Here is a 54751-nt window from a genome sequence, read left to right as displayed (position 1 = left end):
CCTTGCGGAGGAGCGCAAGATGCTGAGAGACCGTGGAGTCCCGCAGGTTCAGGAACTCGGCAAGTTCGCCGACCGAACGCTCGCCATCGATGAGCTGGCAGATGATGAGGAGCCGGTGCCGGTTGGACAGCGCCTTCAAGAGGTCGCTCGCATGGTCCGCCGCCCGCGCCATGGTTTCGCTATCTATTTTCATACTTGCGTATATACGAATATATGAATATATAGTCAAGCATCGCGGCGGAACGGCCAGGGCGCAACTGGCGGAGCCGCTCACCAGTGGAGGTAACCTATGGCGGAAGTTGTCGTAATTGGAGCCGGTCTTAGCGGGACGCTGATGGCCTATGAGTTGCTGCCCCAGCTCGGAAAGGACGACCGCGTGAGCGTGATCTCGCAGGGCGCGGTCTATCACTTCGTCCCATCGAACCCTTGGGTGGCAGTCGGCTGGCGAAAGCGCAGCGAGATCGAGATCGATCTCGTTGACATCATGAAGCGCAAGGGCGTGCGCCTGCTGACGCAGGGCGCCAAGCGCGTGCACCCGACCGAGAATCGCGTCGAGCTCGGCGATGGCATGTCGATCAACTACGACTATCTTGTCGTCGCGACGGGGCCTGAGCTTGCCTTCGACGAGATTCCCGGCCTGGGCCCGCAAGGCCACACGCAATCAATCTGCCACGTAGACCACGCCTCGCACGCGAAGGACGCATTCGAAAAGCTTGCAGCCAACCCCGGCCCGGTCGTGATAGGCGCGGTCCAGGGCGCGTCCTGCTTCGGCCCGGCGTACGAATTCCTGTTCATACTGGAAACCGAGTTGCGCCGGCGCAAGCTACGCGACCAGGTCCCCATGACGTTCGTCACCTCGGAGCCCTATGTCGGCCACCTCGGCCTTGACGGCGTCGGCGATACCAAGGGCCTTCTCGAAAGCGAGATGCGTGAGAAGCACGTCAAGTGGATTACCAACGCGCGCGTCAAGGGCGTCGAAGCGGGCAAGATGGTCGTCGAGGAGCTCGGTGACGACGGCGCGGTGCGCAAGACACACGAGCTGCCCTTTGCCTATTCGATGATGCTGCCGGCGTTCCGCGGCGTCGAGGCGGTTCGCGGCATCGACAAGCTGACCAACCCGCGCGGCTTCGTCGTCGTCGACAAGCACCAGCGCAACCCCGCCTTCCCCAACGTCTTCGCGGTCGGGGTGTGCGTTGCGATCGCTCCGGTCGGGGCGACCCCGGTGCCGGTCGGCGTGCCGAAAACGGGCTTCATGATCGAATCCATGGTGACCGCGACCGCGCTGAATATCGGCGCCCTGCTCCGGGGCAAGGAGCCGAGCGCACAGCCGACCTGGAATGCGATCTGCCTTGCCGATTTCGGCGATTCCGGCGTCGCCTTCCTGGCGCAGCCGCAGATCCCGCCGCGCAATGTCAACTGGTCGTCCAAGGGCGAGTGGGTGCACTACGCCAAGGTCGCCTTCGAGAAGTATTTCCTCCGCAAGATGCGACGCGGCGAGAGCGAGCCGTTCTATGAGCGCTTCCTGCTCGACAAGCTGAACATCGCCAAGATCAAGGAGGTCCGGACGGGCACATGAGCGAGACACGCCAGATCGTCTGCGGGCATTGCGGGCGGACCAACCGCCTTCCAGTCGAGCGTACGCCGGAAGGCGCGCGCTGCGGCGCCTGCCACCAGCCGATGTTCACCGGCCACCCCATCGAGGTGGACGAGGAAGCCTTTGGTCGCCATGTCGACAACAGCGACATTCCCGTTCTGGTCGACGTCTGGGCGCCCTGGTGCGGGCCATGCCGCGCCATGGCGCCGATGTTCGAGCGCGCCGCGCAGCAACTGGAGCCGCAGATCCGGCTGTTGAAGCTCAATTCGGACAACGCTCCTGCATTGTCGTCGCGCCTCAACATCAGCGGCATCCCGACGCTGTTGCTGATGCGCGGCGGCCGCGAGATCGCCCGCCACGCCGGCGCGATGGATGCACGCAGCATCGTGGCTTGGACCCAGGCCAGCCTGACCCATTCGTAATGCCAACAGACTCAAACAGGAGCATGCCATGAATCTCGATAAAGCCGTTCTCGCCTTCGCAGGTTTCGTCGTCCTGCTCGGACTCGCGCTGGGCACCTACGTGAATGCGTACTGGTACCTGCTGACAGCGTTCGCCGGGCTGAACTTGTTGCAGGCCTCGTTCACGGGCTTCTGCCCCGCTGCGATCGTGTTCAAGAAGCTTGGCCTGAGCAGCGGCTGCGCGTTCTCGTGAGCGCAGCGGAGAAATCAGTGCAATTCGACGGAGACAGTCCATGACCTATCACTTCTCGAAAACGGTCGACCTGCCGTTCGACGCAGCGGTTGCGGCCACGACCGCAGCGCTGAAGAACCATGGCTTCGGCGTGCTCACCCAGATCGACGTGAAGGATACCCTGAACAAGAAACTCGGGGCCGAGTTTCGGCCATATCTCATCCTCGGAGCATGCAATCCCAAGCTTGCCTATGAGGCGCTGACCCTCGAGGACAAGATCGGCACGATGCTCCCCTGCAACGTCGTAGTTCAGCAGCGCGAGGGCGGCAAGGTCGAGATTTCGGCTGTAGATCCCGTCGCCTCGATGGCGGCGATCGAGAACCCGAAGCTCGGCGCCGTCGCCGGACAGGTTCGCGAATTGCTGAAGCAAGTCGTCGCCGAGATTGCGTGAGACCATTCGGACAGATTGCAGAGGCCGACCATGACCGACGACACCTTCATCGAGGGACCTCTCTACGAGAAGCGGAGAAAGGTCTATCCGCAATCCGTCCACGGCCCTTTCCGTCGCATCAAATGGGCGATCCTCTGCGTCACGCTCGGGACCTATTATCTCCTGCCCTTCCTACGCTGGAATCGCGGGCCCGGCCTGCCGGACCAGGCCGTGCTGGTCGATCTTCCGCACCGCCGCTTCTACTTCTTCTTCATCGAGCTTTGGCCGCAGGAGGTCTACTATTTCACCGGTCTGCTGATCATCGCGGCGATGACGCTGTTCCTGATGAATGCGGTCGCGGGACGGGTTTGGTGCGGCTACATGTGCCCGCAGACCGTGTGGACCGACCTGTTCTACGCCGTCGAGCGCTGGGTCGAGGGCGACCGGCGCGAGCGCATGCAGGGCGACAAGCGCTACTGGACGTTCGATCACGTCCGGAAGGTCGCACTGAAGCACTTTCTCTGGATCATGATCGCCTGGTGGACCGGCGGCGCATGGGTGCTCTATTTCGCCGATGCACCGACGCTTGTGAAGGAGCTCGCCACCTTCCAGGCCCCGTTCATCGCCTATCTCTGGATCGGCATCCTCACCGCCACGACCTATGTCTTCGCGGGTCACGCCCGCGAGCAGATGTGCATCTACATGTGCCCGTGGCCGCGCATCCAGGCGGCGCTGACGGACGAATGGGCGCTCAACGTCACCTATCGGCGCGACCGCGGCGAGCCGCGCATGTCGGTGAAGAAGGCGGACGCAGCCCGCGCGCATGGCGATTTCGCCGGCGACTGCGTCGATTGCCATCAGTGCATCAATGTCTGCCCGACCGGGGTCGACATCCGCCACGGCATCCAGCTCGGCTGCATCCAGTGCGGCCTGTGCATCGACGCCTGCGACAACGTGATGCGCGAGATCGGCCGGCCCGCCGGCCTGATCGGCTACGATACCGACATCAATATGCAGCGCCGGCGCGAGGGCAAGGCACCGCTCTACCGAATCATCCGTCCGCGCACGCTGGTCTATGTCGCGGCCATCGCCATCGTCGGCAGCATCATGATCTATGCGCTCGCCACCCGCGCGACGATGGACGTCAACGTGCTGCATGAGCGCAATCCCCTCTTCGTCCAGCTCTCGGACGGCGGGGTGCGCAACGACTACACCGTCCGCATCCTGAACAAGGGCGCGCAGCGATCGTTTGCGATCGAGGTCTCCGGTCTGCCCGGCGCAACCATTCGCGTCGCCGGCATCGAAGCCAGCTCCGACGGAAAGCCCGTCATCGAGGTCGGGCAGGATCAGACCCGCGAGGTCAGGCTGTCGGTGCAGATCGGCCCCGGCGACCTGCCGAAGACCTCCCGCGACGTCGACATCGCCATCATCGAGACCGCCGGCGGCGGACGCGCAAGCGCCCGCGATCATTTCGTGCCGGGCGAGCAGTAGCTCCGAGATTCCATGGCGCATCCGGCGGCTGCCGCCGGATGCTTGATGAGACGTTAATGTTACCGCTCGAATTGAAGCGGCGTCCCAACGGTATTTTCCAATCTTTGCGCTAAGCATGGCCTCCTGAACGGGGACGACGGGACGTGGTCGATATCGCGCACCAGGCTGCGATCAATCCGGCATCGGCAAAGCATGCCGAGGCTGTGCGCGCGCTCGTCCCGCTCACGGCGATCGAAGCCAGCCAGTGGCGCGCGCTGGCGCAGCGCACGATCGAGCCGAACGGATATTACCTGCCGGGCTGGGAGCTCGCCGTCAGCGCATCCGCGCGCGGCCGCACGGATGCCGAAGCGCTTCCCGCTTTCGACGGATCGCGGCTGATCGGGCTGATGCCCGTGATCTCGCTCTGGCGTGCCTGGAGGATTCCCCTGCCCGCTCTGGTGAGCGCGCATCCCTACGGCACGCTGTGCAGCCCGCTGATCGACCGCGAGGCTCCGATCGAGGCGGCGACACGGCTGCTGCAGCAGGCTCGCGATGCCGGTGCGCATGCGCTGGTGCTGAACGATATTGCGCTCGACGGCGCGGCGATGAATTCGGTCAGGCAAGTTCTCGATCGCGACGGCCTGAAGCCGCGTATCCTCTCTTCCTACATCCGCGCCAGTCTCGACGCGACGCAGGACGGTGAATCACTGCTCCGTGACGCGCTCGGCGCCAGGAAGCTCAAGGAACTGCGCCGCCAGCGTCATCGTCTCGAAGAACACGGCGCCGTCGTGTTCGACGTCGCGCGCAGACCCGACGAGATCGGAGCTGCGCTCGAAACATTCCTGCAGCTCGAAGCCAGTGGCTGGAAAGGCAAGCGCGGCACCGCGCTGGTCCAGCATGCAGGCGATGCCGCCTTCATCCGCCGCGCGGTTCTCGCGCTGGCAGAGACCGCGCAGTGCGAGGTCATCACGCTTCGCGCCGGCGCGATTCCGGTCGCCGCCGGCATCGTGCTGCGGCATCGGGATCGCGCCTTTTTCTTCAAGCTCGGCATCGACGAGCGCTTTGCAAGATATTCGCCGGGGGTGCAGCTCACGCTCGAGCTCACCCGCCACCTCTGTGCCGACCCCGCCATCGCCAGCGCGGATTCCACGGCGAGCGCCGACCACCCCATGATCAACCCGATCTGGCGGGGACGCTTCGCAATCGGGGACGTGCTGATCCCGCTGCGGCGGAACGATCCGGTCGTGGCGCTCATTCACGGGGCGCTCGCGGCGCACGGCATCGCATACGCAGCGGCGCGCCGCGCAGTCCGCCTGGTTCGCAAATAGGATAGCTCCTACTCCGCCGCCTGCGCGTTGATCTCCGCCGAGACCTCGCGGATGGCGCGCGCGAGCATGTTCGGATCCTGCGCGCCGGAGACCGCGTATTTCTGCGCGAACACGAAGGTCGGCACGCCGGAGATGCCCTTCTCGGCGGCCTCCTGTGCGTCGCCCGATACGCGCGCGACGTCCTCGTCGGTCGCAAGGCGCTTGCGCACGTCGCCGGCATCGAGGCCGACATCGGCAGCCGCCTGCACCAGCACGTTCACGTCGGTGAGGTCGCCGCCGTCGCGGAAGTAGAGCTCCATCAGGCGCTGCTTCATCTCGGGCGCCTTGCCGATCGCCTCGGCCCAGAGGATCAGGCGGTGGCAGTCGGTCGTGTTGGGCTGGCGCGCGACGAGCTCGGGCCGGTAGAGGAGGCCCTCTTCGCTTGCGGCTGCAACGACACGCCCCGCAATGCCCTTATAGGCCTCGACCGAGCCGAACTTCTTGGTGAGATAGTCCTCGCGGCTGATGCCCTCGCGCGGCACCCAGGGATTGAGGAAGAAGGGACGGAAATTGAGCTTGACCGGAACGTCCGGAACGAGCGCCAGCGCGCTCTCGATCCGGTGCTTGCCGATGTAGCACCAGGGGCACACCACGTCGGAGACGACGTCGATCTGAAGCGGTTTCAGCGTGCTCATGTCGGGCGCCTCCTTCGGACGGTAAAGGTTCGCCCAAAGATAAGCAGAACCCGTTCCGAGGCAAGGGCGCTAGCTCATGGCTGCTGCCATTTGTCGGAGCCGCTCGGCCGTGCGCTCGTCCGCCGGGAAGAAGGTTTCCAGAGCCAACTCCGACAGCGTGATGTCGACGGGCGTGCCGAATACCATGGTGGTGGAGAAGAAACTTAGTATCTCCCCATCGTGGCGCAGCTTGAAGGGGATCGCGACATTTTCGCTCGACAGCGGTGCCGCGCGCGCCGGGATCGGATAGCTCTTCAGGTCATTGTAGAGCTTGATCAGCTCGGGATCGGCCGTCGCCTCGCATTGCCGGTGCAGCCGCTCCAGAAGATGCCCGCACCATTCCGCAAGATTGACCGTGCGCGGCGCAAGCGCTTCGGGATGAAAGGCGAGCCGCAACACGTTGAAGGGCTGGCCCAGCAGCCGCTGCGGGATGCCGGCGAGCAGCGGCGCCAGCATGCGGTTGGCGGAGACCAGATTCCAGTGCCGGTCATAGGCCAGCGCCGGATTTGGCTCGTGCGCCCTGAGGACGAGGTCGATCGCCTGGCGGGCTGATTTCAAGGCGGGATCCTCCAGCGGGCGCTGCGGAAAGGCCGGGGCATAGCCGGCCGCGACCAGCAGCACGTTGCGTTCGCGCAAGGGCACGTCGAGGCGCTCGGCGAGCCTGAGCACCATGTCGCGCGAGGGCGCGGCACGGCCGGTCTCGACGAAGCTCAAATGCCGCGCCGAGATCTCGGCCTCGCCTGCGAGATCGAGCTGGCTCATGCGGCGGCGCTGCCGCCATTCTCGCAAATGGTCGCCGATATGGATCGGCTGGCTGCGCTCGGTGTGTGCCGTCGATGCATGTGCGTTCATGGTCGGAAACCTAGCATGCGAATTTCCGCCCTTCCATTACGTCGGAGGTAATCGAATTGGTCCTCGGACCGGCGCATCTTCGGTCGCAACAGGAGATGACCATGATCGCATTGCTGCTCTACCGGACCGTCGCAGACCACCTCGCCCCCTGGGCCATGGCGTTAGCAACCCGGATGCTGGCACGCAGCCTCAACGTGCCCGAGCCGCTGGTGCATTCGACCGGAGACTATGTCGTCGCGCAGGTCACGGCTTTCGAGCACGGCATCGGCAGGAGCCTCTGCCCGTTCCGCCTGGCCCGCCTGCTACGCGCCTGGTGGCGCGGATTGCGCTGAGTTTTTTCCCGAGCCCAACCCAACCATGGAGACCACGATGATCGACGCATCCACCTTCCTGCGCCGCGCACTGCTCGCCGACGCGATCTTCAGCGGTGTCGCCGCCCTCGGCTTCACCCTCGGCGCCAGCTCGTTCGCGGCGATGTTCAACCTGCCCGAAGCGCTGCTGCGCGAGACCGGCCTGTTCCTGATCGCCTATACCGTACTGGTCGGCTGGCTTGCCTCGCGCACAGTGGTGCCGAAGCCGCTCGTGCTGCTGGTCGTGGTCGGCAATGCGGCCTGGACGGTCGGCAGCATCGCGCTGCTGCTCTCGGGCACGGTGTCGCCGAACCTCGCCGGCGAGCTCATGGTCGTGGCGCAGGCGATCGCGACCGGCGTGTTTGCCGAGCTGCAATATGTGGGTTTGCGCCGGAGCGGGAGTGTGGCGGCGGCGTGAGGCTCGGACTGAGCGGCTCACCACTCGCGATCGTCGCCCGGCTTGACCGGGCGACCAGTATTCCAGAGGCGATCGACAGATGCGCCGGTCAGCCGGGGCATGCCGCAGCGCTACGCCCGCGCACGGCCGTTCGCCCCGACAACGGCATGGCCGTTCAGCTTCTTCTTTTTCGCAGCCTTGTTCTTGAGGCCCTTGCTCTTGGTGTCCTTGTTCGCAAGGTCCTTGGCCCCCGCCTTCTCGGCCTTGCGCTCCGCGCGCGCCTTCACCTTGGCGCGTTCGGCCCGTGCCTCGGCGCGCAGCTTCTTGCGCTTCTTCTCGCACGACTCGCACTTGCAGCCGATCGGCTTCAGATAGGCTTTGAAATAGTCGGTGCCGTAATCGTAGTTGATCTCGTCGCCCGGCTCGATGTTCTTGATGGCGCGGATGAAGACCTTGCGCTCGCGCGGCCGGACGTCGGATTCGGCGTTGGGCCGGCACGAATGGTTGATGTAGCGCGCGAGATTTTTGCGCACCGAGCCGTCGATGGTCCAGCGGCCGTTGAGCTCGAACAGGTACTTGTTCTCGATGTCGTCGTGTTCCGGGATCCGCGAGTCCAGGATCGGTCCGTAATAACGGATGATCCGGGTGCCCTTCTTGATCGGCTTGGTGGCGAAGAGGCCGAGTCCGGTTTTGGAGCGGCCGACGCGATATGGTTTTTGCGAGGAGATGGCTGGCATGATCAAGGGAACGAGGACGCGAACGAGGCCGGATCGGCCCAAGCGAAGCCGCTCTTCTAGAACGATTCCGCGCCGCTGTCAGGTGCCTGTCGGCCTTGTTTGAACCTTGCCCACAATCAAGACGTCTGATGGTACGGAGTTCCCGCTCGATCAAAGGCGTCATCATGATCCGCATCACCAACGCAGGCCTGGCCGTGTTGCTGATGTGCACCGGTCTCGACCGCGCCGACGCCCAATTCGTGGGCAGCACTTATACCTCGACGGCGCCGAAGGATTGCCGCCAGATCGGCAAGCCCAGCGAGCTCGACGGCAGCACCACGCGGGTCTGCAAGGGCAAGGATGGTCTCGTGGTCCTGATTGCCGAGGACGATCTTCGCGAAATCGTCTCCGTCGGCCGCAATCGCAAGGCCGCGGCCGAGGAACCGGCGGCAAAAGTCTGGTTCGCGCCGTTCAATTCGTCGGAGACCACCGTCGAATGGCGCACGGCGGGCACCAAGCCGTTTGCGATGATCCAGCGCTGGCACATCGCCGACGGATCCGATCCCGACAAGCAGGGTCGGCCGAACACCAAGGCCATGCTCGTGGTGACCCGGCTGCCGCCGGGGCCGGTCTGTCACGTCGCCTATGTCGATGCCATCGCCAATCCGAACGGCATCGAGCTCGCACGCAAGGCGGCCGACGATTTCGCCCGCGGCTTCATTTGCGGCAAGGACGAGGTGAAGATCGTCGGCGCAAGCGGCCGCGCCGTCGAGCTGGCAACGATGCGCTGAGCTCTCGGCGCTAAGCCCTCGCCGTGGCCCGCCGATAGCGCGCCAGAAGCCGCTCGCCCTTCGCGGCGATCCGCCGCGCCGCCGCCACCGTCGTCGGAACGGGCTCGCCCCAGGCATGCGCCGACAACGCGTGCCGGGTCGGCCGTCCGTTTGCGTCCACGAGCGGCGGCAATTTCGCGCGGCCATAGAAGCGCACCGCCCAGCTTCCCTTCCGCCGCATCTCCTGCGGTGTCATCTCGGACTGTTTCTTGGTGACGCCCGGTCGCAGGCGGGCACCCTGATTGCGCGCAAAGGCCTTGCGGCCTGCCGCTGTCAGACCTCCGCGCGGATCCTTTTCGCGCGCCGAGGTGCTACGCTTGCGCGCGCTCTTCGCTGTCTTCTTCGCGGTGCGCCTGCGAGCCTTTTTCGCCGATGTCTTCCCGGCTGATGTCTTGGCTGATGTCTTCTTGGCTGACTTTTTCGCCTTCGAGGTCTTCTTCGCTGCCATGCGCATGTTGTCCACGAGGTTGGGATAGCGGCGCCCGGCGCGGCGCACGCCTGCCTTCGCGGCCGATTTCTGCGCGGGGCTGAGATGCCTGGATGCCTTGCCGGCGCGCTTGCGCGGGTTCTGGCGTTTCCAGGGGGCACGGGGTGATCTTGCCATGCAGCCTCAACGCCCGACGATGGCGGGAGTTGCGTTCGGCCGGATGGATCAGGGACCGGGCAGCTTTCCCGTGATCGGCGCCATCAGCATCGCCTCGAGCAGCCGTTCGGGCGTCGTGCCCTCGGGCAGGCGCCCCAGAATATCCTCCAGCCGCCCGTCGAGCAGCAGCATGGTGAAACCGTGCACCATCGACCAGGCGCGCGCGATGGCGGCGCCCTGGTTCAGCGTCAGCGCATCGCCACTGATCTGCTCCTGCCGCATCATGCCGATGGCATTGGCGAGCCCGGCGAAGGAGGCTTCGGCCGCCTCGTGCAGCGACGGCCTGGAATAGTCGAGGCGCTCGGTGCGGAACATGATGCCGTACATGCCGGGGTGGGCTTGCGCATAGGCGACATAGGCTTTCGGCCGCGCCAGCGCGCGCGCGAGCGGCGTGGTGGCAGCATCGCAGGACGACGCCATCGCCGCGTTGAACTGGCGAAACCCGACGGCCGCAAGCTCGCTGAGCAGACCGGTGAGATCACCGAAATGATGGGTCGGCGCTGCATGCGAAACGCCCGCCTCACGCGCCACCGCGCGCAATGTCAGGCCGGAAAGCCCGTCTCGCTCCAGCACCCTTTCGGCGGCCTGGAGCAGCGCCTCGCGCAGGGCGCCGTGATGGTAGGGCGTCTCGGTCTTCGCACTCGTCGCGCGAGGCGCCGGACGCGATGCCGCGGTCGAAGTCGTTTTTCTGGGTGCACGCGAGCTTCGCGCCGTTTCGCCCTTGGTGTCGGTCTTGGCCATTTGCAAGCTATATGACGCAATATTGACAGTGTAAAGATTTCACTTGACGCTCGCAGCGATCGGCCCTAATTCATCTTTACGATGTAAAGATAAGGGAGGGAATGCGCCGTGCACCAGGACGCCGTCACTGAGCGCCGCAACAACATCGCGCCGATTCCCTTCGAGGCCGACGCGCCCTTCCTGAAGATCGTCGGCGAATTGCCGCGCGACCTGAACGGCACGCTCTACCGCAACGGCCCCAATCCGCAGTTCGAGGCGCCGGGCGCGCACTGGTTCGTCGGCGACGGCATGCTGCACGCCTTCCAGCTCGAGAACGGCCGCGCCAGCTATCGCAACCGCTGGGTCCGCACGCCGAAATGGCTGGCCGAGCACGATGCCGGCCGCGCCCTGTTCGGCGGCTTCGGCCGCAAGCTGCCGGATGCGCCCGCAAACCTCACCGACGGCGGCGTCGCCAACACCAACATCATCTTCCACGCCGGCAAGCTGCTGGCACTCGAAGAAGCGCATCTGCCGACCGAGATCGAGCCGGGCACGCTGGCAACGCGCGGCTATCACAATTACCAGGGCCGCGTCGCCGGCAGTTTCACCGCGCATCCGAAGCTCGATCCCGTCAGCGGCGAGCTGGTGTTCTTCGGCTACAACGCCGCAGGTCCGCTGACCTCCGCCCTCTCCTACGGGTCGATCGATGCCTCCGGCAAGGCGAGGCGCTTCGAACGCTTCGAGGCACCCTATGCCAGCATGGTGCACGACTTCATCGTCACCAAGAACCATGTGCTGTTTCCGATCCTGCCCATCACGGGCAGCATGGAGCGCGCGATGAACGGACGGCCGCCCTATGCCTGGGAGCCGGACAAGGGCGCGTATGTCGGCGTGATGAAGCGCAACGGCACTGCAAAGGACATGGTCTGGTTTCGATCTGATGCCTGCTACGTCTTCCACGTCATGAACGCGTGGGAGGACGGCAACCGCATCATCGCCGATGTCATGCAGTTCGAGGAAGCGCCGCTGTTTCCGCATCCCGACGGACGACCGACGGATCCGGAGAAGTCGCGCGCCCGCCACTGCCGCTGGACGTTCGATCTCTCAGGCAATTCCGACCGCTTCCAGCAGACTTATCTGGACGATCTCACCGGCGAATTCCCACGCATCGACGATCGCCGCGCCGGGTTGAAAAACCGACACGGCTGGTACGCCTGTGCCAATCCGCGGCTGCCGATGTTCGGTGCGCTCTCAGGCATCGTCCATGTCGACGGCACGGGAAAGCGGCTCGGCCATTATCTGCTGCCGGCCGGCGACACCATTTCCGAGCCGGTGTTCGTCGAGCGATCGAGCGATGCAGCCGAAGGCGATGGCTGGCTGCTCGCGGTGGTCTGGCGTGCGCGGGAGAACCGCAGCGATCTCGCCGTGTTCAACGCCACCGACATCGAGGCCGGTCCCGTCGCGCTGGTGCAGCTCGGCCACCGTGTGCCGGACGGCTTTCACGGCAATTGGGTCGGGGCACAGTAGTTCTCGTCATTCCGGGCCGCAACGAAGTCGCGTCGCTCCGGAATGACCTCGTGGACACAGGGAGGTCTCGCATGCACATGCCCTCGATCATCACCGGCTGCCTCGCCGTCCTCGCCTGCGCCGTGCTCGCCGCCCAGATGACCCGGCTGCGGCGGAACAGCCATGCCATCTTCAACGGCGGCATCTTGCTCTTCATCGGCCTCCTGATCGCTTCCGCGATGCCGATCCTGTCGCGCCTGCCCTGGGCCGAATTCGCCGACGAGACAGCCGACCAAGCCATTGCGGCACTTCATCTTTTGGAGATCACTTACGTCATTTTGACACTGTAAAGATTTTGCTTGACCCGAGATCGTCGCTGCACTACTTATCTTTACACCGTAAAGATCGGCCTGACCGAGGCGCCCATGACGATTTTCCTGATCCTTGCGCCCTACGGCGCTTACACGCTCCTGATGCTGGTGACATCGGCCACGATGAGCGTGTTCGTGGCCTCGGCGATCTGTCTCGCCACCGTCGCGCTCGACGTCGTGCGCGGCCGCTCGGTGAAGACCCTGGCCGCGGGCTCGGCGATCGTGTTCGCCGCAATCGGCCTCTACCTCGCGCTGCGCGATCCGGCGCTCGGCCCGCTCGGCGTCAAGCTGTCGGTCGACATCGGCATCTTCGTCATCTCGCTCGGCTCGATGCTGGTCCGCCGTCCTTTCACGCTGCAATATGCGGTTGAATCGGTGCCGCCCGAGACCGCGGCGATGCCCGGCTTTCTCCATGCCAATTACGTCATCACCGGCGCATGGACCGCGGCCGCGCTGTTGATGGCGGCCGCCAATCTCGTGCTGCTCTATGTTCCCGGCCTGCCGCTCTGGTCGAGCCTTGCGGTCGCCTTCGCCGCCCGCAACAGCGCCATCTACTTCACAAAATGGTATCCCGAGTATCGGCAGATCAAGTACGGTGCGCCGGCCAGCGCAATGCCCAACGCCCGCTGAACAGGATCGACGATGAAAGACGTGTTCGCCCGCCTCGCCTCCGACTTCCTCTCCGCCATCGTCTTCCTGGTCGTCTACCTCATTACCGACAGCGTCGTCCTGGCAACGTCGGTCGCGATTGCCGGCGCGATCGCGCAGGTGATCTACGCGCAGGTCAAGGGGCAGCAGCTCAATTACATGACCTATGCGAGCCTCGCGCTCGTCGTCGTACTGGGCACGGTCACGCTGCTGACCAATGATCCTCGCTTCATGCTGGCAAAGCCCTCGATCGCGCATTTCGCGATCGGCGCCATCATGCTCAAGCGCGGCTGGATGCTGCGCTACATGCCGCCGATCGTCGTCGAGACCGTTCCGGAATATGTGACGGCTGCGGGCTATGCCTGGGCTGCGCTGATGTTCGTGATCGGCGCCGGCATGATCGCCGTCGCCTCCACGGGCGATCTGAAACTGTGGGCATTCTATATTACGGTGGTCGCGGGCGGCGCCAAGATCATCGCCTTTGCCGTGCAGTACGTCGTGCTTCGCCTCATCGTCACCAGCCGCCGGCGCGCCGCCGCCCGCGCCTAAATGCCTCCAAGGCAGCGTTAGGCAGGCGCGCCGAGTTGCGCTATAGGCTCGGCCCGGGACTGGCCGCGGATTGTCGCGGTCCGCCGGCATTTTTGGGAGACGCGAATGGCCGTCGACGGCAACTGGACTCTGACCCTGACGACGCCCATGGGCGAACGCAAGGCCACGCTGAGCCTGACCGCCGCAGGCGGCACGCTCACGGGCACGCAGGGTGCGGAAGGCGATACTGCCGAGATCTTCGACGGCGCCATCAGCGGTGACGCCGTCAACTGGAAAGTCTCGATCGACAAGCCAATGCCGTTGACGCTCGAGTTCATCGGAAAGGTCTCCGGCGACAGCATGAGCGGCGAAATGGGCATCGGCCCGATGGGCAGCTTCCCGTTCACGGGCACGCGAGCGTAAGGCCGCGCTGCACCCATGCGCGCGCTCCGTCTCATCGCGGCAACGATCCTGTGTGTCGCGACACAAGCGGCGCGCGCCGACGACACCGAACCGGCGTGGCGCGCAAGCGCGCTTGCCATGGTGCCGGCGGGCTATGTCGCCGGCACAGCCTACCGCACCGAAGCCGTGAGGGGATATCTCGCCGTCTATCCGGCGGCCTCGAACGATCCGAAGACACCGGCAAGCGTGTTCGCTGCGCGTCAGGTCCTCGTCGTCGCACTGACGGCGGATGCAGCGCGCGCGGTCTCAGCCGAATTGAAGCCGCGCACCGGACCGGATCCCGACAACGACGACACCGACTTCGCAAAGCTGCACGCCGATCTCGCCGCCAGGCGCGCGGCGCTCCCTGCGGGCACCGAGCCCTGCGATCTCGGTGCGTGGTCGATCGACAAGGACCCTGAGGGCCTCAACGTGCGCGCTGAGCCATCGGTGAAGGCGCGCGTGCTCGGCACATTGCCACCACCCTACCGACTGAAGCTCGGCGGCGCCGAGAACACACCGGACGGCGGCTGGCTCACCGAATTCCGCATCATCGGCTTCAAGGACGGCTGGTTTCTGATCGAGGGCGCCAAGCCGCCGGGCAAGGGTTACGAGGACGAGAAACGATATCCGCGCAGCGCGCCAAAACCCTATGCGGGGCGCGGCTGGGTCGCGTCCAACAAGATCGGCACGGCCTATGCCAATGGCGGCACGCGCATGGGCGGACTGTTCCAGGCCCCCTTCGTCGATGCCAAATGGATGCCGGCCCAGCGCGAGCTAGGCGGCGCGATCGACACCGACGGCGGCCCCAAGCGCCTGCTCGCTTGCAGCGGTCTCTGGGGCCTCGTCGAGAGCCATGACGGCGTTCGCGGCTGGTGGCGCGGACTGTGTTCCAACCAGGTCACGAATTGTAGTTAGCCTGCGGCCCATCCTTCGAGACGCCCGCCTTTGGCGGGCCCTCAGGATGAGGTCGTGTTTCGCGGCGAGATATCAGACCCTCATGGTGAGGAGCCCGCCAAAGCGGGCGTCTCGAACCATGCAGGCCAGTTCTTCGGAACTCCAGGCGAGGTGAAGAGCTAGCCCAGATTCAACTCCTTGAAGAAGTCATTGCCCTTGTCGTCGATGATGATGAAGGCCGGGAAGTCGACGACTTCGATGCGCCAGATCGCTTCCATGCCGAGCTCGGGATATTCGAGCACCTCGACCTTCTTGATGCAGTGCTCGGCGAGGTTCGCCGCAGCACCGCCGATCGAGCCGAGATAGAAACCGCCGTACTTCTTGCAGGCCTCGCGCACCGCAGGCGCGCGGTTGCCCTTGGCGACCATCACCATCGAGCCGCCGGCGGCCTGGAACTGGTCGACGAAGGAATCCATGCGGCCCGCCGTGGTCGGGCCGAACGCGCCGGAGGCATAGCCTTCGGGGGTCTTGGCCGGGCCGGCATAATAGACCGGGTGGTTCTTGAAATAGTCCGGCAGCGGCTCGCCCTTCTCCAGCCGCTCGCGCAGCTTGGCATGCGCGGAGTCCCGCGCCACGATCATGGTGCCGGTCATCGAAACCCGCGTCTTGGTCGGGTATTTCGAGAACGTCGCCAGAATGTCCTTCATCGGCTGGTTGAGGTCGATCTTGACGACCTCGCCGCCGAGCGACTGCTCGACCTGCGGCAGGTACTGCGCCGGATTGTGCTCGAGCTCCTCGAGATAGACGCCGTCCTTGGTGATCTTGCCGAGCACCTGGCGGTCGGCCGAGCACGACACGCCGAGCCCGATCGGCAGCGAAGCGCCGTGACGCGGCATGCGGATCACGCGCACGTCGTGGCAGAAATATTTGCCGCCGAACTGCGCGCCCACTCCCAGGCTTTGCGTCATCTTGTGGATTTCCTGCTCCATCTCGATGTCGCGGAAGGCGTTGCCGTCTGGCGAGCCGTGGGTGGGGAGCGCATCGAGATAACGCGCGGAGGCGAGCTTCACTGTCTTCATGCAGAGCTCGGCCGAGGTGCCGCCGATCACGATGGCGAGGTGATAGGGCGGGCACGCCGCGGTGCCGAGCGTGAGGATTTTTTCCTTGAGGAAGGCGAGCAGCCGGTCCTTGGTCAGCACCGAGGGCGTGGCCTGGAACAGAAAGCTCTTGTTGGCGGAACCGCCACCCTTCGCCATGAACATGAACTTGTAGGCGTCATCACCCTCGGCGTAGATCTCGCACTGCGCCGGCATGTTGTTGGCGGTGTTCTTCTCCTCGTACATCGAGAGCGGGGCGACCTGCGAGTAGCGCAGATTGCGGCGCAGGTAAGCATCGCGCGCGCCTTCCGACAGCGCAGCCTCGTCGTCACCGTCGGTGATGACGTTGCAGCCCTTCTTGCCCATGATGATCGCGGTGCCGGTGTCCTGGCACATCGGCAGCACGCCGCCGGCCGCGATGTTGGCGTTCTTCAAAAAGTCGAGCGCGACGAACTTGTCGTTGGGGCTCGCCTCGCCGTCCTCCAGGATCGCGCGGAGCTGCTTCAGATGGCCGGGCCGCAGATAGTGGTTGATGTCGCCGAAAGCCGCCTCCGACAGCGCCCGCAGCGCCGCACGCGACACCACCAGCATGTCCTTGCCCAAAACCTTCTCGACCCGGACGCCCTCCGACGAAATCTTCTTATAGGGCGTCTCGTCCTTGCCCAGCGGGAACAGCGGGGTGTGCTTGTACGGCGGAACGGGTTTTGCGGGGTCGGGGAAGGCGGTGGGAGCGTTCATGGGCGGATCTCGGGGTTTTGCAGCCCTGCCGGGCCTCTCAGCATGGAAGCGTTCTAAGCTTTTTTGCCACAAAGGGAAGGGAGCGAATCGCCCGGCACTGGTGCCGGCTGCGCATAAGGGACGCCTCGATCGGCGGGACCTAAGCGTCCCGTTCCTGTGCGCCGTGAAAGACCGCGGCTATCACAACCCGACGGTGCAATTCATCGACTAGGTGGACCACGATATAAGGCAATCGCGGCACGACCCACTCATAGGTGCCAACGCTATGGCCCACATGCCCCATGAATGGAAAGGAAGTCAGTAACTGGATGCTCTCGAATAATCGATCCGTGACTTTCCTTGCGGCAGCGGGACTATCCTTCGCGATCCAATTGAAAATGCCTTCGAGATCAGCGATAGCCTGAACATCGAAGACAAGTTCCACGGGCGTTCACGAACCAAAGCCGTCGACGCGAGCCCGTGCCTCGTCGAGGGAGAGCAGCTTACGATTAGGATCAGCGATCCGGCGGCGCACTTCGGCAATCTGCTCATCCGTCAACCGGATCTTATGCATGTGCTCGACGTAGTCGAGTAACGCCCCGGCCGCGGCGTCCTGCTCGCCTTCGGGAAGCTGCTCGACCCGGCGAATGGCCTCTTCTAGGAGCTTTGTCATGAGCGGCAGCATAGCACGCCGAACGGGATGGGACAGCCGCCCTACTCGTGGAAATGCCGCCACCCACCCTTGCGCTTCGCCTCCACCGACGCTTGAATGCGCCATCCAAGGGGCTTTTCATCATGATTTTCAAACTGCACGTCCGCGACGCGATTCTGGTCGCCGCCGCCATCACCGGCCTTGTGACCCTCACCTCGCCCGCGCGCGCAGACCGCTGCGACGACAGCGCCAAGGAGCTGGCGAACCAGGTCGATCGCCTCAAGGTGAATTTCCGGGCCGCCAACGTCGTCTACCTGACGCACCCTGCGGCCAAGGAGCTGTCCGTGGCTTGCCGCGGCGACAAATATTCCATCGAGCTCTATGCCAAGGGCGATCGCAAGCCGACGCCGGAGTTCTTTGCGCTGGTCGGGTCGATGGCGGCGATCGTCTTCACCGTGACGAAGGACGACACCACGACGGGCGCGACACGCTGCCTGAAGCGGATGGGACTTCTGCGCGGCGACAAGATCAGCATGCGCTACCGACGCCTCAACATGGAATGCACCCGCACCAAGACGGACGCCTCCATCGCGATCACGCGCGGCAAGGACGAATAGGCAGCGCCCGCGCGATGTGCGTCTGTCAGCACACCGCCCACCACACACTCCGTCATTGCGAGGAGAGGTCTGTCCGCTTGCGGAAACAGCGCTTGTGGCGGCACGAAGGAGGCCTCCCTTACCGCACCGGATCCCTCGCATTTTAACGATTGCCTTGAAGGAAATTTCGCTCCTCGCGGCGCAGGGTCAATTGTTTCCATGTGTGAGGATTTGTGGATGAGCGTTTCTACCGTTGCGCCGCCGCCAATCGCGATCGTGGTGCCGAGCTACGACACGACCAGGCAGCAGGACGACCAGACCAAGACCAAGGACAACGACCCGACCTACAAGCCGCCGCCGCCCGCGCCGCTGCCGCCGGGTCAGGGCACGCGGATCGATCAGCTCGCCTGATCCGCCGCGTCGAAGATGAAATGCCCGATCCGGTCGATCGGGCTTTTCGCGTGTCCGGCCTCATCTTCGCCGGATAGCGAGACCAACATCGTGCGCAACTGCTCCGGAACCTGCGCATGATCGTCAAGCTGCTCCTGCAGAACACGATCACCACCGTCGCGATGGGCGCGCTGCTGTTCGCCTGCGCCGGGACCTTGCACTGGCCTTCGGCCTGGGTCTTCCTCGCCACCTGCGCCCTGCTCGGCCCGCTCTGCGGCTGGTGGCTCTATCGGGTGGATCCCGCACTGCTCGCCGAACGTCTGCGGCCGGTCCTGCAAAAGAACCAGCCCACCGCCGACAAGGTCTTCATGACCGTGTTCATCGCCGCGATGCTGGCCTGGCTTGGCGCGATGGGGATCGACCGGCGCATGCTCTCGTCCAACATGCCCGTTGCAATCCAGCTCCTGGGCCTCGTGCTGTACCTCGCTTCGACGCTGTTCATCCTCTGGGTATTCCGCGAGAACTCGTTCGCCGCGCCCGTGGTGAAGCTGCAGGCCGAGCGCGCGCAGCGCGTCATCTCGACCGGGCCTTACGCCCATGTGCGCCATCCCATGTATAGCGGCATGATCCTGTTCTTCGCCGGCGTGCCGCTGCTGCTGGGCTCGTGGTGGGGGCTTGGGATGGTGCCGGTCATCCTCGCATTGCTTGCGATCCGCATCGGCATCGAGGAGCGCACGCTGCGCGAGGGCCTGCCTGGCTATTCAGATTATGCGACGCGCGTGCGTTATCGGCTGCTGCCCGGTGTGTGGTGAGGGCGCATCACTCTGCTGTGCACGGAAAAACGTTTCCTCTCCTCCGATCGACTGACGTCGCGGGAAGCGAACCTCGCTAGAGGAAACCGCACCCGCGGGAGACGCGCACGATGTTCTGCAAGCCCCCCTGCCCCGACGAGCATGACCTGTCTCCGGCATCCGAGTCTGAAGACGATCGACTGGCCTCGAAGTCTGCACGAGCACTCGGAAGTCACGACGATTTCGGGCGATTGATCGTGCCCGAAACGGCCGGTCCGGAGCGGGGGCTGCCGCCAGCCGCCGTCCGGACCGGCTAATAATCAAGTTCCTTGTAGCGGCGAAAGATACCCTGCTCGTTGAAGGGAATGCGGCGCTCGCTCGCCAGGTAAGCCTTGATGTTCGGCCGCCCGGCAATTCGGTCGTGCAGGCCGACGAGGCCCGGGATATTTTTCTCGAATGCCTTCATCCGCCTGGGGAACGCATAGCGCAGCCCCGCGACGATCTGGAACAGCGATAGATCGACATAGGTCAGCCTGCGGCCGGTGACGTAGCTGCCGCCATTGCCGGCGAGAAGCCCTTCGAAATAGCCGAGATATTTCGGCACGCGCTCGTCCCAGAAGTCGGCGGTGCGCTTCTTCGCCGGCGACTTCTGGTCCTCGTAATAGAGCGAGGGCCCGAGCGGATGATGGGTGTCGTGGATCTCGATCACGAGGTCGGTGATGGTGAGCTGAAGCTGGTGCACCGAGAGCTTGCCGGCTTCCGTCTTCGGCGCAAGGCCGTGGCGGGCGCCGAGATAGAGCAGGATGTTCGCGGTCTGGCCGATGACGAGTTTGCCGGCTTTGAGGAACGGCGGCGCAAAGGGCGGCGTGCCCTGATGCGCGCCCATCATCTTCATCATCGCGGCGGTGCCGCGCGGGCCACGTGCGACGTCGGCGTAAGTCGCGCCCGCCTCCTCCAGCGCCAGCCGCACATATTCGCCGCGGCCCTGGATTTCAGGCCAATAGTAGAGTTCGTATTTCATGGGAGGGTCCGTGCGCATTGAGGCGACGGGATTAATGTAGCACGCCGGCCAAGGTTCCGTCAGTGAAGGGAAGACGCTCAGCAGACTCCGTCGTTGCAAGCGCAGCGAAGCGATGACGCGGGGAGAGAGCGGCGCGCCAAACGAAAAGGGCGCCGTGCAAGAAGCACGACGCCCTCTTCTTCAGATCAGTTCGCGATCAGTTGGTCTGCTGGATCGCCGACAATTCCCAACTGCCGTTCGGACGGCGGGCGAAGGTCCAGACTTCGGTGGCCTCACCCGGCTGTTCGCTGCCGGCGACAACCGCGCCGGTAGTGCGGTCGAGCGTCTTGTCGGTGAGCGCAAAGCGCAGTGCCACCGTGGCGTAGTCGGTCTCGCCTTCACGCCAGGCTTCCGCGAGGTCGCCCTGCAGCAGCTTCACGTCGGTGACCTTGTTGACGACGTTGCGCGAGCGGTTCTGGCCGAGATCCTGCTCGAAATAGGAGACCATCTCCGGCGTCGCCAGCGTGTGCAGCTTGGCCACGTCCTCGTTCGACCAGGCGGCCTGGACATCGCCTAGCAGACGCTCGAACGCCTCATAGTCGCCGGGCTTGATCTCGAGCGGCGCGTTGTTGGCGGCGCCGAAGCCGAAGCCACCAAGTCCGCCGCCACCGAGGCCGCTGCGATAGTTCGGCTGCGGTCCCGGACCGGTACCGGCATCAGCGTTGGCATAGGCCGCCTGCGGCGTGTGGCGGCGCTGCCACCACGACATCGCCAGCCGCACCACGACCACCACCAGCACGATCTGAATGATCAGGCCGAGGATCGACGACAGGCCGCCGAGACCGCCGAACAGGCCGCCACCGAACAGCATGCCGAGCAGGCCTGCACCGAGGAAGCCGGCCGCAAGGCCGCCCAGGAAACCGCCGCCGCGGCCGAACAGGCCGCCGCGTGCGGGCGCGGTCGCAGCCGAGTTCATGCCTGCACCCGGCTGGGTGTAGGTGCGGTTGAACTGCGAGGTCGAGCCCGGCGCGGTCGTGGTCGACGGGGGCGCCGAATAGGTGCGCGAGCCGCGCGAACCCGACGACATGCCGCCACCGACGCGCGCGTCAGCAGACGAGATCGCCAGCGCAGTCGGCAGCGCAAGCGCCAGCACGACGGCAATCGTCTTGAAGAGACTGCGGGAGCGTTGCGAGAAATTCATGTTCGTTTCCCAAATCCCCGGCATGGGGACGTGTCCTTAACATGGGCAGACTTCCCGAAAAAGGAAGACGGTTTCGGAACCTATGGCTGCGGCCCTCAGTCGCGGGGATGTGGCAAAAGCCCATATTTGACGGGGGGTTGGCCGGGTGTCTCGGGGAACCACGGTCGCGGGGTACCGGCGGGTATTAGGGCCGATTTTCCGCGTTTTGCTCGTCGTTGCGAGGAGCCATTGCAATGACGGAGAACGTGGAGAGCACGCGCCCTCACCCCACCTTCGCCATCGTCTCCTTCACCGCCGCCACGAGCTGGCTCAGCGTGAACGGTTTTGGCAGGAAGTCGAACTGCTGGCCTTCGGGCAGGCTCTTCTCGAACGCGTCCTCGGCGTAGCCGGAGACGAAGATGAACTTGATGTCGGGATTCTTCTCGCGCATCGCCTTGAGCAGCGTCGGGCCGTCCATCTCCGGCATCACGACGTCGGAGACGACGAGATCGATTCCGCCGCTCTGCTCTTCCAGCATCTCCATGGCCTCGACGCCGTTCTCGGCCTCGACCACGGTGTAGCCGCGCGAGCGCAGGCCGCGTGCGTTGAGGGCGCGAAGACCCTCTTCGTCCTCGACCAGCAGGATGGTGCCCTGTCCGGTGAGATCGGTGCGGGGCTTGGCTTCCGCAGGCGCGGTTTCCTTCGCGGCACCATTGCCGGCACTGGCGACAGCGGCGGGCTGCTCGACCTGCACGTCAGGCTCGGCGTGATGGCGCGGCAGGAAGATGTGGAACGAGGTGCCCTGCCCGGGCTCTGAATCGACGTAGATGAAGCCGCCGGTCTGCTTGACGATGCCGTAGACGGTCGAGAGCCCGAGGCCGGTGCCCTTGCCGACTTCCTTGGTCGAGAAGAACGGCTCGAATATCTTGTCGCGGATGTCGGCGGGGATGCCGGTGCCGGTGTCGGCGACCTCGATCCGCACGTAGTCGGCGGCCGGCATGCCCTTGTAGGCGAGCCTGGCGGCTTCTTCGGCGGTGACGTTGGCGGTGCGGATGATCAGCTTGCCGCCGTCGGGCATGGCGTCGCGCGCGTTGACCGCGAGGTTGACGATCACCTGCTCGAACTGGGAGACGTCGACCTTCACCGGCCAGAGATCGCGGCCATGGATGGTCTCGTGCTTGACTTTCTCGCCGATCAGCCGGCGCAGCAGCATGGCGAGATCGGACAGCGCGTCGCCGAGGTCGAGCACCTGCGGCCGCAGCGTCTGCCGCCGCGAGAACGCGAGCAGCTGCCGCACCAGCGTGGCGGCGCGCGTCGCGTTCTGCTTGATCTGCATGATGTCCTGGAAGGACGGATCGGTCGGCTTGTGCGCGTTCAGCAGGAAGTCGTTCGCCATCATGATGGCGGAGAGCACGTTGTTGAAGTCGTGAGCGATGCCGCCGGCGAGCTGACCGACCGTCTCCATCTTCTGCGACTGGTTGATCTGGTTCTCCAGCGCGCGCCGCTCGGTGGTCTCGAGCATGTGCACGATGGCGGCTTCCGCCTCGTTCTCTGCCGCATCGACCGGCGTGACGAAGAATTGGCCCCAGCGCTCCTTGGTCCCTTCGAGCGCCACTTCGACCGGCGCGACGTCGGCCTGGCCCTCGGCGGCCTGGTTGATCGCCGCGATCAAGAGATGCCGGTCGCGCGAACTGACCGCGCGGAAGATGGACTTGCCGGCGCTGTCGAGGCCCAGCGCCTGTCCGAGCTTGGCGTAGCGCGCATTGGCGCGCACGACATTGCCGCCGCGGTCGACGGTCGCGATCGCCATCGGCGTGTGGTCGAAGAAGCGCATGAAGCGCACTTCGGCAGCGCGGTCCGGATCGCTGCGCTCGTCGCGGGCACGGCTGATGACGAGCGTGCGCGACGGCCCCGGCGCGCCGTCGGCGCCGAAGGCGAGCTTGTGATAGAGCCGCACCGGCATGGTCTTGCCGGTGCGCATGCGCAGGTCGATGTCGAAGACCTCGGTCTTCACCTCGCCCGGCACCGCCACGATCGAGGTGAGCAGCGAGGCGCCGTCGCCGGAGACGATGTCGGTGAGCTTGAGCCCGCCCGAGCCGATCTCGGCGAGGTCGTAGTCGAGCCAGTTCGCCAGCGTCGCGTTGACATAGGCGAGCTCCCCGGCCGGATTGACCGAGAAGAAACCGCAAGGCGCGTGATCGAGATATTCGATCGCGTGCTGGAGCTCCTGGAACACGTCCTCCTGGCGCTCGCGGTCGCGGGTGATGTCGGCGATCGACCACACCGCGTATTTCGCCTCGCGCTTGCCGGTGCCGAGCGGGCGCACGCGCATGCGCAGCCAGCGGCCCTGGCTGCCGTCCTGGCCTGAGATGCGCACCTCTTCCTGCTGCCGCTTGCCTTCGCGCGCAGCTTTCAGCAGGCGAAACACCGCTTCGGAGACGTCGGGATTGCCGATGAAGACGCGCTCCACGGGGCGCACGTCCTGCGGGCCCGTGGCGCCGGTCAGCGTCAGATAGGCCGCATTGGAATAGACCACATGGCCGCGCGGATCGGTCACGGCCAGGCCGTCGAAGGCGTGGTCGGCGATGCGCCCCATCACGGGATCGTCGAGATTGCGGTCGACGAAGCGGATGATGCCGGCGGCGAAGGCGAACAGGTTGAACAGGCCGACCATCGCGAGCACGGCGAGGATGCCCAGGATGTAGGGCTGCGCCTGCGCGCGCCCGAGCGTCATCAGCCCGACGGCGACGGCGACGAGGCCGGCGGCCACCAGCAGCACCAGCGCAATGCTGCCCGAGCGCGGCGACGGCTCGTGCGCCGCAACGGGGTCTCGCGTGAGGTCGTGGTCGGTCTCGGCAGTCATCTCAAGCTGGCGCAGCCTGTCGGCAGAGAATCAACGCGCTACGGCGCGCGCAGGGTCCTCCCTGCCTCAATCGGACCCGCAGGCGCAAGGGCAGCAGGGGCGAAACGTACGCTGATTCCCAGATTACGGCCATTTCCGGTATTTTTCGTGGGTTTTATTGGCGGCCAGCCCCGAATCCGCGCTTCAGACGCATGACGTAGCCGATGACTTCGGCAACCGCATGGTAGTGCTCGGTCGGAATTTCCTGGTCGATCTCGACGGTGGCGTAGAGCGCGCGGGCCAGCGGCACGTTCTCGACGATGGGGATGTCGTGCGCGCGCGCGATCTCCCGTATCTTGAAGGCGAGATTGTCGACGCCCTTGGCGACGCAGATCGGCGCCGACATGCCGCGCTCGTAGGACAGCGCAATCGAATAGTGGGTCGGGTTGGTGATGATCACGGCGGCCTTGGGAACCGCCGCCATCATGCGCTTCTTGGAGCGCTGCTGGCGGAGCTGCCTGAGCTTGCCCTTGATGTGGGGGTCGCCTTCGGACTGCTTGAACTCTTCCTTGATCTCCTGGAGCGACATCTTCTGCCGCTGGAACCAGCTGCGATACTGGAAGAAATAGTCGCCAATGGCGATGATCGCGAGCGCCGCGACCACGGCGCCGAGCAGGTGGATGGTCAAGCTGGTGCTGGCGCCGAGCATGGCGGCCGGATCGAGCTTGACCATCGCCTCCATGCGATGCCGCTCCGGCCACAGGATCGTGGTCATGACCGCGCCGAGCACGATCAGCTTGCCGAGACCCTTGAGGAAGTTCGCCGCCGCCTGCTTGCCGAAGATGCGCTTGAGGCCTTCGGCTGGCGACAGCTTGCTGAATTTGGGCTTCAGGGATTCGGCCGACCAGACCAGGCGGTGCTGGAGCAAGTTGCCGGCAATGGCCGCCAGCACCAGCATCAAGAGGGGCACGCCGACCGCCGCGAGCACGGCGACTTCGATCTGCTGCATCAGCGCGAGCAGGGCCCGGCCGTCGGTCTTGATCATCCAGGAATTGGCAAGCAGGTTGCGCATCGGCGTCACCAGCCCGCTGCCGACCGATCCCGAGAAGCTCGAGACCACGAGCGTGCCGCCGGCGATCATGAACCAGGTGTTGATCTCCTGGCTCTTGGCGACGTCACCGCGTTCGAGCGCGTCTTCGAGACGTTTTTGCGTCGGGTCTTCTGTTTGACTCTCGGGATCGTTGTCTTCCGCCATCGATCACCTTGTCACTTGAGCGGCATCATCTGGTGCATGACACCGATGAAATAGTCGAGATACGTGCCCATCATCGCTGTGAGCACCACCGCGAGCACCACGAAGCCCACGAAGATCGACAGCGGCACGCCGACGAAATAGACCTGCATTTGCGGCATCAGCCGCGCCAGCACGCCGAGCCCGATGTTGAAGACGAGACCGAACACCAGGAACGGTCCGGACAGCTGCAAGCCCAGGCTGAAGGCGGCGGCGAAGGCGCGCGTCGCAAGCGAAGCGACGTCGGCGCTCGAGACGGTCTCGCCCGGCGAGAAGATCGCATAGCTGTCGTTCAGCGCCGCGATCACCAGATGATGGCTGTCGGTGGCGAACAGCAGCGTCACCCCCAGCATGGTCAGGAAGTTGCCGACCAGCACGCCCTGCTGTCCCTGCGTCGGATCGACCGAGGTGACGAAGCCGAGCCCCATCTGCTGCGCGATCACGGCACCTGCCACCTGGAGCGCCGAGAGCGTTACGCGCGCGGTCGCCCCCAGCACGATGCCGATCACGATCTCGTGCAGCATCATGACCAGCAGCGCCGCGATCGAGCCCATGTCGACATGATAGGCATTGCGATGCAGCGGTAGGATGATCAGCGTGAGCATCAGCGCGATCGACAGCTTGACCCGCGTCGGGATGTTGGTTTCGCCCAGGCCCGGCAGCAGCATCACCATCGCGCCGACCCGGGCGAAGGCGAGCATGAAGGAGGCGGCGAGCGCCGGAAGCAGCGAGACGTCGATGCGCATGGTGAGCGCATAGTGCCTCAGCCGCCGATGATTCGCGACGATATCCGCAGCATGTGGGCGTGGAGCGCATCGGCCATGAACGGCAAGGCCAACAGCATCGTGGCAAAGATGGCCAGAATCTTCGGCACGTAGATCAGCGTCTGCTCCTGGATCTGCGTCAGCGCCTGGAACAGCGACACGATCACGCCGACCACGAGGCCGACCACCATCAGGGGCGACGACACGATCACAATGGTCCAGATCGCATCGCGCGCGACGTCGAGGGTTTCAGGTCCGGTCATCTGCAGAATTCCTTATTCAACTTTCGTCCCCGCCACCTCGACGAGGGACAAACGCTTGCTGCCCCGTCATTGCGAGCGTAGCGAAGCAATCCAGACCGGTGCGTGCGAAAAGACTCTGGATTGCTTCGCTGCGCTCGCAATGACGATCGGGGCGAGCGCGAAAAATCAGATCGGCATCTTCATGATGTCTTCATAGGCGGCGATCACGCGGTCGCGGACCGAGACCAGCGTGGACACCGCGACGTCGGTGTCCGCGACCGCGGTCACCACGTCCATCACGTTGGCCTTGCCGGCGGCCATCGCCACCGTCTGCGCATCGGATTTGCGGCCGGACTCCATGACGCTGCCGACGGCGTCCTTCAGGAGCGAGGCGAAGGACTGCCCGTTCGGCTCGCTGCCCTTGCCGGCGCCGCTGTTCTCCAGCACGCGGGCGAGATTGGCATAGGCATTGGCGGCAATTGACGGCGATGCCATGGCTTAATTGTCCTGTTCAGCTCTTGAGGATGTCGAGGGTGCGCTGGATCATCCGGCGCGTCGCGCTGATGATGTTGAGATTGGCCTCGTAGGACCGTTGCGCGTCGCGCATGTCGGTCATCTCGACCACCGAGTTCACGTTCGGATATTTGACGTTGCCGGTCGCATCCGCGGCCGGATTGTTCGGCTCGTACTTGATTCGGAAACTGGACTGGTCGGGCTTGATCCTGCCGAGCGTGACGACCTGGGCGTCGAGCGTGCGGTCGAGCGCGGAAGAGAAGGTCGGCACCTTGCGGCGGTAGGGATCGCCGCCGGCGGTCTGCGACGTCGAATCCGCGTTCGCGATGTTCTCCGAGATCACCCGCATGCGCCCGGCCTGCGCCCGCAGACCGGAGGTCGCGATCGCCATCGAGCGGGCAAAGTCGCTGCTGTCATTCGCCATGATCTATCTCCAGCTCTAGCCCTTGCCGATCGCGGTCTTCAGCAGATGCAGGCTCTTCGAATAGAGCGAGGTCGCCGCCGCGTAGTCCATCTGGTTGCTCGCGGCCTTCATCATCTCCTCTTCGAGATTGACGGCGTTGCCCGCGGGGCGGGTTTCGAAGCCCGCATTCTTGTTCTGGTCGAATCCGGAGGCCGCGCCGGACGGTGTCATGTGGGAACCGCTGGTGAGGGTCAGCGCCAGGGGACCCATCGAACCCGTGACGGCGCCGGCCTTGTCCAGCTTCGGCTCGACGAGGTCGCGGGGCCGGAATTTGGGCGTGTCGGAATTGGAGACGTTCTCGGACAGGACGCGCTGGCGCTCCTGGTGCCACTGCATCTTGGTGCGTAGCGCGGACAGCACCGGAAGGTCGTTGATGGACATCGTTGCGGCTCCTTCGCCCTCTCGGACCATGTCCGAAGCTAGGCAGAATTTGCCGCGTGTATGGTTAACAGCTGGTTAAGGATGCTACAGGCACATGTCCCCCGCCGGGACAAGAATGCGCGCCCCGTGATTCTACGCCTTCAAAAGTGGCATTAACCCAACCGCTTGGGGGCACGTGCACAGGCCAAGAAGTCGTTTTGGATCGAGCGATTCATGGGTTATTAAGAGTTGGGGACGGCAAAACTTGCCGTGGGACGTTAAGAGATCGCAGTTTTGGGGCATCGTATGCCGGTGGTTGGGACGCCCGACCATAGGCACGAGAAAAGCGCCATTTGTCGGGGACAAGTATGCAAGGCAGCCCTATCACCTTCATCGTCGCATTCATCGTCGTTCTGGCGTTGATCGGCGTCGCTGCATGGCTGGTTCGCCGATTCGCCACCAGCCGGCTCGGCGCCAACACCCAGCGCGGCAGGATGCCCCGGCTCGCCGTGATCGATGCCGCCGCGGTCGACGGCCGGCGCCGCCTGGTGCTGGTCCGGCGTGACAATGTCGAGCATCTCCTGATGATCGGCGGCCCCACCGACATCGTCGTCGAGCCGAACATCGTGCGCGCAGCGCCCGGCCGCGACCAGCTCCCGCAGCGTTCCAATGCCGCCGAACCGCCGCGCCTCGCCCCCATGCCCGACGCCGGCGGTTGGGCCGACGAAGCGCCGCGTCCCGAGCTGCTCGATCATCCCGAGCCGCAAATGCCGGAGCCGCCCCAACGGCCCGCGCGCCCGTCGTTCGCCGAAGAAGTGCGCCGGCCCGCTCCCGCTTTGGCCGAACGTCGCAGCGAGCCGCCATTCGCCGGCTTTCCGCCCGATCCGATCGCACCGCGCCCCGAGCGCGAGCTGCGTCCCGAACCAATTCCGCCGCGCGTCGCCCGCAGCGAGCCGCCGCTGATGCCGCGCCCGCCACGCCAGAGCGAGCCGGTGAAAGTACCGCCGGTGCGCGCCGAGCGCGCAGCCGCGCCACCTCCTCCGCCGCCCGTGCCACAGGCTCCGCCCGTTCCGCCCCCGGCGCCCGCTCAGGCACCGTCGAGCGCCGAGCAGAATCTCGCCGAGATGGCGCAGCGGCTCGAAGCTGCGCTGCGCCGCCCCGCCGGCGAGACGGTTGCCCCTCCGGTCGCGCCGGAGCCGCCAGCCGGCCCTCCGCGCGTGGCCCGCAGCGAGCCGCCGGCACCGCCGGCGCCGCCCGCAAAGCCGGCCGCGGAAAAGACCAGCTTTGAAAATCTCGAAGACGAGATGGCCTCGCTGCTCGGCCGTCCGAAGCCGTCTTCGTGAGGCTGCCGGCCCTCCCGCGTAGAGTACTTTTTCTTTCTGTCCTGATCGGCGCGGCTTCGCTCGCGATGCCGGCGCATGCGCAGGACATCAGCATCAATCTCGGCGGTCAGGGCGGCGGCGGCGTCACCGAGCGCGCGATCCAGCTGATCGCGCTGCTCACGGTGCTGTCGATCGCGCCGTCGATCCTGATCATGATGACGTCGTTCACGCGCATCGTGGTCGTGCTGTCGCTGCTGCGCACCGCGATGGGCACGGCGACCGCCCCGCCGAATTCGGTGATCATCGCGCTGGCGATGTTCCTCACCTTCTTCGTGATGGGACCGGTCCTGCAAAAATCCTACGACGAAGGCATCCGTCCGCTCGTCGCCAACCAGCTTGGCGTCGAGGACGCGCTCCAGCGCGCTTCCGTCCCCTTGCGCGGCTTCATGCAGAAGAACGTGCGCGAGAAGGACCTCAAGCTGTTCCTGGATCTGTCCGGCGACCCGCCTCCCGCGACCCCGGACGAGCTCGCACTTCGCATCCTCGTTCCCGCCTTCATGATCTCCGAACTGAAACGCGCCTTCGAGATCGGCTTTCTCCTGTTCCTCCCCTTCCTCATCATCGACCTCGTCGTCGCTTCGGTGCTGATGTCGATGGGCATGATGATGCTGCCACCGGCAACGATCTCGCTGCCGTTCAAGCTGATTTTCTTCGTGCTGGTCGACGGCTGGTCGCTGGTGGCGGGGAGTCTGGTGCAGAGTTACGGGGGGTAGCACTCTCCCCGTCATTGCGAGGCGCTGGCGACGAAGCACTCCAGACTGCCGCCGCCGACGCACTCTGGGGGGCCCAGAGGCAGCAGGATTCCTATCGAGTCATCTTGATCTGCCGCACGACGGGGATCGTGGGCAGCGAGCCGGTGTGGTCGGCTTCGTCCTTGGCCTGCGGCGAGGCCGGCGCGCGGGCGCTGGCGTCGGGGAAACGCTGCTTCATCTCGCGCAGGAAGCCGTCGAGCGTGTCGACGCTGGCAGCCAGCTTGGCGATATCGGCGAATTCGGCGCTGGAGGCTCCGGTCGGCTTGCTCGCGATGTCGAAGGCGAGCCGATCGGCGCTCTCGCTCATCAGCGGCGCGTATTTCTCGCGGAAGCGCGACAGGCCGATCGAGTCGTCGGCCAGCGCATAGCCGACGGCGGCGCGGATGATGTCGCTCTTCTCCACCGCGTTGAGCGGCTTGAAATCGCGGAAACGGTCGCCGTAATAGAGCTCGATCTGCTCGGCGGATTCGCGCCAGCGCCGCGCCGCCCAGAAGATGTCGGAACGCAGGCGCAGCACCTCGCGCCCCGAGACGTTGGAGACGATGTCGAGCGCCAGATCGTGGCGGCCGACGTCGCTCTGCGCGCGGGCTTCCAGAAGCAGGCGCTGCTGCCTGAGCTCGCCGGAGAGGTCGCTGATGCGGCTCGCGCGCAGCGCCGTGATCGCCATGTCGGGTCTGCGGTTGGCGAGATAGATCATGGAGAGGCGCGCAGCCACCTGCGCCCGCGCTGCGCCTTCGAGGCGGTGGTCGACCTGGTATTGCAGGAGCTCGGCGGCCTGGTCGAGCAGGTCGATCGAGGCGAGACGGTCGGCGAGACGGCGGATCAGCTCGTCGCCGCGGCGGCCGATTGGCGTCAACTCGCGAAACTCGTAGAACATGCCAAGCGCTTCGACCGGCGGCAGCTCGTCGCCCTTGGGCCCCAGGAAGATCTGCGAGAACAGGTCGGAGGCGAGGTCCTGTGCCTGGCGCGAGGCCTCGGCGTTCGGCTGCAGCCTTGTCGCGGTACGCGCCGCGGCGAGTGCGTCCCGGTAGCGCCCGTTCTCGGCATACATCTGCGACAGCATCTGGAGCGTCTTGACCTCGATCGAGTCGCCGCGCCAGGTCATCGACAGCGTCTCGAGCTCGCGCAGCGCGTCTTCCTTGCTGATTTCGTCGCGCTTCTGCCGCAGTGCGACCTCCAGCTGCTTGGCCTCGGCCGCAGCCGGCCGGTCGCTCGAGGCGACCGCGAACTTGTAGTCGTCGAGCGCATCCTTGTCGTGGCCGAGCGCCTCGGCAAGCCGGCCACGCAGCACGGCGAAGCCGGGTCCGGCTTCGGGCGAGACGCCGACCACCTCGAGCTCGCTGCGGCGCTTGGAGGCGCCGGCGTAGTCCTTCACCTCGAGCGAAGCGCGCATCGCCTCCATCGTCACGATGCGCTGGATATCGAGCGGCAGCGAGGCGATGGCGAATTCGACGTTCTTGAACTTCTCGCGCGCGTCCGCCCATTTGCCCTGGCGCGCAAAGGCGAGTGCCTTCCAGAGCTGGGAATCGTGGCTGTTGCCGATCACGGGATTGGCGAGGTCCTTCAGGCCCTGCGCCGGCCGGCCGACCAGGATGCTCGCGATCGCATGCATGATCAGCGCACTGCTCTCCTCCTTGTTGAGGGGATCGCTCAGCATCAGTTCGGTCACGGCCTTGGCCTCGTGATACATGGCGCGCGACATGTAGAATTGCGCAAGGTCGAGCCGCGGCAGCGAACGCAGCCCCGGCTCGACGTTGGAAATTGCCGTGATCAGCTCGCTCTGGCGCGCGATGAAGTTTTCCGACTGGCCCTTGCGCCAGCCTTCGGGGCTGAAGATCGGCCGCACTGCGGTCGGGGCGCGCTCGGCCGAGATGTCGACCGGCGACAGCGTCAGCCCGCCCTTCTTGCCCAGGATTACCTTTTCGGCACCGACCTCGACACCGATTTCGTCGGAGTTCGGCCGGATCGCGATGCCATGCGCGGATTCCAGCAGCGCGAGATCGACGAGGTCCTGCCGCTTGATGAAGCCGCGGACCGGCCGCTGCCCTGTGACGACATAGAGCGTGTCGCCGGCGTCGGGATCGGTGAGCTTGTGCAGAAGGCCCGGATTGGCGAAGGGGATCGCGATGTTGGCGAGCGCGGGGTCGGTGATGTTGCGCGACATCATCAGCGGCAGCGGCGTCGCCTGGATCTTGTCGGCGAGCGTGAGGAGCCAGTTGGTCTCCTTGCCAACCTCCTCGCTCGTCAGCGAGTAGACCAGCGGCCGGGTAAGACGGATGCGCACCGCCTGTCCCTTGTCCAGCGGGATGCGGCCGACCTCGCCGATCATTGCCCCGCCCTTGGTGCGGATCGCCTCGACGTCGATCGGCTTCGGCGAGTCGAACACCAGCCAGATGGTGTCGCCGCGGCGGAACGCCGCCGCAGGGGTTGAGACCTGAAGCGGGAACGTCACGCGCAGGCCGTCGCTGTCGCGGCGCGCATCGACGCTGGCCACGATCGGCTTCGGCATGGCCGGAGCCTCGGCTGGCGCCTTGGTGGCTTCCTTGGTGGCTTCCCTGACCGGTTCCGGCGTGGCTTCCTTCGCGGCCTCTTTGGGCGCTTCGACCACGGCAGGATTCATCGGCTTGACGGGAGCCATCGGCGCGGCGGCCTCTGCAGGCTTCGCGGCTTCCTTTAGGACTTCCTTGGGCGCTTCCGCAGCGGGCGCGGCCTCGGCCGCCGGAGCGGGCGCCGGCTTCGGCGCTTCAACGGACGGCATCGCAGCGGGCGCTTCCGGCTTTATCTCGGGCTTCGCTTCGACCTTGGCTTCACGCGCGATCGTCTCCGACGTCGGCGGCACGATCTCGCGATGGGCGTCCTTCGGCTTCTCGGCCGCCGGCTTTTCAGGCGCAGGCGCCGGTCCGTGAGCGGCAGGCTTGGCCTGCGCGATCACCGCCTCGGGCGTCGCGGCCATTTTGCCCTTGTCCGGCTGGAAGGCGACGTCGACGACGTAGTTCTTCTCGTCGCGGAAGGAGTGCACGTCGGAATCGCCGATCAGCGCGATCTCGACACTCGTCTGGTCGATGTCCGCCTTCTGCTTGATCGAGGCGACATTCGGCGGCGCCGCGACGACGGCGTCGGCCAGGTCGAAATTGAGATTGGCGTTGAAGGCGAGCGTGAGCTTCTGCTCGTTGAGCACGGAGGAGACGCCGACGCCGTCGGGCATCTCGAACACGAAGCGGACGAAGGTCGGCTGCACCGAGGCGCGCACGCGGATCTGCGGACGTTTCTTGCTCTCGGCCGCGGCGCGCTGGGCGCGCAGCGCGCGTTCGGCGACACGCGCGCGCTCGGCAAGTTCCTTGACCACGTCCATGGGCAGGCTCGGCGGCGACCCCTTCCAGCCCTCCGGCAAGAGGTCGATGAAGGTGCGCTCGCCGGCATTCATGGTGTTGACGGTGACGCGCCGCGCCAGCGACAGGCGGATGGCGCCCCCGTCGGGATCGCGGCGGGCGGAGTTGACGTAATCGGGCGCACCTTCCGGAACGCGGTCGACGGGAACATCGACCGGCCGGTCGAAGCGGATGATGAGGATGGAGCCGGCCGTCGTCACCTCGGAAGGCACATCCTCGCCGAGCTTGATCACCAGCCGGGCAAAGCCGCCGCTGGCCGAGAAACTCGCCTCACCCCGGATGGAATCGGCTGCCCGGGCAGGCGCACCGAAGCCGATCAGCAGGCAGGCCGCAAGCAGCGGCGCGCTCCGGACATGACGCGACAGCCCCCGCGCCAGGGCGCGGGCTCGCGACACAAATCCAGCGGCAGCCTCTTGCGCCATTGGCGGCATTTCTTCCGGTTCGACGGTCCATGCCGGCACTGACGCCGGCCCGTGCCGTCGATTGTAGGTTTTGCCAATTAAGGGCTTCTTAAGTATGAGCCCTCAATTCGGCTTTTGGGTCGGCTTACCGTCGATCTTGGGCAGGTCGCTGGCCGAGGCGGACTGGTCGCCGCCATTGGCCCGGCGGGCCATTTCGACCGTCAGCCGCTCGGCAGCCTCCGGCGACATCAGCCCCATGATGTCCGACATCTTTCGCGGCGCGATCTGCGAGGCGATCTCGATCAGCACGCCCATCTCCAGACGGTCGAACACCCGCGCGGCATCCTTGGGCTTCATGCCCTCATACATGGTCACGAGGCCCTTCATGCGCTGGGCCTCGGCGGCCTTCTGCTCGGCCTGGGTCGCGGAGATGCGGGTTTCCACCGCCTTCATCTCCTCGACCTTGTTTTCGATGCGCTTCTCGGCGGATTTCAACAGGCTCTCGCGGATGTCGATCTCGCGCTGGCGGGCCTCGATCTCCTGGCGGCGCGACTGCAGGCGTTCCAGGATGGCGCGCTCGGAGGCCGAGACCTGCGGCTGGGCTTCCTCCACCTTGACCACGGTGCCTTCGGGCTTGGATTCGGGTGCGGCCGGCTTCGGCGCCTCCTTCGGCGCGCCATGGGTCGAGCCCGTGATATCGGGATCTTCGTGCCCGGTCGGGAAGTTCAGGTTTTCCTGCGCCCAGGATTTCTTGATCTGGCTCGGCTTGTAGTCGAAAACATAGCCGCCATTGATCACGAGGCCCGCGACCTTCAGCGTGGCAAGACCCGCGACGGCAACCAGCACGACCGGAATGACACGAATGTTACGAAAGGACTTCATACCCTGACTTTATGCGGCAAGACCGTTGGATCGTCGGCGCTCGGAGAAGGCTTCGGCCGCAGCCGCCACCGCCTTCGCCGACGAAGGCTTGGCCGCGGGCGCGGCGACCGCTTCCGGGTCCGTCGCGGGGCGCGCGGCGATCGCGATCTTGGACAGGCGCCGCACCACGTTGTCGGCTTCGCCGAGCTGCTTGTAGAGCTGGTCGGACATCTGCGTCGCCGCCGCGAGCTGGCTGCCGAGGTTCTCGTTGACGTCGCGCACGGCGAGCTTCAGCCCGCCGATCGCGCGCTCGGCGATCTCGGTCGCGGTGATCAGCTCGCCGATGACGGCCTTCAGCGAATGCTCGTCCGCCTTCAGCCGCGTCAGCCGCTTGTTGAGCATGACGCAGTAGAAGATCGTCAGCATCAGCAGGATAGCCACCAGCGTCTCGATCGCCATTCCCAGGGAGTGGTTCATGGGGCCTCCATCATCTTGTTCTGCTCGTCCACCTTCTCGAACATCGCAAGTGTCGTACTTGGCTTGCGCAAGGGTTTCGTCACGCGGATGGCGACGCGGTCGCCGACCCGGCCCATCCGTCCCTCGGTCAGCGTGACGTCGCCGCAGCGCACGGTCACGTTGGCGTCCGCGCGCATGTCGAGCGGCAGCGTGTCGCCGACCTTGAGCCGCATCAGCTGCTTGAGCGGGATCTCGGCCTCGTACAGCACGGCATCGACCGCGATCTCGGCCTGGTTGATCTCGGTGGCGAAATGGCCCTCCCAGATCGTGTCGCGGCCGAATTTTTCGCCCATGAACATCTGGAGCAGGACGCCCCGGATCGGCTCGATGGTCGCGTAAGGCAGCAGCAGCTCGATATTGCCGCCGCGATCTTCCATGTCGATGCGCAGGCGCACCAGGATCGCGGCGTTGGCAGGACGGCTGATCGCGGCGAAACGCGGGTTGGTCTCGAGCCGGTCGATCGTGAAGGTCACCGGCGAGAGCGGCCGGAACGCCTGCTCGGCGTCGGCCAGAACGACCTCGACCAGCCGCTTGACCAGCTCGGTCTCGATCGTGGTGTAGGGCCGGCCCTCGATGCGAAGCTGGCTCGCGCCGCGGCGCCCGCCGAGCAGCACGTCGATCATCGAGTAGATCAGGCTGGAATCGACCACCGCCATGCCGAAGTTTTCCCACTCCTCGGCCTTGAACACCGAGAGCACGGCCGGTAGCGGGATCGAGTTCATGTAGTCGCCGAAGCGCACCGAGGTGATGCGGTCGAGCGAGACTTCGACGTTGTCGGAGGTGAAATTGCGCAAGCTGGTCGTCAGCAACCGCACCAGGCGGTCGAAGACGATTTCGAGCATCGGCAGACGCTCGTAGGAGACCATCGCCGAATCGATGATGGCGCGAATGCCGGAATGGTCGTCCAGCGTGACGTCGCCGACCGTGAAGCCGAGGAGATTGTCGATCTCCTCCTGCGACAGCACCCGTTCGCCGGAATTCTTGCCGGCGCCGAGATCGCGGCTGCCGTCCTCGACCATGGCCGCCCATTGCAGGGCCATGGTCTCGGAGAGTTCGTTTTCGGCAGCAGCCTTCGCGGCCTCGGCGGGATCCTCGGAATCGAGCGAGGCCTCCCACTGGGCGGCAATTGCATCCTGGTCTGGTTGGTCGGTGCCTGCCATGATCCCTAGCCCGTCATGCTCACTGGATCACGACTTCCTTGAACAGCACCGCGCTGACCTGGACCGGCGCCACCGCCGCGTTGACGCGCTTGGTCAGCTCTTCCTTGAGGCGGAAGACGCCGGCGGAGCCGTTGAGGTCGGAGGAGCGCAGCTCGCGCACATAGGTCTGGAAGATGTCGGTGATGCGCGGCATCGTCGGCTTGATCGCCTCGATCTGCTTCTCTTCCTTCAGCTCCAGCACGATCTTGAGCTTGAGATATTGCACGCGCTCGCCCGGCGCGCCGGCGAGGTTGACCATGATGTCGGGAACGTCGACGAAGGCCGGCGGCTTCGGCGGAGGCGCCGCTTCGGCGTGATGCTCGTCGTCGCCGTGACGGAAGAAGAAGAACCAGGTCGCGGCACCGCCGCCGAGGACGGCGAGCAGACCGACGGCCATGATGATGAGCTTGAGCTTGTTCTTCGGCGGAGCGGCTTCCGCGCCTTCGGCGCCTGCGCCGCCTTCCGCTTCATTCTCTGCCATGGTCGCCGCGCTCGTTCATTTCTCAAAGGGATCGAAAGAGCGAAGCCTCCTGGCAGACAATGACGCGATACAAATGCCCCAGCGCAGTGCGCTCCTCTTGCCTGCAAACGCTACGGTAATAATGGTTAACGGAACCTTTCGATTGGGCCTCCGCTAGGAAAAATCTGCCGGGCAAACATGGCTAACAGACCCTTTCTGCCGCCTGCTTTCGCCCTCGAAAAATCAACAAGACATTGAAATAACGTAACTTTCCAGACTGGCACGACTTTCGCTGAGAAAGGGCCGAGACCCAAGGTTTGGGAGAACCCGAGGTCTCGTTCACGGGGTCCGCCAAGGCGCTTGGGAGAGCGAGGCGGCAGATCCCACTCAGGGGAGATTTCCGATGCAGAACGCGCTTCTGATCGGCCTGTCACGGCAGATGACGTTGGAGCGGCAGATGGATGTCATCGCCAACAACGTCGCCAATGCCAATACCAATGGCTTCAAGGCCGACCATTCGCTGTTCGAGGAGTACCTCAACTCGAACGCGCACGAGGACAATTTCGTCGGCTCCGACCGCCGGGTCTCCTATGTGCAGGACCGCGGCACCTTCCGCGACGTCGGCCAGGGACCGATGGAGCCGACCAAGAATCCGCTCGACATGGCGATCAGCGGCGACGCCTATTTCGCGGTGCAGGCCAATGGCGGCGAGCGCTACACCCGCGACGGCAAATTCTCGCTCAACAGCACCGGCCAGCTCGTCACCTCCGACGGCAACCCCGTGCTCGGCACCGCCGGCCCGATCACCTTCCAGCCGACCGACCACGACATCAACGTCGCTCCGGACGGCTCCGTCACGGTGCTCGAAGGCACGGCCAAGACCGACTCGATCCGCGGCAAGATCCGCATGGTGTCGTTCGACGATCCGGCCAGGCTGACCAAGCTCGGCGCCAATCTCTATGCCGCCGGCTCCGCGACCCAGCAGACCGACACCAAGTCCACCGTGCAGCAGGGCTACGTCGAGAAGTCGAACGTGAACTCGGTCGGCGAGATGAGCCGCATGGTCGAAGTCATGCGCAGCTACACCGCCATCGCCAACCTGCTCCAGCAGCAGAGTGACCTCCACAAATCGGCGATCGAGAAACTCGCCGATGTTCCGGCCTGATTGAGGGAGAACTGACATGCAGGCGCTTCACACCGCAGCGACCGGAATGGCGGCACAGGAACTCAACGTTCAGGTGATCTCCAACAACATCGCCAACCTGCGCACCACCGGCTTCAAGAAGCAGACCGCCTCGTTCCAGGACCTGATCTACGAACACGTGCGCCGCGTCGGCGCCCAGTCGTCCGACCAGGGCACTATCCTGCCGGTCGGCGTCGACATCGGCGGCGGCGTCAAGACCGTCGGCACGCCGCGCAGCATGACGCAAGGCACGCTGTCGCAGACCGGCAACGATCTCGACCTCGCGGTCTCGGGCGAAGGCTTCTTCAAGATCCTGATGCCCGACGGCAGCTACCAGTACACCCGCGACGGCACCTTCCAGATGGACAATCAGGGCCGCGTCGTCACCGCGCAGGGCAACCCGGTGCAGCCGACGATCACGATCCCGAACAACGCTTCGGGCCTGACCGTCAACGTGCAGGGCCAGGTCTCGGTGACGCTGCCGGGCTCGTCGACCTCGACCATCCAGGGCCAGATCGGCCTGACCCGCTTCATCAACAAGGCCGGCCTGCAGCCGGTCGGCAACAATCAATTCACCGAGACGCCCTCCTCCGGCCCGCCCCAGGACGGCACCGCGACCGCCGAAGGTTACGGCAACATCACCCAGGGCAGCCTCGAGCAGGCCAATGTCGACGTCGTCTCGGAGATGAGCGACCTGATCGCGGCCCAGCGCGCCTACGAGATGAACGCCAAGGTGATCAGCGCCGCCGACCAGATGATGCAATCGACCACGGCGCTGTTCCGCTGAGGTGATGGCAATGATCCGCACCACCCTCGCCACGATCTCGGCCCTGCTCGCGGTGGCACTGCCCGCACGGGCCGCCGACGATTTCATCGCAACGCCGACGCTGCGCGCGAGCATCACCGTGACCTCGGACGTGGTTCGGGTCGGCGATCTCATCGACAATGCCGGCTCCGCCGCCCTGATCCCGGTCTACCGCTCGCCCGATCTCGGCACCACCGGTGCGCTGTCGGTCGCCCAGGTCCTGAGCGTGCTCCGTGCCAAGCAGGTGATCGGCGTGATGACCGGCGACATCAAGGAGGTCCAGGTCACCCGTCTCGCCCGCACGCTCGCCAACAAGGACCTCGAAAACGCGGTCGCTTCGGCGCTCGAGCACCGCTTCGGCTTTGGCGCCGCCGCCAACATCACGGTCACGTTCGACCGCGGCATTGCCGACATACGGCTGGACGCCTCCAACACCGGCGCGCTCCTGCCGGTCGCAACCCGCTATGACGCCCGCAGCGGCCGTTTCGACATCGCCTTCGAGATCAACAACGACAACAATCAGGCGGCGACCAAGCTGCGCTTCAGCGGCACCGCCATCGAGACGGTGGAAGTGGCCGTGCTGACGCGCGACATCGACCGCGCCGATCTCCTGAAGTCCTCCGACGTTGCCGTGGAGCGCCGGCCGAAGGCCGAGGTCACCGGCGAGGCCGCCTCGCGCGATCGCACGCTCGGCATGCAGCTCCGCCGGCCGATGCGGGCGGGAACGCCGATCCGCGTCGCCGACATCGTCAAGCCCGACTTCGTGCAGCGCGACCAGAGCGTCACCGTGATCTACCAGGTCCCCGGGATCTATCTCACCACCCGCGGCAAGGCGCTAGAGAGCGGCGCCGAGGGCGACACCATCAGCGTGCTCAACCTGCAGACCAAGCGCACCTTAAGCGGCACCGTCACCGCCCGCGGCCAGATCACGGTCCAGGGGGCCAGCCAGTCCGCGCCGATGCCGGCTGCGGTCGAGCAGACTTCCTCGCTCAAGCGCGACGAAGCGCCCGCCCCCATCGACACTGCGGCCCTCGTCCGGAACCTGGTCCAGGCCCCCGCGTCTGCGGCCCAGATCGCCCAAGCCCAGATCCCGCAAGTTCGCGTCTCGCAAGCTCCAGCCAAGTCAGAGTAAGTCATGTCCAGTTTCAGTTCGGCTTTTCGTCCTCGCCGCATCGCGATCTCTGCCTTGCTCCTGGCAATTTGCGCGCTGGCGAGCGGCTGTTCCTCGATCGACCGCCTGTCGCAGATCGGTGAGCAACCGAAGCTGTCGTCGATCGACAATCCGACGGCGCAGCCCGGCTACAAGCCGGTGCAGATGCCGATGCCGAAGCCGGAAGTCGCCTCCTACAATCCGAACTCGTTGTGGCGCAACGGCAGCCGCGCCTTCTTCAAGGACCAGCGCGCCCACCAGATCGGCGATCTCCTCACCGTGACCGTGAACATCACCGACAAGGCCAACCTCTCCAACGAGACCCAGCGCAGCCGCACCAATTCGGAAGATTCCGGCATCACCGACTTCATCGGCGCCAAGACCCTCGGCGCGCAGGCGCAGAAGGTGCTGCCCGGCCGTATCCTCACCGCCGACTCCACCGCCTCCAGCGACGGCAAGGGCTCGGTCAACCGCCAGGAAGCGTTGCAGACCAACGTCGCCGCGGTCGTCACCCAGGTGCTGCCGAACGGCAACCTCGTGGTCGAAGGCAAGCAGGAGATCCGCGTCAACTACGAGATCCGCGAACTCGTCGTCGCCGGCATCGTCCGCCCCGAAGACATCCAGAGCGACAACACCATCGATTCCACCAAGATCGCGCAGGCCCGCATCGCCTATGGCGGCCGCGGCCAGATCATGGACGTGCAGCAACCGCGCTACGGCCAGCAAGTCATGGACGTGCTGCTGCCCTTCTAGCCTTCTCCCGAGCTCCCACATCGTGTTCGCGAACCTAGGCGCGGACGACGATGTACGACGCGGCCCTCGCTAGCTCCCCTGGCGAGGGCCGCATGTATTTTCTGGCACGCGTTGCGCTCGCAAAGACGACGGAGAGAGCTCACGTGAACTCCGCCTCCACCACGCCCAGCCCGTCCAGCTCCATCCGGACGTTGTCGCCTGCCTTCAGCCACAGCGTCTTGACCAGGCTTCCAGTGAGCACGAGCTGGCCCGCGTGAAGACCCTTGCCTTCGGCGGCGAGGTGGTTGGCGAGCCAGGCGAGGGCGTTGTGGGGATGGCCGAGCACGTCGGCGCCGGTGCCGTGGCTGACCTCCTCGCCGTTGACGATGGCGCGGCCCTTGACCGATTTCAGGTCCGGCACCGACGAGCGCTGTACGGACGGCCCCAGCACGCAGCCGGCGGCGAAGAAGTCGTCGGCGATCAGCGTCGGCGCGCCCATCGTCTCCCATTTCACGTAGCGGTCGTCGACGATCTCGATCGCGGGATGATAGGCCTCGACCGCCTCGCCGACCCATTCGGCCGTGAACGGCGCCTCGCCGGCGGCGAGGTCGCGCTTGAGCCGCACCCCGATCTCGCATTCGACGCCGACGCGGACGTAGTTGGAGGCGGCGAGCTTGACGCCGCTGTCGTGCACGCCCTTTTGGAACACGCCGCCGCCGCAGGGGTGCGGGATGCCGATATAGTCCTGCATCACCCGGCTGGTGCAGCCGATCTTGTAGCCGACCAGCGGGCCGAAATTCTTCAGCAAGAGATCATGCAGCGCGCGCTGGACCTGGTAGCCCTCGGCTTCGTCGGCGGGCGGACGGTCCAGCGCTGCAAGCGGCGCATGGTTGCGGCGCGCCAGCGCGATCGCCTTTGCGGCTTCGAGAATGTTGTCCATCGGCGCCGCCTCCCACGCATCACAATCGAGGGCGGCACTTCAGCACCCCCGCCGGGGCGTGACAAGCGCGGCCGGCGTGTGCGCTCACGCCTTGACGAGGCCGAGCCGGATCAGGCTCTCGGCCGTCGCGAGGATGGCCGCGTCGTTGGAACGGGCCTGCCAGCCCAGCAGCGACCTCGCCTTGGCACTGGTGGAGTGGCGCACCCTGCCGAGCATGGGCACGACCGCCCGCAACAGCGCAATCCGGTTCGCAGCCAGCCGCACCAGCCAGTCCGGCGCCTGGAGCCGCGGAACCCGGCGTGCGGCCGGCCCGAGTTCCCGCCGCAACACCCTGGCGATGTCGAGGATCGACATCGTCTCGCCGGAGACCGCGATGAACCGCTCGCCCTTCGCCTGCGGCGCCGTCATCGCCCGCAAATGGAGGTCGGCGACGTCGCGCACGTCGACGACGCCGAAATAGACCCGCGGCACCGCCGGCATGGCGCCGTCGAGCAGCGATTTGACCATCTCGATCGAGCCGGAGAAGTCCGGCCCGAGCACGGGACCGAAAATGCCGGCGGGATTGACGACCGACAGCTCGAGGCCTGCGCCCTCGCGCGCGACGAAATCCCAGGCCGCCTGCTCGGCCAGCGTCTTGGATTTGACGTAGGGCTGCACGTCGGCGCCGTCGAGATTGGTCCAGTCGGTCTCGTCGAACGGTTTTTCGCGCGGCGGATAGCCGTAGCCGATCGCGCCCAGCGACGAGGTGATGACGACCCGCCTGACGCCGGCCTCGCGCGCGGCGCGCAGCACCCGCAGCGTCCGTCGCGGGCCGGGATGATCATCTCGTTCTCGTCCTTGGGGACACTGGTCGACAGCGGCGAGGCGACGTGGAGCACGTAGTCACAGCCGGCGACCGCCTCGCGCCAGCCCTCGTCTGCCGTGAGGTCGGCGGTGAAGAAGGACAGACCATCGGGTGCGACCGCCCCGCCTTCGCGCAGCATCGCCAGCACATCGGCTTGCCGGTCCGGCCGACGCACAGTCGTCCGCACATCATGGCCGGCGGCGAGAAGCTGCAGGACGACATGGACGCCGACGAAGCCGGATCCGCCGGTGACCAGAACGGTGCTCATTGCCAATTCCCCTCTTGGGCAGGCCGGCGATTGGTTCTGCCCCTGCTCAAGGCCGCATCTGGCCACTATTTCCCGAGGGAACAAGTAGAATGGATTTCGAGACCGGTATGGAAAACCTGACCAGCACTTGCGAGGGCGACTGTGATTGCAGCCCCGACCCTGCCCTGCTCGCCGACTTCAAGCGGGCCATCCGTGCCCTCGGCGGCAAATGGAAGCTGGAGATCCTGTTCGCGCTTATGAACGGCGCGGTGCGGTTCGGTGCCTTGCGCCGATCGATCGGCGGCATCACCCAGCACATGCTGACCACACAACTGCGCGAGCTCGAGCAGGATGGATTGGTGTCGCGAACCGCCTTCGCGGAGAAGCCGTTGCGGGTCGAGTACGAGCTGACGGATGCGGCTTACGGCCTGCTGCCGGCGTTTAAGGAAATATTGAGCTGGTCCAGGCTTTATGGGGATGCACGCCTTGCAGCGTCGCATGAAGCCTGATTGCAGCGACGTGTGAAGCCGCTGCATCAGTGTGTCAGCATCCGGGACGATCTCGTTGATGCGACTCGCAAAACCTCCCGCACCTGAAGTGAAGGCTGTTTCTCATCCGAACTCACGTGAGCTCGGAGGAGTTGAGTCTAGCCCATTGATCACGATTCACTTTTCGCGATTGCTGCCGCGCGTCGAAGCGCGCGGCGGCAAGCGACAGGCAACATGCTGGTCACGGCGCGAAGCGGCACCTTGGGTCCAAAAACAAAGAGCCGCATCGCTGCGGCCCGGACTCTATTCGTCGCGATAGACCTTCTCGCGTTTCTCGTGGCGCTCCTGCGCTTCCACCGAGAGCGTCGCGATGGGCCGGGCCTCGAGCCGCTTCAAAGAGATCGGCTCGCCGGTGTCCTCGCAATAGCCGTAGGTGTTGTCCTCGATGCGCTGGAGCGCGGCGTCGATCTTGGCGATCAACTTGCGCTGGCGGTCGCGGGCGCGGAGTTCGATCGCGCGGTCGGTTTCGGACGATGCCCGATCGGCGAGATCGGGGTGGTTCACGTTCTCCTCCTGCAAGGCTTGCAGGGTGAGCTTGGACTCTTTGAGGATCTCATCCTTCCAGGCAAGGAGCTTCAAACGGAAGTACTCCTTCTGCCGGTCGTTCATGAAAGGCTCTTTTTCGGTCGGTCGGTAGTTTTTCAACTTTTCCAAGGGCGGCCTATCTGTCTAAGCAACGACTCGCACACGGACCGGGGTCCGCTGAGCGGGGCCTTATATAGCGGCCTCCTGTGACAGACAATATTTCCTTAATCGCTCGGTTACCGCCCCCAAACCCTTGCACAGGAAGGTTTATCCGCAAGGGCCCGGGAGCGGCCGAGAACTCAGTAGCCGACCGTGAAACGCTGCCTCAAATGGGCCGGCCGCTCGATCTCGTCGGCAAGGGCAATGGCGTAGTCGGCGAAGCTGATCCAGCTCTTCCCGCTCGCATCTGCGAGAAGCTGGTCAGTCCCGAGCCGGAACTTGCCGGTCCGTTCCCCCTCGACGAACAAGGCGGATGGCGAGATGAAGGTCCAGTTCAGGCCCTTTTCCTGCCGCAACAGATCAAGAAAGGCCGAACCGGCCTCGGCCTCAGCCTTGTATTGGGCGGGAAAACCGGGAGTTGTGACCAACTTTACCCCCGGAGCGACCTCGAGGCTGCCAGCCCCACCGACGACGAGGTAGCGACCGATCCTGGACTCCTTCGCCGCACCGATCAGCTTGAGCGCGTCGCTGGCGAGGAAGTGCACGGAACTCACGGCGACGTCATGCCCGGCCCACAGCTTCGCGAGGCCGGCCTGATCGAGTACATCCCCCTTGGTGGGAGTGACATTCGGCAGCGCCGCGATCTTCTCGGGGTTGCGCGCGATGGCCGTGACCGCATGGCCGCGGCTGGACAGTTCCTTGGTGATCTCCGACCCGGCCCGGCCCGATGCGCCGGCGATTGCGATTTTCATGGAAGGCTCCTTTGCTTCTGTGGTAACTGTCGGTGACTAGATATCGCAAAGAATGCTGGTGTTAAGAGAGCACTTTGTGCTTACCTGATTACGCAGGAGTGACCGGCGGCGACAAAGGATCGTGAGGACCCGACGATGAAGCCAGACGTCTACGCAGCGAATTGCCCGACCCGACAGATCCTCGACCGCGTCGGCGACAAATGGGCGGTGCTGATCTTGCTGCTGCTGCGCGAGGAGCCGATGCGGTTCAATCAGTTGCGGCGCACGATTGAAGGCATTTCGCAGAAGATGCTGAGCCAGGTTCTCAAGTCGCTCGAACGCGACGGATTGATCAAGCGCCACGCCATCGCGACCGTGCCAGTGACGGTGGAATATTCGATCACGCAGCTTGGCATAACGCTCGCCGCCGCGGTCGATCCGCTGCGCGATTGGGCCGAGCGGAACCTGAAGGACGTGCTCGCCGCCCAGCGCCGCTACGACGGGCAGCAGAAGGATGAAGCAGCTTAGGCTGCGCGGAGCGACGGATAACGATTAGGCCTGACCGGCCTTCGCCAGCTCGACCTCGACGCGCAGCTCGATCTCGGACAGCACGGAATCGAGACCGGGGTCTCCGGAGGACGATTTCAGGTTCGCCGCAGCGTCACGCAGCCGCATCACGGTCGACCCATCCAGCTTGCCGGAAAGCAGGCTCATCTTGAGATCGTCGAGCACGTCGAGCGCGGTCTTGCCGCGCGCGACCGAACGCTTGCGACGCTCGACCGGATCTTCCTCGATGCCTTGCAGCGCGAGCAGCCCGTCGATGTTGGCGGCGGCCTTCGGCGCGGCAGCGCCCCGCGTCTCCTGCGCCGAGGCGGCGTCGGGCAGCACGAAGGTGCCGGAGCTCGTCCGCCTGGCCTGGCTGGCCGGCGTTCCAAGCGTGGTGCCGTTCGGTCCGTAGATGCGCATCGCAGCAATCCGGGTGATCGATGCGCCACATTCGCCGTCTTATGGTTAACGGCCCGTAAACAGCCCGGCAAAATCTGCCGACAGGCGGCAGTTTCGCTCCTCACGGCGAACGTCTGCTGACACCGGTCGAAACAGATTTATTCAACCTATTCAACCGCCTAACTCCCCTGCCCCGCGTTGGCACAGCCCTCGCAAGGAAAGCGTCGGACCAGCTCGTCATGGGAGTGTCGGGATTGGTCCGAGATTTGAGGAGCCTCGGGGAGCAGAGGATGCCAGGCGTTCGTTGGGTGAGGATTGTTGGGGTGGCCTGCGCCGCGCTGTCAGCGCTGGCGCTGTCGGTCGCGCCCGCGGCTGCGACCTCGCGCATCAAGGATCTCGCCAACATCGAAGGCGTGCGGCAGAACCAGCTCATCGGCTACGGCCTCGTCGTCGGCCTCAACGGCACCGGCGACACCCTCAACAACATCCCCTTCACCAAGCAGTCGCTGCAAGCGATGCTCGAGCGCATGGGCGTCAACATCCGCGGCGCCACCATCCGCACCGGCAACGTCGCCGCCGTGATGGTCACGGGCAATCTGCCGGCCTTCGCCACCCAGGGCACGCGCATGGACGTCACCGTGTCCGCGCTCGGCGACGCCAAGAACCTCCAGGGCGGTACCCTGCTCGTGACCCCGCTGCTTGGCGCCGACGGCAACGTCTACGCGGTGGCGCAGGGCTCACTCGCGATCTCCGGATTCCAGGCCGAAGGCGAGGCAGCCAAGATCGTGCGCGGCGTTCCGACCGTGGGGCGCATCGCCAACGGTGCCATCATCGAGCGCGAGATCGAATTCGCGCTCAACCGGCTGCCGAACGTGCGCCTGGCGCTGCGCAATGCCGACTTCACCACCGCCAAGCGCATCGCGGCGGCGATCAACGACTATCTCGGTGTCAAGAGCGCCGAGCCGATCGATCCCTCGACGGTGCAGCTATCGATCCCGCCGGAGTTCAAGGGCAACGTCGTCGCCTTCCTCACCGAGATCGAGCAGCTCCAGGTCGATCCCGATCTCGCCGCCAAGATCATCATCGACGAACGGAGCGGCATCATCGTGATGGGCCGCGACGTCCGCGTCGCGACCGTCGCGGTCGCGCAAGGAAACCTCACCGTCACGATCTCCGAGAGCCCCCAGGTCAGCCAGCCCAACCCGCTGTCGCGGGGCCGCACCGTGGTCGCGCCGCGCAGCAGCGTCACCGTCACCGAGGACGGCAAGAAGCTGGCCTTGGTCAAGGACGGCGTCTCGCTCCAGCAGCTCGTCGACGGCCTCAACGGGCTCGGCATCGGCCCGCGCGACCTCATCAGCATCCTCCAGGCGATCAAGGCCGCCGGCGCGATCGAAGCCGACATCGAGGTGATGTGATGCAGACAGGCATGATCAACACCCCGCACGTCGTCAGCTCGGCCTTCTCGGTGGAGAGCCGCAACGGCCGCCCCGACTTCGAGCTCGCCGCCGCACTCCAAAAGGTCTCGCCGAAGCAGCAGGCCAAGGCGCAGAAGACCGCCACCGATTTCGAGGCGATGTTCCTCAACAGCATGTTCTCGCAGATGACCTCGGGCCTGAAGGGCGAAGGCCCGTTCGGCGACACGCCGGGCACCGGCGTGTGGCGCTCGATGCTGACCGAGCAATATTCCAAGAACTTCGCCAACGCCGGCGGCGTCGGCATCGCCACCGAAGTCTATCGCACCCTCATCACGCAGCAGGCGAAAACGATCCGCACGGCATAAGGTCAAACGAAATGAACCATTTCAGCGCCTCGCGTCAGCCGATGCCAGCCCATCGCCCGAACACCCCGCCCGGCAGCGCCGAGGCGCGCAAGCTCGCCGAAGACCTGATGGACGCGATGAACGCCCTGCTCGGCCTGATCGAGCGCGAGACCGAGCTCGTGCGCGCCGGCAAGGTCCGCGAGGCGATGGCCTTCGAGAGCAAGAAGCAGGAGATGTCGCGCAACTATGTCGGCGCCGTCAGCCAGCTGAAGGCGAACCAGCCCCAGCTTGCGAAATCCGCGCCCGAGCTGCTCGCGACGCTGCATCGGCACCACGATGCGTTCCGCGCGATGCTCCAGGTCAACCTCACCGTGCTCGCAACCGCTCACGCGGTCTCGGAGAGCGTCGTGCGCGGCGTCAATGCCGAGATCCAGAAGCGCAACGTGCCGAACACCTACACGGCTTCAGGGCGCCGCGCCGCTCCGGGCCCGCGCCACATCACGCCGCTCGCGGTCAGCCGCTCGCTCTGAGCGCGCAGGAAAAATCGACAATTTTACGAAAAACCGCGCGGCAATATCGCCGCGCGGTTAGGCACGTTTCCTTACCGGGTCTTCAATCCTGGTGTTCCATGGTTGCGTATTGAGAGGGGTTGGGATTTGACTCACGTGAGGCAACCAGGAGGCTGCCATGAGTACAGATTTCAGCATCAGGCCGGTGGGGATACCGGCCCCCGTGCAGATCGTGACGACGTCGAATGCGGCGGCGAACGAGGCCGTGCAAACTGATTTGCCGGTGAGCCAGACAGTGGCCGCCGGTGAGGCGAGCGCGCCTGCGCGCAATGATTTCCAGCGCAACGAGAACGTCTCACGCCAGGTCGTGTTCGACCAGGCGGCCGCGTCTTTCGTCTTCCAGGTGGTCAACGACAGGACCGACGCGGTGGTCAACCAGTTCCCCGACGAAGCGATGCTGCGCCGGCGGGCCTATTTCCATGCAGAAGATCTGAAGTCGCAGCCCTCGCGTCCGCTCAACACGGACCGCAGCGCCTGACCGTCAGGCGTCGAGCGTCGCGACGGCCGTATCGAGATAGGTCGAGCCGGTCGCGGGATCGGTGACGACGTTCTTGACCTGCGCCTTGCCGATATCCGTCAGCGTGAACTTGGTGTTGCCGAAGCGGAACGAGCCGTCCTTGATCAGCACCTGCTGATACTGCGAGGTATCGGCGCTCTGATAGTGGATCTGCGCGCGAAATCCGTCGACCTGCGAGACGTTGAGGGAAAACGACTTGCCGTCGGGATATTTGCCGCTCCAGCTGCCCTGATAGAGCGTGGAATCCACTGCGACGTATTTCGACGAGCCCGAGGTGCTCGACAGCACGTTCGACTTATACGCGGTCGACAGGATGCTCATGATGTCGGCCATGACGGGCTTCCATCACGGACGGCCGGACAGGCCGGCGGCGATATTGCGGTTGATCTCGATCAGCGGACGGAAGTGATCGAACTGCGGGCTCATCTGCAGCGCGGCGGTCTGGCTCAGCACGAACACGCTGATGTTGGCGATCTTCTGCCGGACGTCGAGCGGCTGCGGATTGTTGTCGCGCATGGCCTCGCTCAGGAAGATCGTCCAGAGCTTGCGATTGAACATCAGGGCCTGCGTGGTCTGCTCGCTGAAGGGGTCGGCGTTGTTCACCGCGTCCTGGAGCTTGTTCGCGGCCTTGAGCAGGGTCTGCGCCTCGATGTCGCGAGGAGATGCGGTGGTCGTTGCAACACGCGCGTAGGCCGAGGCAGCGGAATTCGACATCAATCACACCTTGGAGGTTACCTAGCCCGTTGAACGCGCTTAAGGATTTCTTTCCCGACCCTAGGCAGCACCGCTTAAGATTTGCTTACGTGTGTGCTTGGAAGCACTCCGGACTATTACGGGTTACGGAGTTCTTCGTCGACGCGAAGCTAGATGCGCATGCGCACGCTGTAAACACGTCCCGCGTGACGTACATCAATCTCAGCTAATCCTGCCTTAGCGATCTCAGTAAAAAGAACGGCGGAGCGTTAGCCCCGCCGCGTTGTCTCGAGTAGCGATCTTGCGCCGCTTGTTAGCGGAGCAGCTGCAGCACGCTCTGCTGCGACTGGTTGGCCAGCGACAGCGCTGACACCGCGATCGACTGTCGGGTCGACAGCGCCTGGCTGTTGGCCGCTTCCTCGTTGGTGTCGGCGAGCGTCAGGTTGGACGAGCCGGTCTGCAGAACATTGATCAGGTTCTTGGAGAAATCCTGACGTACCTGCACGATCGAGAGGTTCGAACCGAGCGCCGAACCTTCCGAGCGCAGCGTGCTCGAGGCCGCGTTCAGGCTGGTCAGCACCCTGTTGGTCGCCCCGTTGTCGATGAAGTCGACGCCGTTGACGAGGTTGCTGAGGCCGAGGCCGGCCGCGTTGAACACCACGCCGTTGATGCCGAGCGTGGAGCTGCCGGTTTCGTTGAAGACGAGCTTCAGCGTGTCGCCGTTGAGCAGGTTGACGCCGTTGAAGGACGAGTCCTGCGACGTCGTGTCGATCTGCGCCAGGATGTTGTTGAACTGGTTGACGAGGTTCGAGCGCGCGGTCTGCGCGACCGGATCCTGGACCGGCGGCTGCGCCGTGGTGAAGGCCAGAACACCGGTGATGGTGCCGCCGACCGTGCCGCCGGCGGTCGTCGAACCGAGCGTCGAGGAGGCGTATTCGTTCACGGTGGTCACCGTCAGCACGCCATTGGCGTCGATCGTCGCGGTCAGGTGGTTCGCCTGAAGCTGCGCGTTGAGCTGGTCCAGCGTCTTGACGGTGCCGTTGGTGCCGTCGCCGAAGGTGACATTCACCGGCGTTCCGCCATTGAAGGAGGTGAAGGTCAGTGTCTTGCCGCTGACGCCGCCAACACCGGAGGTGCGCGCCGCGGTGAAGGCCGTCGCCGTCCCCGTGTTGCCGCTGAGGCCGAATGCGTTGAGGGCATTGCCGGTGCCGGTGATCGAGAGATCGGCGTTGACGCCGGTGGAGAGCGCAAGCTGGCCGCTGCTGTTGACCGACGACGGGATCTGGCCGGACGTGGTCGAGAGGGTAGCCGCACCATTGAAGATGCTGGCGGTCTTGACGCCGGTAGCAAGGTCGATCGAGTTGAGCAGGTCCGTGAGCGTCGCGCTCTGGATGTAGACGGTCGAATTGCCGTTGCCGTCGGTGACGATATTGCCGTTGACACCACCCGACGTCACGCTGGCCGCCGACTGGGGCGTCTGGGCGTTCTTGAAGGTGATGGTGTGACCGTCGATGTTTAGCGTCGAGCCGTCCTGAACGAGAGAGCCGAGCGAGCCGGCGGTCGTCGACCGGTTCGCGGTCACGCTCGCATTGCCCGCGCCGGTCGCTGCGGTCAGACCGAGCTTGTTGAGGAAGTCTGCCTTGCCCGTCACGCTCAGATCGGCGCCGGTCGAGCTCTTCAGCGTAACCGCGCCCGCCGTGATGGACGATGCCACCTGAAGCGTGCCGACGGGACCGGCCGCACCGCTGACCGCGATTGTCGCCGCCCCCGCACTGATCGTCGCGGTTTTGACGCCGCTGGCGAGGTCGATCGCGCTGAGGACGTCGTTGACGGTCGCCCCGGGGGCAGCCGCCGTTCCCTCATAGACGATCGAATTGCCGTTGCCGTCGGTGGCGATGTGTCCGCTGGCGTCGAGGCCCCAGCCGGTCGGCTGCGTGGTCGGAGCGATGCCGGTGCGGAAGGTGATGGTCTTGCCGTTGACCGTGATGGTGTCGCCGTCCGCGGGCGGCGTGCTGAAGGTGGCCGATGTCGTGGTACCGAGCAGCGTGGCAGTGCCGGACAATGCGGTGGTGCCGTCGGCAGCGGTCACTGCCGTACCGGTAAAGGTGCCTGCATTCGAGCCCAGCGAGGCGCCGAGCGCGGCAGTTCCGGTCACCGGAGTCACGCCACCGGGTGCGCCGGTGTAGAGCACGTTGCTGTTGGCGGTCGCGCTCGCATAGGAGGTCGTGCCGCGCAAATCGGCGGGCGTCGCACCGGGAATCGTGGTGGAGACGTTCGACTTGGTGGAATAGCCGACCGTGGTCTGCAGCGCCTGGTTGGCGATCGATTTCGCGCTGTCGATCAGCTTCTGCAACGAGGTGATGCCGGTGTTGGCGGCCTGGAGCACCTGCACACCGTTGTTGATGCCGTCGAGCAGGTTGCTGATGTCGCTCGCCCGGTTGTCCAGCCCCTGCGCCGTGAAGAAGTTGGTGGGGTTGTCGAGCGCCGTGTTGACCTTTTTGCCGGTCGACAGCCGTTCCTGCGTCGTGGCCAGCAAGTCGGCCGTCGACTGCAGCGACAACAGGTTCTGGCGAACTGACGCCGAGAGAACGATGTTGGACATTGGCGAGTCTTCCTCTTGAACCGGATACGAATCGGCCGCGCGGGTCTGGAAAGCGGGCTTTTGTCCAGTCTTAGAGGCTGTCCTTTAAAGTATGGTTAACGCCGGTTTAAGGGATAGGGTTAATGGCCGGTGAACGCCCCTGCCCGCCTCCGGACACAAAAAGAGCGGCGGGGCAAATGGCCCCGCCGCTCGGATTTATTCAGTAGTTTCAGCTTCTTATTAGCGGAGCAGCTGGAGCACGCTCTGCTGCGACTGGTTGGCCAGCGACAGCGCGGAGACCGCGATCGACTGCCGGGTCGACAGTGCCTGGCTGTTCGCCGCCTCGACGTTGGTGTCGGCCAGGGTCAGGTTGGACGAACCGGTCTGCAGCACGTTGATCAGGTTCTTGTTGAAGTCCTGACGGATCTGCACCACCGAGAGGTTCGAGCCGAGGCTCGAGGCCTCCGAGCGCAGCGTGCTCGAGGCGGCGTTCAGGTTGGTCAGCACCCTGTTGGCGGCAGCGTTGTCGATGAAGTCGACGCCGACAGTCAGCGAGGCGAGGCCGAGACCCTTGGAGTTGTAGGTGACGCCGGTGATGTTCAGGCTCGACTTGCCGGTCTCGTCGAACACCAGCTTGAGCTGGTCGCCGTTCAAGAGGTTGACGCCGTTGAACGAGGAGTCCTGCGAGGTCGTGTCGATCTGGTTCAGGATGTTGTTGTACTGGGACACCAGGTTCGCGCGGGCCGTCTGCGCAACGCCATCCTGGACGGGGTTGGAAGCCGTCGAGAACGTGAGCGCCGAGGTGAGCGTACCGCCGATCGCACCGCCGGCGGTCGTCGAGCCGAGCGTCGAAGACGCGTAGTCGTTGGACGCGGTGATGGTCAGCAGGCCATTGGCGTCGATCGTTGCAGCCAGGTTGTTGGCCTGAAGCTTGGTGTTGAGCTGATCGAGCGTCTTGATCGTCCCGTTGGTGCCGTCGCCAAAGGTGACGTTGACGGCCGTGCCGCCATTGAAGGAGGAGAAGGTCAAGGTCTTGCCGGCAATGCCGCCGATGCCCGAAGTGCGGGCCGCGGTGAACGCGGTCGCGTTGCCGGTATTGCCCGCGAGGCCGAATACATTCAGCGCATTGCCGGTGCCGGTGATCGACAGATCGGCGTTGATGCCGGTCGAAAGTTTGAGCTGGCCGGACGTGTTGATTGTCGAGTTCGACTGACCGGTGGCGGTCGCAAGCGTCGCAGTGCCGTTGGCGTTGATCGTCGCGGTCTGCACGCCGGTGGCAAGGTCGATCGCCTTCAGCACGTCGGCAACCGTGCCGGCCTGCAGATAGACGGTCGAGTTGCCGTTGCCGTCGGTGAGGACGTTACCGCTTGCACCGTAACCGCTCGGAACGCTCGGAGCACCGGTCGATCCCGGGATCGGCGCGTTCTTGAAGGTGATGACGTGACCGTCGACGTTCAGCGTCGAGCCGTCGGCGATCGTCGCACCCAGCGAGGCCGCGCTCGTGGTCCGTTCGACGTTGACGGTGGCATTGCCTGCACCCGTGGACGTCGTCAGGGCGAGAGCCTTGAGCAGGTCGGCCTTGCCGGTGACGCTCAGATCCGCACCCGTCGAGCTCTTCAGCGTGACGGCGCCACCAGCAGCGGTCGAAGCGGTCTGGCCGACGCTCGTGGCGATCGTCGCAGCGCCCGCACTGATGGACACCGTCTTGACGCCGCTGGCAAGATCGATTGCGGTCAAGAGATCGTTGACGTTCGCAGCCGGGGTGCCCGCGGTGCCGAGATACACGGTGGTGTTGCCGTTGCCGTCGGTGACGAGGTTGCCGCTGACGCCCGAGCCGGACGCAACTGCGGTCGATGCCGGAGCAGAGCCCGTACGGAAGGTGATGGTCTTGCCGTTGACGGTCAGCGTGTCGCCGTCGGCAGGCTGGGCGTTGCCGAGCAGGCCGGTCGCGGTCGTGCCGTTGGTGGCGATCAGGGTGATGGTGCCGGCCAGGGCGGTGGTGCCGTCACCGGCCGTTGCGCCGGTGCTTGCAAAAGAGCCGATGGTGGCGCCGAGCGTCGTGGTGCCGGTCGCCGCCGTCGTGCCGCCGGCCGTGCCGTTATACAGCACGTTGCTGCTCGCGGTCGCGCTGGCAAAGGAGGTCGTCCCGCGCAGGTCGGCCGCCGTCGCACCCGCGATCGTGGTGGAGACGTTGGACTTGGTGGAATAGCCGACGGTGGTCTGCAGCGCCTGGTTGGCGATCGACTTGGCGCTGTCGATCAGCTTCTGCAGCGAGGTCAGGCCGGTGTTGGCAGCCTGCAGCACCTGCACGCCGTTGGCGATACCGTCGAGCAGATTGTTGATGTCGCTGGCGCGGTTGTCGAGCGACTGTGCGGTGAAGAAGTTGGTGGGATTGTCCAGGGCCGAGTTGACGCTCTTGCCGGTCGACAGACGGTTCTGGGTCGTGGCGAGGAGGTCGGCGGTGGACTGGAGCGAGAGCAGGTTCTGGCGAACCGACGCAGAGAGAACAATACCGGACATGACTTTTACCCTTCTGGCTTACGCGTCTTCGTTCGATCGCTTCGGATCGAGTGACGGGGCCAGCGTGCCGCGACATGGCTAACAAAGGGTGAAACGGCTCTGGTTCGCATAAACGCCGGTTCACCATAAGCCGGTCGGACGCGTCGATTGGCGCCGCAATCAGCCTGAAATCACTCGCGATTTTTTCCGCTTACTCCCCATTAACCATAACCGCTGGTTACTTTTTCGATCCGCCTCCGCTCCCCGAATACCTGCAGGCGGACAAAAAAAGCGGCGGGGCCGAAGCCCCGCCGCCCTATCCTGCTAGCGATGTGCGCCGCTTGTTAGCGGAGCAGCTGGAGCACGCTCTGCTGCGACTGGTTGGCCAGCGACAGCGCG

61 protein-coding genes and 1 pseudogene (1 of these 62 cut by a window edge) are annotated in these 54751 nt (G+C 65.1%); 30 read left to right on the top strand and 32 right to left on the bottom strand.

Features of this window, described 5'->3' with window-relative positions:
- On the bottom strand, positions 1–172 hold the 5' portion of the coding sequence (locus NR187_RS26360) for a helix-turn-helix transcriptional regulator (protein ID WP_249129227.1). The gene continues 140 nt to the left of window position 1, outside the view; only the first 172 of its 312 coding nucleotides appear in the window; its start codon is at positions 170–172; the stop codon falls past the left edge of the window.
- 117 nt (positions 173–289) lie between these two features.
- Between NR187_RS26360 and NR187_RS26355 the strand changes: the two genes are divergently transcribed.
- The 6 genes from NR187_RS26355 to NR187_RS26330 all read left to right on the top strand — a co-directional run bounded on the left by NR187_RS26355 (position 290) and on the right by NR187_RS26330 (position 5455).
- Positions 290–1576 carry an NAD(P)/FAD-dependent oxidoreductase gene (locus tag NR187_RS26355; RefSeq protein WP_211385294.1) on the top strand — a complete coding sequence of 429 codons (1287 nt, stop codon included), beginning with the start codon at positions 290–292 and terminating at the stop codon, positions 1574–1576.
- Complete coding sequence (gene trxC, locus NR187_RS26350; RefSeq protein ID WP_211385295.1) at positions 1573–2016, top strand: thioredoxin TrxC; 444 nt, start codon at positions 1573–1575, stop codon at positions 2014–2016. The genes NR187_RS26355 and trxC overlap by 4 nt, the downstream gene beginning before the upstream one ends.
- Before the next feature lie 28 nt (positions 2017–2044).
- Complete coding sequence (locus NR187_RS26345) at positions 2045–2248, top strand: DUF2892 domain-containing protein (protein WP_211385296.1); 204 nt, start codon at positions 2045–2047, stop codon at positions 2246–2248.
- Between the two features lie 40 nt (positions 2249–2288).
- Entirely contained in the window at positions 2289–2678 is a 390-nt protein-coding gene (locus NR187_RS26340) for a DUF302 domain-containing protein (protein WP_211385297.1), read from the top strand.
- Positions 2679–2708: 30 nt separating this feature from the next.
- The gene (gene ccoG / locus NR187_RS26335; protein WP_211385298.1) at positions 2709–4148 is read left to right on the top strand and encodes a cytochrome c oxidase accessory protein CcoG; all 1440 of its coding nucleotides are present in this window, start codon (positions 2709–2711) and stop codon (positions 4146–4148) included.
- A gap of 143 nt (positions 4149–4291) precedes the next feature.
- Positions 4292–5455, top strand: a complete 1164-nt coding sequence (locus NR187_RS26330) for a GNAT family N-acetyltransferase (RefSeq protein ID WP_256808180.1) — start codon at positions 4292–4294, stop codon at positions 5453–5455.
- Positions 5456–5463: 8 nt separating this feature from the next.
- Here the strand turns inward: NR187_RS26330 and NR187_RS26325 are convergent, their stop codons facing one another.
- Both NR187_RS26325 and NR187_RS26320 read right to left on the bottom strand, forming a co-directional pair.
- Entirely contained in the window at positions 5464–6129 is a 666-nt protein-coding gene (locus tag NR187_RS26325; RefSeq protein ID WP_211385300.1) for a DsbA family oxidoreductase, read from the bottom strand.
- Positions 6130–6198: 69 nt separating this feature from the next.
- Positions 6199–7020: a helix-turn-helix domain-containing protein gene (locus tag NR187_RS26320; RefSeq protein WP_211385301.1), complete on the bottom strand. Its 822-nt coding sequence runs from the start codon at positions 7018–7020 to the stop codon at positions 6199–6201.
- Between the two features lie 101 nt (positions 7021–7121).
- On the opposite strand from NR187_RS26320, the gene NR187_RS26315 reads away from it, so the two are divergent.
- Entirely contained in the window at positions 7122–7352 is a 231-nt protein-coding gene (locus NR187_RS26315) for a hypothetical protein (RefSeq protein ID WP_211385302.1), read from the top strand.
- Between the two features lie 37 nt (positions 7353–7389).
- Complete coding sequence (locus tag NR187_RS26310; RefSeq protein WP_211385303.1) at positions 7390–7788, top strand: hypothetical protein; 399 nt, start codon at positions 7390–7392, stop codon at positions 7786–7788.
- Between the two features lie 110 nt (positions 7789–7898).
- Here NR187_RS26310 and NR187_RS26305 read toward each other — a convergent pair whose 3' ends face one another.
- The gene (locus NR187_RS26305; RefSeq protein WP_211385304.1) at positions 7899–8504 is read right to left on the bottom strand and encodes an SET domain-containing protein; all 606 of its coding nucleotides are present in this window, start codon (positions 8502–8504) and stop codon (positions 7899–7901) included.
- 164 nt (positions 8505–8668) lie between these two features.
- Here NR187_RS26305 and NR187_RS26300 point away from each other — a divergent pair, with 164 nt between their 5' ends.
- The gene (locus NR187_RS26300; RefSeq protein ID WP_256808282.1) at positions 8669–9274 is read left to right on the top strand and encodes a hypothetical protein; all 606 of its coding nucleotides are present in this window, start codon (positions 8669–8671) and stop codon (positions 9272–9274) included.
- Positions 9275–9284: 10 nt separating this feature from the next.
- Here NR187_RS26300 and NR187_RS26295 read toward each other — a convergent pair whose 3' ends face one another.
- A complete protein-coding gene (locus tag NR187_RS26295; RefSeq protein ID WP_256808175.1) occupies positions 9285–9917 on the bottom strand; it encodes a DUF6321 domain-containing protein in 633 nt (210 codons plus the stop codon).
- A 48-nt stretch (positions 9918–9965) separates the two neighbouring features.
- Positions 9966–10697, bottom strand: a complete 732-nt coding sequence (locus NR187_RS26290) for a TetR/AcrR family transcriptional regulator (protein WP_256808174.1) — start codon at positions 10695–10697, stop codon at positions 9966–9968.
- A gap of 108 nt (positions 10698–10805) precedes the next feature.
- Between NR187_RS26290 and NR187_RS26285 the strand changes: the two genes are divergently transcribed.
- The 6 genes from NR187_RS26285 (at position 10806) to NR187_RS26260 (ending at position 15088) form a co-directional block, all read left to right on the top strand.
- Positions 10806–12203 (top strand): carotenoid oxygenase family protein, encoded by a 1398-nt coding sequence (locus NR187_RS26285; protein ID WP_256808173.1) that lies wholly within the window; start codon positions 10806–10808, stop codon positions 12201–12203.
- Positions 12204–12274: 71 nt separating this feature from the next.
- On the top strand, positions 12275–12532 hold the full coding sequence (locus NR187_RS26280; RefSeq protein WP_256808172.1) for a hypothetical protein: 258 nt from the start codon (positions 12275–12277) through the stop codon (positions 12530–12532).
- 75 nt (positions 12533–12607) lie between these two features.
- On the top strand, positions 12608–13183 hold the full coding sequence (locus tag NR187_RS26275) for a hypothetical protein (RefSeq protein WP_211385309.1): 576 nt from the start codon (positions 12608–12610) through the stop codon (positions 13181–13183).
- A gap of 12 nt (positions 13184–13195) precedes the next feature.
- Entirely contained in the window at positions 13196–13750 is a 555-nt protein-coding gene (locus tag NR187_RS26270; RefSeq protein WP_256808171.1) for an inner membrane-spanning protein YciB, read from the top strand.
- A gap of 105 nt (positions 13751–13855) precedes the next feature.
- Positions 13856–14152, top strand: coding sequence for a hypothetical protein (locus NR187_RS26265; RefSeq protein ID WP_211385311.1), 297 nt, complete (start codon positions 13856–13858; stop codon positions 14150–14152).
- A 15-nt stretch (positions 14153–14167) separates the two neighbouring features.
- Complete coding sequence (locus NR187_RS26260) at positions 14168–15088, top strand: SH3 domain-containing protein (RefSeq protein ID WP_256808170.1); 921 nt, start codon at positions 14168–14170, stop codon at positions 15086–15088.
- Positions 15089–15246: 158 nt separating this feature from the next.
- On the opposite strand, the gene NR187_RS26255 is transcribed toward NR187_RS26260, so the two are convergent.
- The 3 genes from NR187_RS26255 to NR187_RS26245 all read right to left on the bottom strand — a co-directional run bounded on the left by NR187_RS26255 (position 15247) and on the right by NR187_RS26245 (position 17554).
- Entirely contained in the window at positions 15247–16902 is a 1656-nt protein-coding gene (locus NR187_RS26255) for a fumarate hydratase (protein ID WP_211385313.1), read from the bottom strand.
- 139 nt (positions 16903–17041) lie between these two features.
- Positions 17042–17326, bottom strand: a complete 285-nt coding sequence (locus NR187_RS26250; protein ID WP_211385314.1) for a type II toxin-antitoxin system RelE/ParE family toxin — start codon at positions 17324–17326, stop codon at positions 17042–17044.
- Positions 17327–17332: 6 nt separating this feature from the next.
- A complete protein-coding gene (locus NR187_RS26245) occupies positions 17333–17554 on the bottom strand; it encodes a hypothetical protein (RefSeq protein WP_211385315.1) in 222 nt (73 codons plus the stop codon).
- Between the two features lie 122 nt (positions 17555–17676).
- Between NR187_RS26245 and NR187_RS26240 the strand changes: the two genes are divergently transcribed.
- From NR187_RS26240 to NR187_RS26230, 3 genes are all read left to right on the top strand, one after another.
- Complete coding sequence (locus NR187_RS26240; protein ID WP_211385316.1) at positions 17677–18150, top strand: hypothetical protein; 474 nt, start codon at positions 17677–17679, stop codon at positions 18148–18150.
- Positions 18151–18366: 216 nt separating this feature from the next.
- On the top strand, positions 18367–18540 hold the full coding sequence (locus NR187_RS26235; protein ID WP_211385317.1) for a hypothetical protein: 174 nt from the start codon (positions 18367–18369) through the stop codon (positions 18538–18540).
- A gap of 116 nt (positions 18541–18656) precedes the next feature.
- Positions 18657–19331: an isoprenylcysteine carboxylmethyltransferase family protein gene (locus tag NR187_RS26230; protein WP_211385318.1), complete on the top strand. Its 675-nt coding sequence runs from the start codon at positions 18657–18659 to the stop codon at positions 19329–19331.
- A 292-nt stretch (positions 19332–19623) separates the two neighbouring features.
- Here the strand turns inward: NR187_RS26230 and NR187_RS26225 are convergent, their stop codons facing one another.
- The 9 genes from NR187_RS26225 to flgB all read right to left on the bottom strand — a co-directional run bounded on the left by NR187_RS26225 (position 19624) and on the right by flgB (position 27986).
- Positions 19624–20331 carry a glutathione S-transferase gene (locus tag NR187_RS26225; protein ID WP_211385319.1) on the bottom strand — a complete coding sequence of 236 codons (708 nt, stop codon included), beginning with the start codon at positions 20329–20331 and terminating at the stop codon, positions 19624–19626.
- Between the two features lie 196 nt (positions 20332–20527).
- Positions 20528–21535: a Tim44 domain-containing protein gene (locus NR187_RS26220; protein WP_211385320.1), complete on the bottom strand. Its 1008-nt coding sequence runs from the start codon at positions 21533–21535 to the stop codon at positions 20528–20530.
- A gap of 238 nt (positions 21536–21773) precedes the next feature.
- A complete protein-coding gene (gene cckA, locus NR187_RS26215) occupies positions 21774–24353 on the bottom strand; it encodes a cell cycle histidine kinase CckA (RefSeq protein WP_211385321.1) in 2580 nt (859 codons plus the stop codon).
- 154 nt (positions 24354–24507) lie between these two features.
- On the bottom strand, positions 24508–25587 hold the full coding sequence (gene flhB, locus NR187_RS26210; protein ID WP_211385322.1) for a flagellar biosynthesis protein FlhB: 1080 nt from the start codon (positions 25585–25587) through the stop codon (positions 24508–24510).
- Positions 25588–25598: 11 nt separating this feature from the next.
- Complete coding sequence (fliR, locus tag NR187_RS26205; RefSeq protein WP_211385323.1) at positions 25599–26369, bottom strand: flagellar biosynthetic protein FliR; 771 nt, start codon at positions 26367–26369, stop codon at positions 25599–25601.
- A 17-nt stretch (positions 26370–26386) separates the two neighbouring features.
- Positions 26387–26650: a flagellar biosynthesis protein FliQ gene (fliQ, locus tag NR187_RS26200; RefSeq protein ID WP_018321865.1), complete on the bottom strand. Its 264-nt coding sequence runs from the start codon at positions 26648–26650 to the stop codon at positions 26387–26389.
- 165 nt (positions 26651–26815) lie between these two features.
- Positions 26816–27124, bottom strand: coding sequence for a flagellar hook-basal body complex protein FliE (gene fliE / locus NR187_RS26195; RefSeq protein WP_211385324.1), 309 nt, complete (start codon positions 27122–27124; stop codon positions 26816–26818).
- 16 nt (positions 27125–27140) lie between these two features.
- Positions 27141–27566 carry a flagellar basal body rod protein FlgC gene (gene flgC, locus NR187_RS26190; RefSeq protein ID WP_211385325.1) on the bottom strand — a complete coding sequence of 142 codons (426 nt, stop codon included), beginning with the start codon at positions 27564–27566 and terminating at the stop codon, positions 27141–27143.
- Between the two features lie 15 nt (positions 27567–27581).
- Positions 27582–27986, bottom strand: a complete 405-nt coding sequence (flgB, locus tag NR187_RS26185) for a flagellar basal body rod protein FlgB (RefSeq protein WP_211385326.1) — start codon at positions 27984–27986, stop codon at positions 27582–27584.
- 347 nt (positions 27987–28333) lie between these two features.
- Between flgB and NR187_RS26180 the strand changes: the two genes are divergently transcribed.
- Positions 28334–29308: a flagellar biosynthetic protein FliO gene (locus NR187_RS26180; RefSeq protein ID WP_256808168.1), complete on the top strand. Its 975-nt coding sequence runs from the start codon at positions 28334–28336 to the stop codon at positions 29306–29308.
- Entirely contained in the window at positions 29305–30060 is a 756-nt protein-coding gene (gene fliP / locus NR187_RS26175) for a flagellar type III secretion system pore protein FliP (protein ID WP_211385328.1), read from the top strand. Before NR187_RS26180 ends, fliP begins: the two co-directional genes overlap by 4 nt.
- A gap of 91 nt (positions 30061–30151) precedes the next feature.
- Here the strand turns inward: fliP and NR187_RS26170 are convergent, their stop codons facing one another.
- The 5 genes from NR187_RS26170 to fliL all read right to left on the bottom strand — a co-directional run bounded on the left by NR187_RS26170 (position 30152) and on the right by fliL (position 36946).
- On the bottom strand, positions 30152–33910 hold the full coding sequence (locus NR187_RS26170; protein WP_256808167.1) for a tetratricopeptide repeat protein: 3759 nt from the start codon (positions 33908–33910) through the stop codon (positions 30152–30154).
- 102 nt (positions 33911–34012) lie between these two features.
- Positions 34013–34771 (bottom strand): MotE family protein, encoded by a 759-nt coding sequence (locus NR187_RS26165; RefSeq protein ID WP_211385330.1) that lies wholly within the window; start codon positions 34769–34771, stop codon positions 34013–34015.
- A gap of 9 nt (positions 34772–34780) precedes the next feature.
- Entirely contained in the window at positions 34781–35227 is a 447-nt protein-coding gene (locus NR187_RS26160; RefSeq protein WP_211385331.1) for a DUF6468 domain-containing protein, read from the bottom strand.
- The gene (gene fliM, locus NR187_RS26155; protein ID WP_211385332.1) at positions 35224–36426 is read right to left on the bottom strand and encodes a flagellar motor switch protein FliM; all 1203 of its coding nucleotides are present in this window, start codon (positions 36424–36426) and stop codon (positions 35224–35226) included. The genes NR187_RS26160 and fliM overlap by 4 nt, the downstream gene beginning before the upstream one ends.
- A 19-nt stretch (positions 36427–36445) precedes the next feature.
- Entirely contained in the window at positions 36446–36946 is a 501-nt protein-coding gene (gene fliL / locus NR187_RS26150) for a flagellar basal body-associated protein FliL (protein ID WP_211385333.1), read from the bottom strand.
- A gap of 382 nt (positions 36947–37328) precedes the next feature.
- On the opposite strand from fliL, the gene flgF reads away from it, so the two are divergent.
- The 4 genes from flgF to flgH are packed head-to-tail and all read left to right on the top strand — an operon-like array spanning position 37329 to position 40816.
- Positions 37329–38090 carry a flagellar basal-body rod protein FlgF gene (gene flgF / locus NR187_RS26145; protein ID WP_256808166.1) on the top strand — a complete coding sequence of 254 codons (762 nt, stop codon included), beginning with the start codon at positions 37329–37331 and terminating at the stop codon, positions 38088–38090.
- 16 nt (positions 38091–38106) lie between these two features.
- The gene (gene flgG, locus NR187_RS26140; RefSeq protein WP_211385335.1) at positions 38107–38895 is read left to right on the top strand and encodes a flagellar basal-body rod protein FlgG; all 789 of its coding nucleotides are present in this window, start codon (positions 38107–38109) and stop codon (positions 38893–38895) included.
- 10 nt (positions 38896–38905) lie between these two features.
- Positions 38906–40045 carry a flagellar basal body P-ring formation chaperone FlgA gene (gene flgA / locus NR187_RS26135; protein WP_256808165.1) on the top strand — a complete coding sequence of 380 codons (1140 nt, stop codon included), beginning with the start codon at positions 38906–38908 and terminating at the stop codon, positions 40043–40045.
- Positions 40046–40048: 3 nt separating this feature from the next.
- On the top strand, positions 40049–40816 hold the full coding sequence (gene flgH / locus NR187_RS26130) for a flagellar basal body L-ring protein FlgH (protein WP_211385337.1): 768 nt from the start codon (positions 40049–40051) through the stop codon (positions 40814–40816).
- A 139-nt stretch (positions 40817–40955) separates the two neighbouring features.
- On the opposite strand, the gene NR187_RS26125 is transcribed toward flgH, so the two are convergent.
- Both NR187_RS26125 and NR187_RS26120 read right to left on the bottom strand, forming a co-directional pair.
- The gene (locus tag NR187_RS26125; RefSeq protein ID WP_211385338.1) at positions 40956–41735 is read right to left on the bottom strand and encodes a 2-keto-4-pentenoate hydratase; all 780 of its coding nucleotides are present in this window, start codon (positions 41733–41735) and stop codon (positions 40956–40958) included.
- Between the two features lie 84 nt (positions 41736–41819).
- Positions 41820–42847, bottom strand: a pseudogene (locus NR187_RS26120) (SDR family oxidoreductase).
- A gap of 89 nt (positions 42848–42936) precedes the next feature.
- On the opposite strand from NR187_RS26120, the gene NR187_RS26115 reads away from it, so the two are divergent.
- Positions 42937–43335, top strand: coding sequence for a helix-turn-helix domain-containing protein (locus NR187_RS26115; protein WP_211385340.1), 399 nt, complete (start codon positions 42937–42939; stop codon positions 43333–43335).
- A 282-nt stretch (positions 43336–43617) separates the two neighbouring features.
- On the opposite strand, the gene dksA is transcribed toward NR187_RS26115, so the two are convergent.
- Together dksA and NR187_RS26105 are read right to left on the bottom strand one after the other, a co-directional pair.
- On the bottom strand, positions 43618–43983 hold the full coding sequence (gene dksA, locus NR187_RS26110) for an RNA polymerase-binding protein DksA (protein ID WP_008554760.1): 366 nt from the start codon (positions 43981–43983) through the stop codon (positions 43618–43620).
- A 215-nt stretch (positions 43984–44198) separates the two neighbouring features.
- Complete coding sequence (locus tag NR187_RS26105) at positions 44199–44810, bottom strand: NAD(P)-dependent oxidoreductase (RefSeq protein ID WP_256808158.1); 612 nt, start codon at positions 44808–44810, stop codon at positions 44199–44201.
- Between the two features lie 135 nt (positions 44811–44945).
- Here NR187_RS26105 and NR187_RS26100 point away from each other — a divergent pair, with 135 nt between their 5' ends.
- Positions 44946–45317 carry a helix-turn-helix domain-containing protein gene (locus tag NR187_RS26100; protein ID WP_211385342.1) on the top strand — a complete coding sequence of 124 codons (372 nt, stop codon included), beginning with the start codon at positions 44946–44948 and terminating at the stop codon, positions 45315–45317.
- 24 nt (positions 45318–45341) lie between these two features.
- Here NR187_RS26100 and NR187_RS26095 read toward each other — a convergent pair whose 3' ends face one another.
- Positions 45342–45755 carry a flagellar assembly protein FliX gene (locus NR187_RS26095; protein ID WP_211385343.1) on the bottom strand — a complete coding sequence of 138 codons (414 nt, stop codon included), beginning with the start codon at positions 45753–45755 and terminating at the stop codon, positions 45342–45344.
- 269 nt (positions 45756–46024) lie between these two features.
- On the opposite strand from NR187_RS26095, the gene NR187_RS26090 reads away from it, so the two are divergent.
- The 4 genes from NR187_RS26090 (at position 46025) to NR187_RS26075 (ending at position 48540) form a co-directional block, all read left to right on the top strand.
- The gene (locus tag NR187_RS26090) at positions 46025–47149 is read left to right on the top strand and encodes a flagellar basal body P-ring protein FlgI (RefSeq protein ID WP_211385344.1); all 1125 of its coding nucleotides are present in this window, start codon (positions 46025–46027) and stop codon (positions 47147–47149) included.
- Complete coding sequence (gene flgJ / locus NR187_RS26085; protein ID WP_211385345.1) at positions 47149–47514, top strand: flagellar assembly peptidoglycan hydrolase FlgJ; 366 nt, start codon at positions 47149–47151, stop codon at positions 47512–47514. Before NR187_RS26090 ends, flgJ begins: the two co-directional genes overlap by 1 nt.
- A gap of 11 nt (positions 47515–47525) precedes the next feature.
- Positions 47526–48023, top strand: a complete 498-nt coding sequence (locus tag NR187_RS26080; protein WP_256808156.1) for a hypothetical protein — start codon at positions 47526–47528, stop codon at positions 48021–48023.
- A gap of 157 nt (positions 48024–48180) precedes the next feature.
- Positions 48181–48540, top strand: a complete 360-nt coding sequence (locus NR187_RS26075; protein ID WP_211385347.1) for a hypothetical protein — start codon at positions 48181–48183, stop codon at positions 48538–48540.
- Between the two features lie 3 nt (positions 48541–48543).
- Here the strand turns inward: NR187_RS26075 and NR187_RS26070 are convergent, their stop codons facing one another.
- The 4 genes from NR187_RS26070 to NR187_RS26055 all read right to left on the bottom strand — a co-directional run bounded on the left by NR187_RS26070 (position 48544) and on the right by NR187_RS26055 (position 54373).
- Positions 48544–48912 carry a hypothetical protein gene (locus NR187_RS26070; protein ID WP_211385348.1) on the bottom strand — a complete coding sequence of 123 codons (369 nt, stop codon included), beginning with the start codon at positions 48910–48912 and terminating at the stop codon, positions 48544–48546.
- A gap of 12 nt (positions 48913–48924) precedes the next feature.
- Positions 48925–49293, bottom strand: a complete 369-nt coding sequence (gene flaF, locus NR187_RS26065; protein WP_194481793.1) for a flagellar biosynthesis regulator FlaF — start codon at positions 49291–49293, stop codon at positions 48925–48927.
- 292 nt (positions 49294–49585) lie between these two features.
- On the bottom strand, positions 49586–51874 hold the full coding sequence (locus tag NR187_RS26060) for a DUF1522 domain-containing protein (RefSeq protein WP_211385349.1): 2289 nt from the start codon (positions 51872–51874) through the stop codon (positions 49586–49588).
- Between the two features lie 219 nt (positions 51875–52093).
- A complete protein-coding gene (locus NR187_RS26055; protein WP_256808153.1) occupies positions 52094–54373 on the bottom strand; it encodes a DUF1522 domain-containing protein in 2280 nt (759 codons plus the stop codon).
- Positions 54374–54751 lie beyond the last annotated feature (378 nt).

Origin of the sequence: Bradyrhizobium sp. Bra64 (genome assembly GCF_024519875.1) — a bacterium.
Lineage (GTDB): Bacteria > Pseudomonadota > Alphaproteobacteria > Rhizobiales > Xanthobacteraceae > Bradyrhizobium > Bradyrhizobium japonicum_G.
The sequence above is the reverse complement of the archived record's forward strand: the minus strand, read 5'-3'. Positions and strand labels throughout refer to the sequence as shown.

Coding starts and splice junctions, on each gene's coding strand:
- NR187_RS26355 (WP_211385294.1), top strand. CDS start 290: ATGGCGGAAGTTGTCGTAATTGGAGCCGGTCTTAGCGGGACGCTGATG.
- trxC (WP_211385295.1), top strand. CDS start 1,573: ATGAGCGAGACACGCCAGATCGTCTGCGGGCATTGCGGGCGGACCAAC.
- NR187_RS26345 (WP_211385296.1), top strand. CDS start 2,045: ATGAATCTCGATAAAGCCGTTCTCGCCTTCGCAGGTTTCGTCGTCCTG.
- NR187_RS26340 (WP_211385297.1), top strand. CDS start 2,289: ATGACCTATCACTTCTCGAAAACGGTCGACCTGCCGTTCGACGCAGCG.
- ccoG (WP_211385298.1), top strand. CDS start 2,709: ATGACCGACGACACCTTCATCGAGGGACCTCTCTACGAGAAGCGGAGA.
- NR187_RS26325 (WP_211385300.1), bottom strand. CDS start 6,129: ATGAGCACGCTGAAACCGCTTCAGATCGACGTCGTCTCCGACGTGGTG.
- NR187_RS26320 (WP_211385301.1), bottom strand. CDS start 7,020: ATGAACGCACATGCATCGACGGCACACACCGAGCGCAGCCAGCCGATC.
- NR187_RS26315 (WP_211385302.1), top strand. CDS start 7,122: ATGATCGCATTGCTGCTCTACCGGACCGTCGCAGACCACCTCGCCCCC.
- NR187_RS26310 (WP_211385303.1), top strand. CDS start 7,390: ATGATCGACGCATCCACCTTCCTGCGCCGCGCACTGCTCGCCGACGCG.
- NR187_RS26305 (WP_211385304.1), bottom strand. CDS start 8,504: ATGCCAGCCATCTCCTCGCAAAAACCATATCGCGTCGGCCGCTCCAAA.
- NR187_RS26300 (WP_256808282.1), top strand. CDS start 8,669: ATGATCCGCATCACCAACGCAGGCCTGGCCGTGTTGCTGATGTGCACC.
- NR187_RS26295 (WP_256808175.1), bottom strand. CDS start 9,917: ATGGCAAGATCACCCCGTGCCCCCTGGAAACGCCAGAACCCGCGCAAG.
- NR187_RS26290 (WP_256808174.1), bottom strand. CDS start 10,697: ATGGCCAAGACCGACACCAAGGGCGAAACGGCGCGAAGCTCGCGTGCA.
- NR187_RS26280 (WP_256808172.1), top strand. CDS start 12,275: ATGCACATGCCCTCGATCATCACCGGCTGCCTCGCCGTCCTCGCCTGC.
- NR187_RS26275 (WP_211385309.1), top strand. CDS start 12,608: ATGACGATTTTCCTGATCCTTGCGCCCTACGGCGCTTACACGCTCCTG.
- NR187_RS26270 (WP_256808171.1), top strand. CDS start 13,196: ATGAAAGACGTGTTCGCCCGCCTCGCCTCCGACTTCCTCTCCGCCATC.
- NR187_RS26265 (WP_211385311.1), top strand. CDS start 13,856: ATGGCCGTCGACGGCAACTGGACTCTGACCCTGACGACGCCCATGGGC.
- NR187_RS26260 (WP_256808170.1), top strand. CDS start 14,168: ATGCGCGCGCTCCGTCTCATCGCGGCAACGATCCTGTGTGTCGCGACA.
- NR187_RS26255 (WP_211385313.1), bottom strand. CDS start 16,902: ATGAACGCTCCCACCGCCTTCCCCGACCCCGCAAAACCCGTTCCGCCG.
- NR187_RS26245 (WP_211385315.1), bottom strand. CDS start 17,554: ATGACAAAGCTCCTAGAAGAGGCCATTCGCCGGGTCGAGCAGCTTCCC.
- NR187_RS26240 (WP_211385316.1), top strand. CDS start 17,677: ATGATTTTCAAACTGCACGTCCGCGACGCGATTCTGGTCGCCGCCGCC.
- NR187_RS26235 (WP_211385317.1), top strand. CDS start 18,367: ATGAGCGTTTCTACCGTTGCGCCGCCGCCAATCGCGATCGTGGTGCCG.
- NR187_RS26230 (WP_211385318.1), top strand. CDS start 18,657: ATGATCGTCAAGCTGCTCCTGCAGAACACGATCACCACCGTCGCGATG.
- NR187_RS26225 (WP_211385319.1), bottom strand. CDS start 20,331: ATGAAATACGAACTCTACTATTGGCCTGAAATCCAGGGCCGCGGCGAA.
- NR187_RS26220 (WP_211385320.1), bottom strand. CDS start 21,535: ATGCCGGGGATTTGGGAAACGAACATGAATTTCTCGCAACGCTCCCGC.
- cckA (WP_211385321.1), bottom strand. CDS start 24,353: ATGACTGCCGAGACCGACCACGACCTCACGCGAGACCCCGTTGCGGCG.
- flhB (WP_211385322.1), bottom strand. CDS start 25,587: ATGGCGGAAGACAACGATCCCGAGAGTCAAACAGAAGACCCGACGCAA.
- fliR (WP_211385323.1), bottom strand. CDS start 26,369: ATGCGCATCGACGTCTCGCTGCTTCCGGCGCTCGCCGCCTCCTTCATG.
- fliQ (WP_018321865.1), bottom strand. CDS start 26,650: ATGACCGGACCTGAAACCCTCGACGTCGCGCGCGATGCGATCTGGACC.
- fliE (WP_211385324.1), bottom strand. CDS start 27,124: ATGGCATCGCCGTCAATTGCCGCCAATGCCTATGCCAATCTCGCCCGC.
- flgC (WP_211385325.1), bottom strand. CDS start 27,566: ATGGCGAATGACAGCAGCGACTTTGCCCGCTCGATGGCGATCGCGACC.
- flgB (WP_211385326.1), bottom strand. CDS start 27,986: ATGTCCATCAACGACCTTCCGGTGCTGTCCGCGCTACGCACCAAGATG.
- NR187_RS26180 (WP_256808168.1), top strand. CDS start 28,334: ATGCAAGGCAGCCCTATCACCTTCATCGTCGCATTCATCGTCGTTCTG.
- NR187_RS26170 (WP_256808167.1), bottom strand. CDS start 33,910: ATGGCGCAAGAGGCTGCCGCTGGATTTGTGTCGCGAGCCCGCGCCCTG.
- NR187_RS26165 (WP_211385330.1), bottom strand. CDS start 34,771: ATGAAGTCCTTTCGTAACATTCGTGTCATTCCGGTCGTGCTGGTTGCC.
- NR187_RS26160 (WP_211385331.1), bottom strand. CDS start 35,227: ATGAACCACTCCCTGGGAATGGCGATCGAGACGCTGGTGGCTATCCTG.
- fliM (WP_211385332.1), bottom strand. CDS start 36,426: ATGGCAGGCACCGACCAACCAGACCAGGATGCAATTGCCGCCCAGTGG.
- fliL (WP_211385333.1), bottom strand. CDS start 36,946: ATGGCAGAGAATGAAGCGGAAGGCGGCGCAGGCGCCGAAGGCGCGGAA.
- flgF (WP_256808166.1), top strand. CDS start 37,329: ATGCAGAACGCGCTTCTGATCGGCCTGTCACGGCAGATGACGTTGGAG.
- flgG (WP_211385335.1), top strand. CDS start 38,107: ATGCAGGCGCTTCACACCGCAGCGACCGGAATGGCGGCACAGGAACTC.
- flgA (WP_256808165.1), top strand. CDS start 38,906: ATGATCCGCACCACCCTCGCCACGATCTCGGCCCTGCTCGCGGTGGCA.
- flgH (WP_211385337.1), top strand. CDS start 40,049: ATGTCCAGTTTCAGTTCGGCTTTTCGTCCTCGCCGCATCGCGATCTCT.
- NR187_RS26125 (WP_211385338.1), bottom strand. CDS start 41,735: ATGGACAACATTCTCGAAGCCGCAAAGGCGATCGCGCTGGCGCGCCGC.
- NR187_RS26115 (WP_211385340.1), top strand. CDS start 42,937: ATGGATTTCGAGACCGGTATGGAAAACCTGACCAGCACTTGCGAGGGC.
- dksA (WP_008554760.1), bottom strand. CDS start 43,983: ATGAACGACCGGCAGAAGGAGTACTTCCGTTTGAAGCTCCTTGCCTGG.
- NR187_RS26105 (WP_256808158.1), bottom strand. CDS start 44,810: ATGAAAATCGCAATCGCCGGCGCATCGGGCCGGGCCGGGTCGGAGATC.
- NR187_RS26100 (WP_211385342.1), top strand. CDS start 44,946: ATGAAGCCAGACGTCTACGCAGCGAATTGCCCGACCCGACAGATCCTC.
- NR187_RS26095 (WP_211385343.1), bottom strand. CDS start 45,755: ATGCGCATCTACGGACCGAACGGCACCACGCTTGGAACGCCGGCCAGC.
- NR187_RS26090 (WP_211385344.1), top strand. CDS start 46,025: ATGCCAGGCGTTCGTTGGGTGAGGATTGTTGGGGTGGCCTGCGCCGCG.
- flgJ (WP_211385345.1), top strand. CDS start 47,149: ATGCAGACAGGCATGATCAACACCCCGCACGTCGTCAGCTCGGCCTTC.
- NR187_RS26080 (WP_256808156.1), top strand. CDS start 47,526: ATGAACCATTTCAGCGCCTCGCGTCAGCCGATGCCAGCCCATCGCCCG.
- NR187_RS26075 (WP_211385347.1), top strand. CDS start 48,181: ATGAGTACAGATTTCAGCATCAGGCCGGTGGGGATACCGGCCCCCGTG.
- NR187_RS26070 (WP_211385348.1), bottom strand. CDS start 48,912: ATGGCCGACATCATGAGCATCCTGTCGACCGCGTATAAGTCGAACGTG.
- flaF (WP_194481793.1), bottom strand. CDS start 49,293: ATGTCGAATTCCGCTGCCTCGGCCTACGCGCGTGTTGCAACGACCACC.
- NR187_RS26060 (WP_211385349.1), bottom strand. CDS start 51,874: ATGTCCAACATCGTTCTCTCGGCGTCAGTTCGCCAGAACCTGTTGTCG.
- NR187_RS26055 (WP_256808153.1), bottom strand. CDS start 54,373: ATGTCCGGTATTGTTCTCTCTGCGTCGGTTCGCCAGAACCTGCTCTCG.